Origin of the sequence: Methylorubrum aminovorans (assembly GCF_022179725.1) — a bacterium.
Classification (GTDB): Bacteria; Pseudomonadota; Alphaproteobacteria; order Rhizobiales; family Beijerinckiaceae; genus Methylobacterium; species Methylobacterium aminovorans.
In genome coordinates this window covers 1-56125 of sequence record NZ_BPRC01000023.1, presented here as the reverse complement: position 1 = coordinate 56125, position 56125 = coordinate 1, and the positions used below count along the sequence as shown (strand labels likewise).

The window sequence follows — 56125 nt, the reverse complement described above, 5'->3', positions numbered from 1 at the left end:
TCGCCGAGTACGAGGCGATGTCGCCCTTCCGCCGCTGCGAGGACGCAAGCGAATGACAGCCATCGACCGCATCCGCACCTATGCCGACGAGCTGACCGCCCTGCGGCGCGATCTCCACGCCCATCCCGAGATTGGCTTCGAGGAGGTGCGCACCTCCGGCATCGTCGCCGAGCACCTCGAAAGGTTCGGCATCGAGGTGCATCGGGGCCTCGGCAAGACCGGCGTCGTCGGCGTGCTGCAGGGCCGGCCGGGCTCGCGCCGGATCGGGTTGCGCGCCGATATGGACGCCCTGCCGATCACCGAGGAGACCAACCTCCCCTACCGCTCCACCGTGCCGGGGAAGATGCATGCCTGCGGGCATGACGGACACACCACCATGCTGATCGGCGCCGCCCGCTACCTCGCCGAGACGCGGGATTTCGACGGCACCGCCGTGTTCGTGTTCCAGCCGGCGGAGGAGGGTCTGGGCGGCGCCCGCGCCATGATCGCCGACGGCCTGTTCGAGAAGTTTCCGGTCGATGAGATCTACGCGATCCACAACGCGCCGCACGGTCCCCACGGCGTGCTGCAGGTGAAGCCCGGCCCGATCATGGCGGCGGCCGACTTCTTCGATATCCGCATCACGGGGCGGGGCGCGCACGCGGCGATGCCGCATCAAGGTATCGACCCGATCGTGGTCGCCACGGGGCTGGCACAGGCGGTGCAGTCGATCGTCAGCCGCAACAGCAACCCGTTGAAGTCGGCGGTCGTCTCGATCACCCAGATCCATGCGGGCGCGGCCTACAACGTCATCCCCGAGGGCGCGCATCTCGCCGGCACCGTGCGCACCTTCGACGCGGATCTGCGCACGCTGATTGCGCGCCGCATCCGAGAGCTGGCGGCGGGCTTCGCCGCGGCCTACGGCGCCACTATCGAGGTGGACCTGCGCGACGTCTTCTCGGTGCTCGACAACCATCCCGAACAGGCCGCGGCGGCGGCCGAGATCGCCACCGAGCTGTTCGGCCCTGACAAGGTCGAGGCCAACACCGTGCCGCGCATGGGCAGCGAGGATTTCGCCGACATGGTCGCAGCGGTGCCCGGCGCCTATGCCTGGCTCGGTGCCACGCCGGGGCCCGGCCTGCACAATGCGAGCTTCGACTTCGACGACAGCCTGATCCCCCTCGGTGCGGCCTACCTCGCGCGGATGGTGGAGCGGCGCACGGCGGCGTAACGAAGCTCAGCCCCCTCTCCCCGCATACAAGGAGAGGGGTTCGCGACGGCATCGGGATTCGACAGCAAGGGACGGGATGCGAGGGCCGCCTTCCCGCATCAGGATCGCCGCATCCCTTCTCCAAGAGGTGCCCCATGCTCGCCGAACCCGAGATCGCTTCACCCGACGAGGCGCCGCTGACCGAGGCGCGGATGCGGGCCGCCGTCGCCGCGCGGGATGCCGGTTTCGACGGGCGCTTCGTCTATGCGGTGCGCTCGACGGGCGTCTATTGCCGGCCGGGCTGTCCGTCGCGGGCGGCGCGGCCCGAAAACCTCTCCTTCCATGCCGGCCCGGCGCAGGCGCGGGAGGCAGGCTTCCGGCCCTGCCGCCGCTGCCGGCCGGACGAGCCGGCCCCGTCCGAGCGGCAATCGGAAAGGATCACCCGCGCCTGCCGGCTGATCGAGGCGGCGGAGACGCCGCCCTCCCTCGACGCGCTCGCTCAAGCGTCGGGCTTGAGCCCGTTCCACTTCCACCGTGTCTTCAAAGCCGTGACCGGGGTGACGCCCAAAACCTACGCCCAGGCGCACCGCGCGGCCCGCGCCGCCGACAGTCTCGCGGAGGGGAAAAGCGTGACCGAGAGCGTCTACGCGGCGGGCTACGGTGCGCCGAGCCGGTTCTACGCGGACGGCGCGGAGCGGCTCGGTATGAGCCCCTCGGCCTACCGCAAGGGCGGCGCGGGCGAGCGGATCGCCTTCGCGGTCGGCCCCTGTGCCCTGGGGCAGGTGCTGGTCGCCGCGACCGGGCGGGGGATCTGTGCGATCCTGCTGGGCGACGACGAAGAGGCGCTCCGACGCGATCTCCAGGCGCGCTTCCCAAGGGCGCAGATCGCGGAGGGCGCGGCGGATTTTGCGGCGACGGTGGGCGCGGTCGTTCGCCTCGTCGAGATGCCGGGCACCGCCTTCGACCTGCCGCTCGACATCGGCGGCACCGCCTTCCAGCAGCGGGTCTGGCAGGCCCTGCGCCGCATCCCGGCCGGCACCACCGCGACCTATGCCGAGATCGCCCGGGCCATCGGCGCGCCGGCCGCGGTGCGGGCGGTGGCCATGGCCTGCGGCGCCAACGCGCTGGCGGTTGCGATCCCCTGCCACCGGGTGGTGCGCTCGGACGGGGCGCTCTCGGGCTACCGCTGGGGAACGGCGCGCAAGGCGGCCCTGCTCGCCCGCGAGGGTGGCGAGCGGTAGGGGATCAGGCCGGCACGGCCGAACCGGGCGGGGCGGCATCGGGGCCGGTGGGCGCGTCGGTCGGCGCGTGTCCCGCGGCGTGGGCCTTCCGCGCCTGGATCTCGATGAAGACGCGGGTGACATTGCGGCTCTTGCCCTTGATGCGGCTCTCCAGCCGCGCCACCGTCCGCTCGACCTCGCCCGCTTGGATGTCGTCGGCGAAGTCGAGGCTGAGATTCACCAGGATGTCGGACGGGCCAAGATGCTGGGTCAGCACCTCATTGACGTGCTGGACGGCCGGCTCCTCCCGCACCGCCGCCTGGATCGTGCGCACCACATCCGGGTCGGCGGCCTCGCCGATCAGCAGGCCGTGGGTCTCGATCATCAGGAAGATCGACATGCCGATCAGCACGAGGCCGATGCCGATCGAGGCCCAGCCGTCGAGCGCCGGCTTGTCGAGCATGTGGGCGAGCACCACGCCGGTCATGGCGATGACGAGGCCGATCAGCGCCGCCACATCCTCGACGAGGATGGTGTAGAGTGATGGATCCTTGCTGCGATGGATCGCGCTGAGCGCGCCGTGCTCGCCTTTCTCCGCCCAGAACGCCTTCAGCGCGACGAGGCACGAGTACCCCTCGGCCAGGATGGCGAAGCCGAGGATCGCGACGTTCACCCAGAAGCCGGACAGGTGGACGCCGAACACCGTCGAGTCGGTGATGGGCTCGGGATGCTCGATCTTGTGCGCGCCCTCGTAGATCGCGAAGATGCCGCCGCCGAGGAAGATGAACAGGGCGACGATGAAGGCGTAGAAATACACCTCGCGCCCGTAGCCGAAGGGGTGCTTGGCATCCGCCGGCTTCTTCGCCCGCTTCAAGCCGACGAGCAGCAGGAGCTGGTTGGCGGTGTCGACCAGCGAGTGCGCGCCCTCGGCCAGCATCGCCGTCGAGCCGGTGAGAAAGGCACCGACGAACTTGGCCGCCGCGATGGCGAGGTTGGCGCCCGCCGCCGTGTAGATCGCACCCGTGCTCTCGGCCATGTCCCGCTCCTGAGCGGCGCAGGCTCCCGTCGCGTGCCGCCGTCACGGGGGCGTCAACGCGGCCGGAGCGGTCGAGGTTGCTGAGAGGCGGCGGCCCGTGCAACGTGCCGCCCGTTTCTGCGAGGAGCCGTGCGATGCCCCCCTACGATCCGGACAACATCTTCGGGAAGATCCTGCGCGGGGAGATCCCCGCCCACAAGGTCTACGAGGACGAGCACAGCCTCGCCTTCATGGACGTGATGCCCCAGGGCGAGGGCCATACCCTGGTCATCCCGAAGGCGCCTGCGCGCGGGCTGCTCGATGCCGAGCCGCAGACGCTCGCCGCGCTGATCGGCACGGTGCAGCGGGTCGGGCGCGCGGTGAAGGCAGCCTTCGACGCGGACGGTCTGACGCTGTTCCAGTACAACGAGCCGGCGGGGGGGCAGACGGTGTTCCACCTGCATTTCCACCTCGTGCCGCGCCACGACGGCGTGCCGCTGAAGCGCCACGAGGGCGGCATGGCCGACAATGCCGTGCTGGCCGAGCACGCCGCGCGCATCCGGGCTGCGCTTGAGTCTACGGCCTGATCCGGTTCAAGCGGCGTCCGCCCGTGCCTTCGCGGGGGCGGGCGTCGCTTCAGGCGAGCTGGGGACCTTTCGCTGATCCGGTGCCCATGGTGGCGATGAGGGAGCGCAGGCCGGCATTCTCCGCCTCCAGCTCGGCGATCCGGCGCAGCAGGATGGCGATCGACGGGTCGGTTGCCGGTGCGGGCTCGGGCGAGGCGGGCTTATGGGCCTCCGCGAAGGCCACGCCGACCGCGTCGCCGCGGCGCCAGCGCAGGTTCGACCGAAGGGTCATTTCCTTCTGCGGGATGTAGAGGTCGAACGTTTCCGGCAGGGTGTTGGTCTCGCTCAGTTCCAGCCGCGCACCCATCTCCGAGAAGTCGCGGATGAGGCAGTCCATGGTGGATGCCCCTTTGTTGAAGTGGATTCTTCCCTTGAGGAAGGTCCGCTTGCGCGTCTCCTGGCGCTTCTCGCTGATCATGATCGGTCTCCGGCCCCTCCGACGGCCCGATCTGTCTGCCATGCCGGCCGTTAAGGAATGCTCGACATGATCGCGCACGCGCTCACGACCGGTCGGCCGATCGTTCCGTCCCGCCCTCGTCGAGGCACTGGAACAGGTAGTAGCCGTTGAAGCGCACAGCGGTCGTCGCGGCGCGGTCGTCGAATCCGGGCGGAGGGCTCTTGCTGCCGTCGATTCGCCCGCCGAAGGTCCAGCGCCGTCCGCCGACGAAGCGCGGCACGGCGCAGCTCTCCGGGACCGCGCAAAGGAGCGATTCCTGGCCCCGGCGACGGAACAGGTTGTAGCTTCGCATCGGATCGCCTCCGCATCGCCGCCCCTCGGACGAAGGGTTAACCCGACAATCGGTCCGGTTTGTGTCGATCGACGCGGATCGCGCCGGCCAAGTCACGCCGGCCAAGTCACGCCGGCCAAGTCACGCCGGCCAAGTCACGCCGGCCAAGTCACGCCGGCCAAGTCACGCCGGGACCACCTCAGGCTCCGCCCGACAATCCGGCTCGTCGGTGCGGGTCCCGCTCTCGTCCGCGGCAAGGCGGACGGCGTGGTTGATCACCGCCATGTGGGTAAAGCCCTGGGGCACGTTCCCGCGCTGCTCGCCCGTTTCCGCGTCGATCTCCTCGGCGAACAGGTCGAGGTCGTTGCCCCGCGCCAACAGCCGCTCGAACAGGGCGGTCGCCTCGCCGCTGCGCCCGGCGAGCGCAAGGCAGCCGACCCGCCAGAAGGCGCAGGCGGTGAAGGTCGCCTCGTCGCCGACCAAGCCGTCATCGATCCGGTAGCGGTAGAGCAGGTCGCCCGCGCCGAGTTCGGCGCCGACGCGTTCGAGGGTTTGCGCGACGCGCGGATCGTCCGGGTCGAAGGCGTCGAACAGCACGGCGCGCAGCACCGCTGCGTCGAGGTCGTCCGCGCCGTAGGCCATGGTGTAGGCGCCGCGTGACGGATTCCAGCCGCGCGCGTGGTACTCCGCGCGGATCTCGGCGGCGGCCTGCTCCCACCGCGCGATCGTTTCCGCGTCGGCGAGCCGGTGCTTCGGATCGGAGCGGGCGATCTGCACGGCGCGGTCGAGGCCGACCCAGAGCATCGCCTTGGTGTGCAGGCTCTGGCGCTTCTCCGTCCGCATCTCCCACAGGCCGTGGTCGGGGGCGTGGCGGGCGCGCAGGATGTGGTCGGTGAGGTGCCCGAGCGCCTCGGGCAGGTGGTCGTTGACCTTGACCGGCGGGTCGTATTCCACCGCCTCCAGGTAGCCGTGCAGCGCCACCAGGAATTCGCCGTAGATGTCGTACTGCTCCTGATCCGCCGCCGCGTTGCCGATCCGGACCGGCGTGACGCCGCGCCAGCCGCGCAGGTGGTCGAGGCACTCCTCCGGCGGCACCTCGCCGCCGAGGGCGTACATCAGGTGGAGGTTGCGGCCCCGGCTGGCGTCGGCTTCGCGCAGGAAGCGCAGGAACTCGGCAGCCTCGCGGTCATAGCCCAGGTTGACGAAGGCGGTGACGGTGAAGCTCGCATCCCGCATCCAGACATAGCGGTAATCGTAGTTGCGGTTGCCCGGCACCGCCTCGGGCAGGCCGGCGGTCGCGGCGGCGACGATGCCGCCCGAGGGGCCGTGAGTCAGGAGCTTGAGGGTGAGCGCGCTGCGCAGCACCGTCTCGCGATAGGGCCCGTCATAGGTGCAGCGGCCCGACCATTCCTGCCAATAGGCCCGCGTGGCGGCGAGCGAGGCATCGACCGCGTCGGGCGCCCCCTCCCCCGCCGCCCCGTCCTCGCCGTGGGCGATCACGAGGTCGGCGCGGGCGCCGGCCGTCAGCGCGAATTCGGCTTTAGCGATGCCCTCGCGGAGGGTGAGCGGCCGGGTGCAGGCGGTGCGGATCGCGTCACCGCCGCCGCGAAAGCGGACACAGGTCTCACTCTCCGCCGAGGCCTCGGTCGCGGCGCGGGCATAGTCGAAGCTCGGGCTCACATTCCAGTGGCCGGCGATGCGGCCCGACACGCAGGCGAGGCGACGCATCACCTGGCCCTGGGCGCGGCCGTCCGGCCCCTCCTCCGGCACGGTTTCGAGGGGATGCAAGGGCATGAAGTCGGTCAGCACCGCCCGGCCGGTGGCGGTGACGAAGGTGGTCTCGAGGATGTTGGTGCCGGGCAGGTATCGCCGGGTGGTCTCGCGCAGATCCTCGAGCACGAGGCGGCAGGCGCCGCCGCGCTCGCTGTCGAGCAGGGCCAGGAACACCGCCGGACTGTCGTGCCGGGGCCAGCACAGCCAGTCGAGCGAACCGTCGCGGGCGATGAGGGCCGTGGTGCAGGTATCGCCGATCACGGCGTAGTCGGCGATGGGTCTGTCCGGCACGGTCGCTTCCGTCGAATGGCGCCGCGCCAACGTTCCCGCAACGCGCAGGGTTCGCCCCTGCGACATCAGGCGACGACAGAGCGAAGGTCGACTCAGGCGGCGTGGTGCCCACCGATCCAGGTGCCGAGCACGTCGCCCTCAGCGGTGAGCGCGACGAGATCGGCCGCAAAGCCGGGGGCGATCCGGCCGAGCCGGGCATCGAGCCCGAGGAAGCGGGCTGGGGTGAGCGAGGCCATGGCCAGGGCCTCTTCGAGGGAGGCGCCGCCGTGGGTGCGCATGTGACGCACGGCCTCGGCCATGGTGATCGCCGCGCCCGCCAGGGTGCCGTCCTCGCCGGTGAGGCGGTCGCCGGTTCGGACGATGCGGCGCCCGAACAAGGTGAAGGACGCGTCCGCGCGGGTGTCGCCGACGGGCGGCATGGCATCGCTCACCAGCATCAGCCGCTCGCGCCCCTTGAGGCGCAGGGCCAGCCGAAGCTGGTCGCCGCCGACATGGTGGCCGTCGGCGATGATCCCGGCAAACGTCGCCTCTTCCGCGAGGGCGACGCCCACCGCGCCGGCCTCGCGCGGGCCGATCTGGGACATCGCGTTGAACAGATGGGTGAAGCCGGTGAGCCCCTCCGCCACCGCCGCCCGGATCGCGGGACCCGCATCCGCCGTATGCCCGGCGCAGACCCGTGCGCCGCGGGCGACGAGGTCTGCCACCGCGCCGGCCGGCACCCGCTCGGGCGCCAGCGTCACCAGGGTAAGGCCGCGCGTCCCCAAGCCGGTGAGAAGCTCGGCGTCGCCGGGGCCGAATGTGGCGAGCCGGCCGGGATCGTGGATGCCGATCCGCTGCGGGCTCAGGAAAGGCCCCTCGAGATGGATGCCGAGGATGCCGGGAACGCCTGCCGCGATCGCTTCCGCGACGCCCTCGATCGCCGCCCGGATCGCCGGCCGCGTGTCGGTGATGAGGGTGGGCAGCAGGGCAGTGGTGCCGCCTTTGCGGTGGGCGGCCGCGATCCGGGCGATGCCGATGACGCTCGAATCGTCGTTGAGCAGCACCCCGCCGCCGCCATTGACCTGACAATCGATGAAGCCCGGCGCCAGGACCGCGCCGGCCGGCAACCGCACGAGCGGCACGCCGGCGGGCGGTTCGGCGGTGACGTCGGCGATCCGCCCGCCGCGCAGGACGACGACGCGGTCGCCGAGCATCCGCTCGCCGTCAAAGACCCGCTCGGCGGCGAGGGCGCAATGATCCTGAGATCCCAAAGGGATCAGCCCTTCGGCGGGGTATCGGGGCAGCGCCCCGATGGGATCTCAGGGCTCTGCCGGGGACCCGCGAAATGGCTCGCCTTGTCGAAGGCCAGATTCATCACAGCGTCTCCGTCACCTTGGTGAGGCCGGTTGGCTTGTCCGGGTCGAGGCCGCGGCGGCGGGCCTCCGCCTCGATGGCACGGTAGGCCGGCACCAGCATGGTGATGGGATCGCAGGCCGGATGGCCGTCGCCGATCCAGGGCAGCGTGCCGAGGGGGCCGCCGCAGGCATGGACCCGCAAGCCGTCTGCGGTCAGGTCGCGCACGAGGTCGTCCACGCCCTCGGCCAGCGGGTCGGCCTGGCGCAGGGCCAGGACCGGCGTCGCCGCCGAGACGGAGGCGCGGGGGCCGTGGCGCAGCTCCGCCGCCGAGTAGCCGAGGGCCGGCAGGCGCAGGGTCTCGGCGAGCTTGAGCGCGATCTCGCGCAAGGGGCCGAGGCTGTGGCCGCGCCCGGTGACGAAGGCTGTCGGCGCCTCCGCGAGATCGGCGCTCCAGGCCGACCAGTCGAGGGCGAGCGCTCGGCCGAGCCGCTCCGGCATGGCGGAAAGCCCCTGTTCCAGCTCCCGATCGCCGGCCCAAGCGGCCACGAGCGCTGCGCCCGCGATGGCTGAGTTCGTCACCGTCTTGGTGGCGGCGACCGCCTGCTCCGGCCCGGCGAGGATCGGCAGGACGAGGTCGCTGGCTTGCGCGGCCGGCGAGTCGGGATCGTTGACGAGGGCGAGCGTCATGGCGCCGCCCGCGCGTGCGGCTTGCGTCGCCGCGACGAGATCGGGCGAGCGGCCCGATTGCGAGACCACGACGAAGAGCGCACCCGCGACCTGCGGCGGGCGGGCATAGCCCGTCACCACCGAGGGCGCGGCGGCCGAGACCGGCAGGCCGAGCCGCGTCTCGATCAGGTAGCGCAGATGGACGCCGGCATGGCCCGAACTGCCCCGCCCGCACACCACTACGAAGGGGAAACTCTCGGCCCTCAGCCGCGCGCCGATGCGGGCTGCCTCGCCCGCCGCCAGCACCGCCTCGGCGGCAGCGGGAATCTCGGCGATCTCCCGCGCCATGAAGGTCGTCATCGAGGTCGTCGCACTCATGATCGCCCCACTTCACGAAGTGCCCGGCGCAAGCTGCCGTCGTGGCGGTTGAGCAGGTCGTCGGCCCGCATCACGCTCATTCCTCCGGCGATCAGCACCGCGCGCTTGATGTCGCCCTCGGCCCGCGTCAGCGCGTCGGCGGCCGTCTCCGCCGGACAGCCGGCGAGTTCGGAGACCATGGCGACGCCGCGGGCGCGCAGCTTCCGGTTGGTCGCCCGCATCGCCACCATCCGCCCGCGATAGACCCGGCCGAGCCGGATCATCACCAGAGTCGAGAAGAGGTTGAGAATCACCTTCTGCGCCGTGCCCGCCTTCATGCGGGTGGAGCCCGCCAGCACCTCTGCTCCAGTCGCGGCGAGGATGCCGTGGGCGGCCTCGCGCAGGATCGGCGCCTCGGGATTGTTGCTGATGCCGACGGTGACGGCGCCGAGGATGCGGGCCGCCTTCAGCGCCTCGACGGTGAACGGCGTCGAGCCGCTGGCGGCGAGCCCTATCACAACGTCGCGCGGGCCGATCTCGGCACGGCTGATCCAGGTCGCCCCGTCGGAGGCGGAATCCTCCGCATCCTCCACGGCGCGCAGCAGGGCGCCCTCCCCGCCGGCGATTGCGAAGCCGAGCTGCGTCTCCGGCCAGTCGAAGGTCGGCGGCAATTCCGCTCCGTCCTGCACGCCGATCCGCGCCGAGGTGCCGGCCCCGACATAGACCAGCCGCCCGCCCTCGCGCAGGCCCGGCTCGGCGGCCCGCGCCGCCGCCTCGATCGCCGGCAGGGCCGGCCCCACCGCCGCGACCGCCGCGAGCTGGCCCTCCCAGAGCGCCTGGAGGATATCGAGCCCGCCCCAGGCATCGAGATCGACGTAGCGGGCGCTGGCGTCCTCGGTCCTCATGCCCCGCGCACCTCTCTCGTCCGCATCACGTCCATCCGCTCCTGCTCTCGCCGCACCGTGCGCCTCGCCCTTTCGAAAGAGGTCATCCCCGATGCGGTTCCGCCGAGCTCGGAAAACGTCTGTCGGCGCGGTTTTGCGGCGCGGACGGTGCCGCGATCAGGGATCGGTTGGCCGGTCACGGCGTTCGGTTGGCGCGCCTCTCCGGTCCTTGGCAGACGGATGCGCAGGGATCGGCCGGGGGAGAGGGCGTGCGCGGGGAGCCAATCGAAGGGCAGACGGAGGAGCGGCCACGGATCGCGGCGGAGGCGCCGAATTCGGTGGCGTCGCGGCGCCTGCGCCTTGTCACCTACAATGTCCGCCACTGCCGCGGCACCGACGGGCGGGTGGCGCCGAAGCGGGTCGCGCAGGTGATCGCTGTCCTGGAGCCCGACATCGTCGCGCTCCAAGAGGTCGATGTCGGGCGCGCGCGCACCGGCGGCCTCGATCAGGCGGAGGAGATCGCGCGGCTCGTCGGCATGTTCGCGCATTTCCACCCGGCCCTGCACATTGAGGAGGAGCGCTACGGCGACGCGCTGCTCACCCACCTGCCCTCGCGGCTCAAGCGCGCCGACGCCCTGCCCGGCCTGCTGCAGCGCCCCGGCCTGGAGCCGCGCGGTGCCCTCTGGGTCGAGGTGACGGCGGGTGATGTCGCGCTTCAGGTTCTCACCACCCATTTCGGGCTGCTCGGGGCGGAGCGCATCGCCCAGGCCGAGGCGCTGCTCGGGCCCGACTGGCTCGGCGATCCCGCCTGCCGCGCGCCGACGGTGCTGCTCGGTGATTTCAACGCCACGGGCTGGTCGCGCGCCTATCGCCGGCTGAGCCGGCGCCTCACCGATGCGCGGCGTCTCACCGGGGCACGGCGCTGGCGCGGCGGGGCGAGCTTCCCGAGCCGCTTCCCTCTGCTGCGCATCGACCATGTCTTCGTCAGCGAGCGCGTCGCCGTCGAGCGCATTGCGGTGGTGGACAACGCGCTGGCGCGGCAGGCCTCCGATCACCTGCCGGTTCTGGCGGAGATCCGGATCGGACCGGGTTGAGGGTTTTCGCCCGCACGAGCATGGTCGCCCGCAGGCCGGCCCGACGACCGGCCGTGTACGGGAGAGGACGCGCGTGATGACGAAGACCACCGGACCCGTGACCGCCCTCGGTCTCGCCGCCCTGATCGCACTCGCCGGGCCGGCGCTCGCCGAACCGCCGCGGATCGCCGTGGTCGCGACCGGTGGCACCATCGCGATGAAGCTCGATCCGACGACCCACGCGCCGGTTCCGGCGCTCTCCGGCGCGGATCTCGTCACGGCGGTGCCGAAGCTCAAGGACATCGCCACCATCGAGGTCACCGAGTTCAGCAACGTGCCGAGCGACTATATGGGCCCGGATCGCTGGCCGGCGCTGGCTCGCCGGATCGACGCGCTGCTCGCCGATCCCGGCATCCGTGGGGCGATCGTCCTGCACGGGACCGACACCCTGGACCAGACCGCCTATTTCCTCGACCTGACCCTGAAGAGCGACAAGCCGGTGGTGCTGGTGGGCGCCCAACGCAACGCCTCCGACGCGGATGCCGACGGGCCGCGCAACCTCCTCAACGCCGCCCGCCAGATCCTGGCGGAGGGCGCGGTCGGCCAGGGGGTGACGGTGACGCTCAACCACCACATCAACGCAGCGCGCGAGGTGCGCAAGACCCACACCAGCAACGTCGAGACCTTCAACTCGGGCGAGGCCGGCATCCTCGGTTACGTGGACGAGGATCGCGTCGTGTTCGGCCGCCGCTCCCTGCGCCGCCAGACCCTGCCGCTGCCGGAGCGGATGCCGCGGGTCGATCTCGTGGCGATGTATGCCGGCGCGGACGGCTCGCAGGTGCGGCACGCCGCCGAGAGCGGCGCCGAGGCGATCGTGGTCGAGGCCTATGGCTGGGGCAACGTCAATGCCGAGATGCACGACGCCATCGCCGACGTCATCGCCAAAGGTGTGCCGGTCATCGTGGCGACCAAGGTCGCGGATGGCCGCGCGTTGCCGGTCTACGGCTTCAAGGGCGGCGGCAACACCCTGCGCAAGGCCGGCGCCGTGTTCGCGGGCGACCTCACGCCGGACAAGGCGCGCATCCTCACCCTGCTTGCCCTGCCCGCGGACAAGGACGCGCGCAAGGACCAAGCGGCGCTCCAGCGCGTGTTCGACAAGTAGCCGTCAGGACGGCTCCAGAACCCCGCGCCGGGAGGCTGCCTCGACCTCCGAGACGGCCGCCCCGCGGGCTCGGCGCAGAAGGGCCCGCCGCCGCCACGGACGCCACGCATCGGTGGGGCTCACCGGGTCCCCGAGATGGAACGCCTCGACGAGGCGGGCCACGGGGCCGCGGCGGGAGGGGACCAGCGGGCAGACTCGTGGGCTCGGCATCAGCCGGGGATCGTCGAGCACCGCCCGCAGGGAGCCGCGGGCCTCGAAGGCCTGCGCGAACACGTCGGGCGGGCAGCCGCCGTGATGGGCGAGCAGCCGCACGAGCAGCCGCCGCACCGCCGCGCGGGACTCACCGTCTTCGGTCGGCACCTCCACGGCCAGATCGCACTCGGTGTCGTAGCCGAAGGAGCGGTTGTTGAGGTTGGTCGAGCCGATCCTGAGCAGGCGCTCGTCGATGATCGCGACCTTGGCGTGAACCAGGATCGGCCGGCGCTTCTCGGTATGCGGCGCCACGATCCGCAGGCGGCCGAAGCGATCTGCGCGCCGCAAGCCGCGGATCAGGCCGCGTCGGGCACTGTCCATGGTCAGGCGGTCGAAGCCGCTCGGGCTGCGCTCGGACAGCACGATCACGATCTCCGGCCCGTCCGGCTCGGCGAGGCGCGCGGCCAGCGCCTCCGCCACCACCGGCGAGGCGAGGTACTGGTTCTCCAGATAGATGAAGCGCTCCGCCGCACGGATCGAGGCGAGATACAGAGCGGCGCTCTCCGTGACCGCCGCACGGCCGCCGAGCGGCGGATCGGTGCGGGCGATGCCCACCGTCACATCGGTCAGGTGCGGCGCCAGGGTTCCGGGCCAGGGATCGTGATCGGGCTCGGGATCGGCGAAGGGGAAGGTTTCGCCGGTGGCGCGGCGCCAGCGCTCGCGAGCCAGTTCGGCCAGGGCGGTGGCGGCGGAGCGATCGACCAGCATCATCACGTCGTGGCGCGGCGGGTAGTCCTCGCCCGACGGCAGGCGTCGGCGGGGATCGCGGTCGCGATGCGCGGGGGTGTCCCAGCGGTTCACCTCGAAATCGCTGCCGCCGCAGAAGGCGATCGCATCGTCGATCACCAGGATCTTCTGGTGCTGGCAGGCGCCGAAGGGCAGCGTGCCGTCGATGCGGAAATCGATATCGGGGCCGAGGCTCGCGCGCACGCTGTCCGGCGTGTGGTCGTTGCCCGCCGAGATCGGCCAGGGCATGTCCCAGATCAGGATGCGGATGGCGAGTTCCGGCCGCGCCGTCTTGAGGCGGCGCAGCAGCTCGGCCAGGGTCTCGCCGGCATCGGGCGAATCTCCCGGCAACAGGCGCGAGCGCGGGTCGAAGCTCCAGCCGATCAGGGTGATGGAGCGGCGCGCGTTCAGAAGCGCCGCGTGGGCGGCGGCGAAATAGGCCGCGCCGTCATGCAGCACCGCGGCGCGCCCCGCCTGCTCCTGCCGCCAGCAGGTGAGCCCGGGCCGCAGCCAGCTCTCGGCCGATCCTTTGCCCACTCCGAGATCCATCCTCATGCGCGGGCCGGCTTGCCCGTCTCAAGCTTGGCCCGCACCCGCCGCCGGGTCAGTTCCACCGCCGCCACCGTGGCGAGAAGGCCGAGGCCGAGGGTGATCCAGTGGGTCGGCTCATCGCTGCCGGCATGGCGGCCGATCACGCCGAGATAGACGCAGACCAGAGTGCCCGGCAGCATGCCGATGATTGTGGAAACCAGATAGGCGGAGGTGCGGACATCCGTCACCCCGAACACGTAGTTCTGGGCGTTGAACGGCACGAAGGGGCTGAGCCGCATCAGGGTCATCAGCCGCCAACCGCCGTCCCCGACCGCCTCCACGGTGGCGTTCAGGGCCGGCCGGCGCGCGATCAGCCCCCGCACCCGCTCGCGAAACAGGTAGCGGGCGGCCACGAAGGCGAGCCAGGAACCCAGCGTCGCGGCGAGCAGCACCACCGGCATCACCGCCCAGCCGAAGGCAACCGCCCCGGCGATGGTGAGCGGCGTGCCCGGCACGACGAGGAGGGTCGCGAGGAAGAACAGCACGCCGAAGGCCGCGAGGCCGTAGGGGCCGAGGCCGTTCGCCCAAGCCGAGAAGGCGCGCAGCCAGTCCTCGACGGGCAGGAGGTACCATGCGCCGACCGCCAGGGCGGCGGCGCCGGCCGTGGCTGCCCAGGTCTGGGCCGATCGGCTGGGTCTGTCCATTCGGTGGCTCGAGGGGGAATGGCGCGGCGAGTGTCCGCGTCCGCAAACCTTTGGCCGGCGTAACTGTTCCCGCCAAGCTCGGCCGTTTTCGCGCGCGCCTCGTCTGGCTCCCGCCCCGGCCCTACCAATCGCGGTCGAGCCGCACCGCGATCCGGCTCGGGCGGGCGCCCGCGAGGGTCCGTTCGAGGGAAGCGAGCGCTTGGCGGGCCTTGCTCAGGCGGGCGCTGCGCCAACGGCGCTCGTAGCCTCGCGGCGCGATCACCGCCTCGCCGAGGCGGTCACCGGCCAGGACGAGACGATCCACCGCCCGCCGGATCCGCGGGGTCTCCTCGGTCAGCACGCAGAGGTCGGAGAGGGTGTTGCGCAGGGCATGCAGCTCGTTGCGACCCCCGTCCTCCCCAGCCAGCGTGACGAGCGTCCGCTCCATGACAACGATGAGACCCGCCAGAGGCTCGGGCACGCGACGGGCGATCTCGTCGCCGTCCCGGCGACCGAGCCCTTCCCGCCCGAGCCCGTGCAGGGCGACTCCCATATTGATCCCCCGAACTTTATCCTGCGTCGCAAGGGTGGCCGCGAATCGCGACAGCGACCAGTGCGCAGAGGGTTAACAACCTCAGCCGTGAAATCGATACGGCAGCGCGACCTGAAATGTAAAAAAATGTTTTCGAGGCCGCCGAGCGTCTCATCACTCAGGGCGGCGACAGTCCGCCTGCCGCAGATGCGTCAATCTGCCGAGGGGAAGACGGTCAGCGGCCGGACACCCTGCGCGATCCCCTGAGCGCGTAGATGAGGGCCGCAGCACTCATCCCGGCCAGCGCGTACCACGTCAGCGCGTAGACGAGATGGTTGTTGTGGAACGCCACCACGGTGAGGCCGCCGACCGGCAGGCCGCCCGGATTGGCCGCGGCATCGGCATCCACGAAGTAGGGCGCGACCTCGGCCTGCTTCCGATCGATCCCGCGGGCAGCGGCGATGGCGGCGACGTCGCGGGAGTACCAGCGATCCGCCGCCGGATCGTTGCGGCGCAGGAAGCCGCCGCCGGGCTCGGTCAGACGCAGGAGGCCCGTGACCGTCACCTCCCCGTCCGCTTCGCCCGCCGCACGGGCCGCGCGCTCGCGAAATTCCGTCGGGACGAAGCCGCGATTGACGAGGACGGTGAAGCCGCGGTCGGTGGTCAGCGGCACCAGCACCCAGAACCCGGCGCCGCGCCCGGTCACGGCCTGGACCAGGGTGGCACGGTCGTAAGCGAAGCGCCCGGTGAGCCGAACCCGCCGGTACTCGGCCGAGGCCGCCGTGAGGCCGGCCCAGTCCTCCGGTCCCGGTGCGGGCACCGGCTCGGCATGGATGCGGGCCTCGATCCGGTCGATCAGGTCGAGCTTCCACACCCGGCGCTCGACCTGCCACGTGCCAAGGGCGAGGAACACGCCGGTCACGGCGAGGCCCGCTAAGAGCAGCGCAATGCGGGCGAGCAGCGGGCGCCGCCGGCCCTCTGCCGCAGCGGCGGGCCCGTGAGCGCCGGACTCCGGGGACGCGTCAGGGGGCGTGACGCATCTCCTCGGCCGAGATCGGCATCATGTTGGTGTTGAGGTGGTGCATGACCCAGATCGAGCCGCACAGGGTGATGACCACGATCGTGACCGTGAAGATCAGCGCCAGGAAGGTCCAGCCACCCTCCGACTTCGTGTTCATGTGCAGGAAGTAGATCATGTGGACCACGATCTGCACCATCGCCAGCACGAGGATGACGACGCCGGTGACGAGCTTGTCCTCGATGACGTTGCCCATCACCAGCCAGAACGGGATCGCCGTCAGGATGACGGAGAGGACGAAGCCCGTCACGTAATCCTTGAACGAGCCGTGGCCGTGGGCGTCCTGCCCGTGGCCGCCGTGGCCATGACCATGGGCGTGATCGTCTGCGCGCGCTGCCCCGCTCATTGCAGGACTCCCATCAGGTACACGAAGGTGAAGACGCCGATCCAGATGACGTCGAGGAAGTGCCAGAACATCGACAGGCACATCAGCCGGCGCTGGTTCTCCGGGATCAGGCCCTTGAGCTGAGTCTGGACCATCAGCACGACGAGCCAGATCAGGCCGAAGGTCACGTGCAGGCCGTGGGTGCCGACGAGCGTGAAGAACGCCGACAGGAAGCCGCTGCGCTGGGGCGTGGCGCCCTCGTGGATCAGGTGCGCGAACTCGTAGAGTTCGAGCCCGACGAAGGCCGCGCCGAACAGGCCGGTCACCGCCAGCCAGAGCTGGGTCTTGGCGACATCGTCCTTCGCCATCGCCAGCATGGCGAAGCCGTAGGTGATGGAGGAGAACAGGAGCATCGACGTGTTCACCGCCACCAGGGACAGGTCGAACAGGTCTTTCGGCGAGGGCCCGGCCGCATAGTTGCGGCCGAGCACGGCGTAGGTGGCGAACAGGACCGCGAAGATGAGGCAGTCGCTCATCAGGTAGATCCAGAAGCCGAGCATCGTGCTCCCTTCCGGGTGATGCTCGCCCTCGAGATCGAGGTAGCTCGGCACGTCGGCGGAGGCCGCCCCAGTCAGGGCGGAGTTTGCATGGGATGCCATGGTGTCCTCAGGCCCGTACCGCCGCCAGCGCCTCGGTCCGCTGCTCTTCCGTGCGGCGAACCGTTTCGGCGGGGATGTAGTAGTCGCGGTTGTAGTTGAAGGTGTGGCCGATCGCGACGACGAACGTCGCCACGAGGGCCAGCGCCGCCAGCCACCAGATGTACCAGATCATCGCGAAGGAGAAGGCGATGCTGATCACGCCGAGGATCACGCCGGTGGCGGTGTTCTTGGGCATGTGGATCGGCTTGTAGCCCTGGAGCGGGCGCTGGAAGCCGCGGGCCTTCATCTCCCACCACGCGTCGAGGCCGTGCACCACGGGCGTGAAGGCGAAGTTGTAGTCCGGCGGCGGCGAGGAGGTGGACCATTCGAGGGTGCGGCCCTCCCACGGATCGCCGGTGACGTCGCGCAGCTTCTCGCGGTTTTTGATCGAGACCGCGAACTGGACGATCATCGCGCCGATGCCGATGGCGATCAGGCCCGCGCCGATGGCGGCGACGACGAACCAGGGCTGCAGCGAGGGATCGTCGAAGTGCTGGGCACGGCGGGTCACGCCCATCAGGCCGAGCACGTAGAGCGGCATGAAGGCGACGTAGAAGCCGATGGTCCAGAACCAGAAGCTGACCTTGCCCCAGAACTCGTCGAGCTTGAAGCCGAAGGCCTTCGGGAACCAGTAGTTCACGCCGGCGAACATGCCGAACAGCACGCCGCCGATGATCACGTTGTGGAAGTGCGCGATCAGGAACAGCGAGTTGTGGAGCACGAAGTCGGCCGGCGGCACGGCGAGCAGAACGCCGGTCATGCCGCCGATGACGAAGGTCACCATGAAGCTGACGGTCCACAGCATCGGCACGTCGAACCGGATGCGACCGCGATACATCGTGAACAGCCAGTTGAAGATCTTGGCACCCGTCGGGATCGAGATGATCATCGTCGTGATGCCGAAGAACGAGTTCACGCTCGCGCCCGACCCCATCGTGAAGAAGTGGTGCAGCCACACGAGGTAGGACAGGATCGTGATGACGATGGTCGCGTAGACCATCGAGGTATAGCCGAACAGGCGCTTGCCGCAGAAGGCCGAGGTGACCTCCGAGAACACGCCGAAGGCCGGCAGGATGAGGATGTAGACCTCCGGATGACCCCAGATCCAGATGAGGTTGAAGTACATCATCGGATTGCCGCCGAGGTCGTTCGTGAAGAAGTGCGTGCCGACGTAGCGGTCGAGGGTCAGCAGCGCGAGAACGGCGGCGAGGATCGGGAAGGCGGCGACGATCAGCACGTTGGTGCAGAGCGAGGTCCAGGTGAAGATCGGCAGCTTCATCATCGACATGCCGGGCGCGCGCATCTTCACGATGGTCGCGATCAGGTTGATGCCCGACAGCGTCGTGCCGATGCCCGCGATCTGCAGGCCCCAGATGTAGTAGTCGACGCCGACGCCGGGACTCATGTCCGCGCCCGAGAGCGGCGGGTAGGCAAGCCAGCCGGTGCGGGCGAACTCACCCACGAACAGCGAGATCATGATCGTGACCGCGCCCGAGACCGTCATCCAGAACGAGAAGTTGTTCAGGAACGGGAAGGCGACGTCGCGGGCGCCGATCTGCAGCGGCACGACGTAGTTCATCAGGCCGGTGACGAAGGGCATCGCCACGAAGAAGATCATGATCACGCCGTGCGCCGTGAAGATCTGATCGTAGTGGTGCGGCGGCAGGTAGCCCTCGTTGGCGCCGAAGGCGATCGCCTGCTGCGAGCGCATCAGCAGCGCGTCGGCAAAGCCGCGCAGCAGCATCACGAGCGCCAGGATGACGTACATGATGCCGATCTTCTTGTGATCGACCGAGGTCAGCCAGTCGCGCCAGAGCGGCCCCCAGAAGCGGAAATAGGTGATCGCGGCGAGCACCGCGATCCCGGCCACGGCGACGCCTGCAAAGGTTACTTGCAGGATCGGTTCGTGGAACGGGATGTCCTCGAGAGAGAGGCGCCCGAACAGCAGATGCTGCAGGTCCGTGTTTGCGAACATGGAATGAGGCTCGTCCGTAAATCCTGGGGCGGCGACGGATCAGTTGTTGGTCTGGTCGGGAGCGGTGCGGCCTTGGCCGCTCCCCTCGTGGGTCTTGTCGGAGTCGGGCGACTCGCTCTTGGGCGCGCGGTGCGAGGCCGGCGTGGTCGCGCCCGGGGGCTCGTCGCCGCGCTGCGTGTGGCGGTTGTCGTACTGCAGCCGGTCGACGTTCTCGCGGCTCTCCTTGCCGGCGCCGCCCTTGGCGTCGATGGCCATCATCTCGCCCATGCACATCTTGCCGGGCATGGCGCACATGCCGACGATCTTGCCGAAGAGCCCGTCGGCGAAGGTGGAGAAGTAGGTGACGGGCACCCGCTCGCTCGGGCGTTCGAGTTCGAGATAGGCATCCCGGCTCAGTTCCGAACCCTGCTGCTTCACTTTGGCAATCCACTGGTCGAAGCCGTCGCCGTCGAGCCCGTGGAACTTGAACGTCATGCGCGAGAAGCCGGTGCCGCTGTAGTGCGAGGACAGTCCCTCGTACTCGCCGGCCTTGTTGATCACCGCGTGGAGCTGCGTCTGCATGCCGGGCATGGCGTAGATCATGCCGGCGAGCGCGGGGACGTAGAAGGCGTTCATCACCGAGGAGGCGGTGATCTTGAACTGGATCGGGCGGTTCACCGGCGCGGCCAGCTCGTTGACGGTGGCGACGTTGTATTCGGGGTAGAAGAACAGCCACTTCCAATCGAGGGCCACGACCTGCACCTCGAGCGGCTTCACGTTCGCCGCCACCGGCTTGCCGGGTTCGATGCGCGAGAGCGGCCGGAACGGGTCGAGGGTGTGGGTGCTGATCCAGGTCAGGGCGCCGAGGGCGATGATGATCAGCAGCGGCGCCGTCCAGATCACCACTTCGAGCCCGGTCGAGTGATCCCAGTCGGGGTCGTGGCGGGCGGCCGTGTTCGAGGCGCGGTAGCGCCACGCGAACAGCAGGGTCAGCGCGATCACGGGCACGATGATGAGCAGCATCAGCCCCGTCGAGGCGAGGATGAGGTTGCGCTGCTGCACGGCGATGTCGCCCGACGGCTGCATCACCACGAGGTTGCAGCCGGCGAGCAGGCCGAACAGGGGCAGCAGGACGGCGCCCTGCAGGATCCGGCGCACGGAGCCGGCCCCGGAACGGGCTCTCAATGAACGGTCGGCGGTCATGGCCACGAATCTTCGTTCCATCGCAAGGGCCGCGCGGGCATCGTTCCGCACGGCGACGGTTCGTTTCACTCAAGATCCCGCGGCGAGAGGCTCTCCGCCCGCGGGCTCCAAATCACATCTGGCGCATCTCGGAGCGGTCGAGGGAGAGCGCGAGCAGCGTCGCCAGCGCGCCGGACAGCAGGTACACGCCGACCATGGCGAGGCCGTAGGCGGTGGAGAGGTACAGCACCACGAGGGGGGCGAACCCCGCGCCGAACAGCCAGGCGAGGTCCGAGGTCAGCGCCGCGCCGGTATAGCGGTAGCGCGAGCCGAGCCGCGACGTCACGGCGCCGGCGGTCTGGCCGTAGGACAGGCCGAGCAGCATGAAGCCGATATTGACGTAGATCGTCTGGCCGATGGCGTTCTCGCCGAAGATCAGCGGCGCCAGGATCGAGCCGCAGGCGAAGGCGGCGATCAGGCCGGCGCTGATGAGCAGCATGTTGCGGCGCCCGATCTGGTCGGCGATCAGGCCGGAGGCGGCGACCGCGCCGGCGCAGATGACGGCACCGGAGAACTGCACCATCAGGAAGTCGCCGGCGGAGCGGTCGCTCGACAGGACGAGCCACGCGATCGGGAAGATCGTCACGAGGTGGAACAGGGCGAAGCTCGCCAGCGGCACGAAGGCGCCGATCCACACGTCCAGCGCGTGGTGGCGGGCGAGATCGACGATGCCGACGGGCTCGAGCTGGCCCTTGTCGAGGAGCCGGGTGAATTCCGGCGTCGCGACGAGTCGCAGGCGGGCGAACAGGGCCACGACGTTGATGGTGAAGGCGCAGAAGAACGGGAAGCGCCAGCCCCAGTCGGTGAAGTCCTCAGGCGTCAGATTGACCACGAAGAAGGCGAACAGGGCGCTCGCCACCATGAAGCCGAACGGCGCGCCGAGCTGCGGGATCATCGCGTACCAGCCGCGGCGCTCGCGCGGCGCGTTGAGGGCGAGGAGCGAGGCCATGCCGTCCCAGGCGCCGCCCAGCGCGAAGCCCTGCGCCACCCGCAGGATCGCCAGTAGCTCGATGGAGACGACCCCGATCGAGTTGTAGCTCGGCAGGAAGCTGATCGCCGCGGTCGAGCCGCCGAGCAGGAACAGGGCGGCGGTGAGCTTCACCCCGCGCCCGTGCCGCTTGTGCACCCACATGAAGAAGATCGAGCCGAGCGGGCGGGCGATGAAGGCGAGCGCGAAGATCGCGAACGCGTAGAGCGTGCCCGTCAGCGGGTCGGCGAAGGGGAAGAACACCTTCGGGAACACCAGCACCGAGGCGATGCCGAACACGAAGAAGTCGAAATATTCCGAGGCGCGTCCGATCACCACGCCGAGCGCGATATCGTTGGGACTGACGTCGTGGTGGCTCATGGCCACCTGCGCGTCGCGCTCGAGCGGACGGGAATTGGCCGTGGCGTGGTCGGTGGTCATCGCGGGCAGCCGGCTCGCCTGAAGGTACGATCGAAGCCGCCGCCTTGCCGCGGCGTTCGGCACGTGCCTAGCGGATGGGTTGACATACGAAAAGAGAATTTGGTGCCGCAGCAGGTTACACAGAACGGCTATGCAAACAGAGCAGGGGTGATGCGTTTAAGCGCGCAATATTCCCTACACTGCGCGAAAACTGCATAATAGGTCCGGTCTTGCTCCGGCCGACGGGATGAATCTTCCCGCCGGACAGACCACTTCCGCGCGGTCGGCGTCCTGCGTCAGTGCCCGACGGCATGACGCGCGGACGCCTTGCCCCGCGGCGGCGGCTTGATTCGGTACCAGCCGACATAGAGCGCGGGCAGGAACAGCAGGGTCAGCGCCGTCGCCGCCAGGATACCGCCGATCATCGCGTAGGCCATCGGGCCCCAGAATACCTCTCGAGCGATCGGGATCAGGCCCAGGCTCGCCGCCGCCGCAGTGAGCAGGATCGGCCGCATGCGGTGCCGGGTGGCTTCCACCACCGCGTCCCAGGGCTCCATCCCCTCCGCCTCGCATTCCTCGATCTGGCTCACCAGGATCACCGCGTTGCGGACGATGATGCCGATGAGGGCCAGGATGCCGAGGATTGCGACGAAGCCCATCGGCTTGTCGAAGAGCAGAAGCGCTGGAACCACCCCGATCAGGCCGAGCGGCGCGACCGAGAACACCAGGAACAGCTTCTGGAAGCTCTGGAGCTGGATCATCAGGAAGAAGGCCATGGCCAGCAGCATCACCGGCACCACGGCCGCGATCGGACCCTGGCCCTTGCCCGCCTCCTCGACCGCGCCGCCGACGGCAAGCGTGTAGCCCTCCGGCAGCGCCGCAACGTAGGCGTCGATGGCGGGCTGGAGCGCGGCGACGATCGTCGGCGGCTGGGTCGCGTCGTTGATGGTGGCACGCACCGTCAGCGTCGGTACCCGGTCGCGGCGCCAGACGATCGGCTGTTCGAGGTCGTAGTCGATCTTGGCGAAAGCCAGGATCGGCACGACCGAGCCGTTGGAGAGCGCGACCTGAAGGCTCTGGAGCGTGTCGAGCGAGGTGCGCTCGACGGTGCGCGCCCGGCCGACCACGTTCACGAGGTAGATCGAATCGCGCACCTGCGTGATCGCCTGGCCGCCGACGATGCCGTTGAGGATGCCGGCGATGTCCTGGCTGGTGACGCCGAGCTGGCGCGCCTTGTCCTGCAGGATCTCGACGCGCAGCACCTTGCCGGGCTCGTTCCAGTCGAAGGTCGGCACGGCGAGCCGCTTGTCCGCGGCGACCACGTCGGCAAGCTTGAGCGCGAGGCGGCGCACTTCCTGCACGTTCGGCCCGGAGAGGCGGTACTGGATCGGGCGGCCCACGGGCGGGCCGAGATTGAGCGGCTGGACCAGCACGTCGGTGCCGACGAAGTCGTGTCGGCCGATCTTTTGCAGTCGCGCGATCACCTGGTCGCGGATCTCCAGGGATTTCGTGACGATCACGATCTGTCCGAAGAAGGCGTTGGCGAGCTGCTGGTCGAGCGGCAGGTAGAAGCGCACCGCGCCCTGGCCGACATAGGAGGACCAGCGCTCGATATCGGGGTCATCCTTCAGGTGGGCCTCGAAGCGGTCCATCTGCGCCCGCGTTTCGGTAATGGTGGCGTTCTGCGGCAGGGTCAGATCGACCAGCACCTCGGAGCGATCGGAGGAGGGGAAGAACTGCTGCTGCACGTGGCCCATCCCGACGACGGCGAGCCCCATCAGGACGACGCAGACGATCACGGTGATCCAGCGCAGCCGCATCGCGACCCGCAAGGCCGCCATGAAGGCGCGGGTGAACAGCCCCTGCTTCTCGGTATGGTGCTTCATGGTCTTGGGGAGGATCGTCACGCCGAGCAGCGGCGCGAACAGCACCGCGACCACCCAGGAGACCAGCAGCGAGGCGGCGATCACCACGAACAGCGAGTAGGTGTACTCGCCCGCCGACGAGCCGTTGAAGCCGATCGGTAAAAAGCCCGCCACCGTCACCAGGGTGCCGGTGAGCATCGGGAAGGCGGTGGAGGTGTAGGCGTAGGTCGCTGCCTTCTTCAGGTTATCGCCGAGTTCGAGGCGGGCCACCATCATCTCGACGGTGATCATCGCGTCGTCGACGAGGAGTCCGAGCGCGATGATGAGGGCGCCGAGCGAGATCCGCTGCAGCGTCACGCCCATGATCTGCATGATCACGAACACGATGGCGAGCACGAGCGGGATCGAGATCGCGACGACGAGCCCGGCGCGCAGGCCGAGGCTGACGAAGCTCACCACGAGCACGATGACGACCGCCTCGACCAGCGCCTTGGTGAAGCCGCCGACCGCTTCCTCGACGATCTTGGGCTGGTCGGAGACGAGGTGGATGCCGACGCCGATGGGCAGCTTGCCCTCGATGCGGTGCATGCGCTCCTTCAGATCCTCGCCGAACTTCAGGAGGTTGGCGTTGGGGCGCATGGCGATGGCGAGCCCGATCGCCGGCTTGCCGCCGACGCGGAACAGGGCGGCCGGCGGGTCCTCGTAGCCGCGGGAGATGTCGGCGACGTCGGCGAGGCGGAAGAAGCGGTCGTTGAAGCGGAGATTGACGTTGCGCAGCGAGTCCTCCGACGTGAACTGGCCGCTGACGCGCAAGCTCACCCGCTCCGGTCCCGCCTGGACCACGCCGGAGGCGGCGACCGCGTTCTGCGATTGCAGCGCCTTGATCAGCGCCTGGATGTCGATGCCGTAGCCCGCGAGCTTGCGGGTCGAGAAGTCGAGGTAGATCGTCTCGCCCTGCACGCCCATCAGCAGGGTCTTGCCGATATTGGGCACCTTCAGGATCTCGGTGCGCACGCCCTCGACGTAGTCGCGCAACTGCCGGTGGGTCAGGCCGTCGGCGGTGAAGGCGTAGACGTTGCCGTAGACGTCGCCGAACTCATCGTTGAAGGCCGGCCCCTGCACCCCTTGCGGGAAGGTGTGCTGGATGTCGCCCAGCCGCTTTCGCACTTGGTAGAAGGCGGGCTGGATCTCCTCCTTCCGCGTCGTGTCGCGGAACTGCACGAACACCGTCGACTGGCCCGGCGTGGTGTAGCTGCGCACATAATCGAGGGCATTGATCTGCTGCAGCTCCTTCTCGATCCGGTCGGTGACCTGATCGAGGGTGTCCTTGATCGTGGCGCCGGGCCAGCTCGCCTGGACCACCATGGTCTTGATGGCAAAGGGCGGATCCTCCTCGCGGCCGAGCTGCGAATAGGCCATCACGCCGGCCACCAGGCAGACGAGCATCAGGAACCAGACCAGCGAACGGTGGCCGAGCGCCCAGTCGGAAAGGTTGAAGTCCTTCACGCGCGGAAACCTTTGCAGACTCTCTCGCCGGGTTCCGGCTCAGTTCCGGTCGTCGGCCAGCCGGACGGTCTGGCCGTCGCGCAGGGAGTGGACGCCCGCCACCACGACCCGCTCGCCGGGTTTCAGCCCCGTGCGCACGGCGACGCGTCCGTTCCCGTCCGGCCCGTCGCCGTCGAGGGTGACGTCGCGGCGCTCGACTCGCCGTTTGCCCGACTCGCCGGGCCGCGTGTCGTCGGCAGCCTCGTTCCCCGGTTGGCCGGCCTCCGGCACGATCCAGACCGAGCGGCGCCCCTCTGCATCAAGGAGCGCGGTGGCCGGCAGGACGAAGCGGCGCTCGATGCGGCGCTCCAGCGCGACGGTGATGGTCGCCCCCAGGCGGAAGGCGGGGCCGGGCTCCTCCAGGGTGAGGCGGACGCGGCGGGTGCGCGTGCCGGATTCGGCGAAGGGGGCGACTTCACGCACCCGTCCGCGGGCGGTGATCTCCGGCGCGCTTTGGAGCACCACCGTGAACCGCCCGTCCTTGGGCATGGCGCCGGCCAGCGTCTCGGGGATGTCGACCACCGCCTCGCGGGTCTCGGGCCGGGCGAGCGTGACGATCCCCTGCCCCGGGCTCACCACCTGCCCGATCTCGGCGAGCCGCTGGGTGACGACGCCGTCGAAATCGGCGTGCAGCTCGGTATAGCCGATCTGGTCGCGGGCCTTCTGCAGGCTCGCCCCGGCCTGGGCGAGGCGGGCCTGGGCGGTGTCGCGTCGGGCGACTGCCGCGTCGAGCTGGGCCTGGGTGACGTTGTTGCCCTCCATCAGGCGCCGGGTGCGCGCCTCGGTGGCCGTCGCGTTCTCGGCCTGGGCCTTGGCGTCGGCCAGTTCCGCCTCGGCGCGGCTGAGGTCGAAGCGCGACACGATCGGGTCGAGGGCGGCCAACCGCTGGCCCTTCTTCACGACGTCGCCCACGGTGACGTCGCGCGCCACCACGCGGCCGCCGATCTGGAAGCCGAGCTGCGACTGGTATCGCGGCTCGACTGTGCCGGCGAAGGGGCCGAAGATCACGCTGTCGGTGGGTTGCGCCAGAGTGGTCAGGACCGGCCGCACGGGGGGCGTCGGTGCCTCCTGCGACGGTTGGCAGGCGGCCAGCATGGAGGCACCGGCGGCGACGAGGAGCCTGCGCCTCATCGTCCCCCCTCCCCCGCCGCGGCCTTTGCCGCGTCCCGCGAGGCCTCGTCCGTGGTCGCCGGCCCTGCCAGCGCGACGTGCTGGCCCGGACGCAGGAACTGGATCCCGGCGATCACCACCGTCTCGCCGGGCGCGACGCCGTTCTTGAGCACGATGTCGTCGAAGCCGTAGCGGTCGATCTCGACATCGCGGATCGAGACCGTGCCCGCCCCGGCATCGTAGATCCACACCGCCGGGCGGCCGTCGGAGCGGTAGAGGGCCGACCACGGCAGCACCACCGCCTCCCGCGAGGCGAAGCGTCCCCGGCCGATCACCACGGCGCCCAGCGACATCGCCGGCGGGGTCTCGTCCAGCCCGACCTTGACGCGCACCGTCCCGCTCGCCGCATCCACCGTCGGCGAGATCTCGCGCACATGGCCATTGACCGACACCGCAGGGTCGGACTGGAGGGTGACGTGAATCGTCTTGTCGCCGGGCGGGTGTGCGGTCAGCGCCTCGTAGACGTTGAACACCGCGTCGCGCGGGCCGTCCTGGGCCAGCACCATCACCGCCTGGCCCGACTGCACCACCTGCCCGACCTCGAAGGTGCGGCTCATGACGATGCCGGGCACGCCCGCCCTCAACTCGGTGTAGGAGAGCTGTTCCTCGGCGGTCCCGAGCGCCGCCTTGGCCGAATCGACCGCGGCCTGCGAGGTGCGCAATTGCTGCTCGGCATTGTCGTAGGCCGGGCGCGTCGTGTAGCCGCCGCCGATGAGCTGCTTCTGGCGCTCGAAGGTCACCTTGGCCTGGGTGAGCTGTGCCTCCGCCGAGACGAGGGCGGCGCGGGCATTGTCGAGGTTGGCCCGCTGCACCAGCGGCTCCAAGACCGCCAGCACCTGATCGGCGGTGACGTGGTCGCCGACCTCGACCCGGCGCTCGGCGACCTTGCCGTTGGTGCGGAAGGCGATGTTGGTCTGGGCCTGGGCCTGGACGTCACCGGTCAGCACCACGTCCGAGGTGACCGGCCCCTTCCTGGCGGTCACCACGCGTACCAGCACAACGGAGGGGTCTTCCACCTCCGGCACCGGAGATGCTGCCGGCGTGCCCGCCGGGAGCGCCGCGGTGACGGGAAGGGCCGAGAGGGCCGTTGCGAGCACAGCGGCGGTGAGGACGGGGCGGAGCCCTGAGGACATCGGCCGAGGTTCCGGGCAGAGGACGAGGCGCAGGCGTGGGATTGGGACGAGATAGGCGCCCCCCTTCCGCCAAGGCGTCTTTCGCGGCGCAGGCTTATCGACTATCCTACCGACCGTCCAGACGGTTTTTAATCTTTGCTAGTGAGGCGAGCCGTCTCTGCGCGCTCTGCGCGTTTGATACGGCCTCCGCTTGATCGGAGCGGGGAGCGGACCAGCCCGCGCGGCGCTTGAGCGACGGCCGAATCCGCCATCCCGAAGGGATCAATCGGATTGGGTATGAGAAGACGTCATCGGGCGATTGTTCAGCGGCAGAGACCGGATCCGGTGTCCGGGACGGCGTACGGGGTTCGGGGTCGATCATGGCGCAGAGGACGCGCAGCCGCCGCGACGACCGTGCGGAAGTGATTCTCGATGCGGCGGGTGCGGTGCTGCGCCGCGGCGATGCGCGGGCCCTGACCATCGATGCGGTGGCGGCGGAGGCGGGCCTGAGCAAGGGCGGCGTGCTGCACCACTATGCCTCGAAGGACGCGCTGATCCTCGCCCTGGTCGATCGCAAGCTGCAGCACCTGCGCGCCGGCATCGCCGCCTGTGAGGCGGAGCGGGCGGGCGGAGCCTCGGGGCTTGCGCTCGGCATGATCGAGCACCTGCGCCGCAGCTACCGCGAGGAGGAAGACTTCAGTCGGGCCCTGCTGCTCGCCTCCGCCGAGAATCCGGATGCGCTCGCCGGATATCGCGCCTTCGTGGCCGAGCGGCTCGCCCGCTTCGAGGCCGCGGAGGGACCGGCGGGGGTCGGGGCCGCCCTGTTCTTCGCGCTGCTCGGCGTCGTGATGGGCCGCTCCCTCGGCTTCCACGATCTGAGTGCTGCGCAGATCGAACCTCTTCTCGGGGCCCTGGAGCGCGCGGCGCAGGAACTCGGCTGAGTGTCTTTGATAAGGTCTCCGCTTGATCGGAGCGGGGAGCGTATCATCAAGCCCGCGCGGCGCTTGAGGAAGGCGCCCATCGCGCGGGCGCGATGGGATCCCGCCGACGACCAAATCCGCTATCCCGAAGGGATCGACCGGATTCGGTATGACCAGACTCACGGTCGCCGATCAGCCTCACTCGGGCGAGGAAAGCGCAGCGGGTGATGTGTGAGGCGCTCTGAAGCGGCGGGCGCTTCCGGCAAGTGATCCGATCGAACGTCCCGAAGATCGCGGCGAGGGCGCAGGATGGCCTCGAGGGGTTGTCGAGGCTGCGGGATCGAAAGGGTGTTTTCGAAAAGCTCACATCAAGGATGGTGGCCGATCGGGTGAGGGGCGCCTATTCTCCGTCTCGAGCCAGCCTTGTCCGAGGGCGTAGCGGACGATGCTGGCGCGGGAGCGGAGACCGAGCTTTTTACAACCGCGGATCTTGTAGGTATCGACCGAGGCCACCGAGATCGACATCGAGAGGCTGACCTCCTTCATGGTCATTCCGAAGGCGATGAGCCGGAGCACCTCGCGCTCCCGCACGGTGAGGCCGCCCTCCTCGCCGGGATGGGGAGCGGGCGGCCCGGCCTCCGTGCGGCCGGGCGGAGAGGGGGCCGCACGCATCTCGGTGTCGACATAACGGCCGCCGGAAACGACGACCTCGATGGCCTCCAGCAGGCTGGTGCCGGCGGAGCGCTTCAGGACGTAGCCCTGGGCGCCCGCGCTCAGGGCCTCGTCGACGAAGGCGAGATCCTCGTTGACCGTCAGAAACACGATGTGCACCGTCGAGCCCGCCTCGCGCAGCGCGCGGGCCACGGCGAGCCCACTCATGCCGGTCATAGTGATATCCATGACAACGACGTCGGGCCGCGTCCGGTGGACGAGATTCAGAGCGTGCCGTCCGTCGCTCGCCTCCCCGACGACCTCGATGCCGGCGGTCTCGCCGAGCAGGCCGCGGACGCCACTTCTGAAGATCGGATGGTCATCGATCAGGGCGACCCTGACCCTTGCTTCCGCCTTGCCCATATCAGTCCCCTGTCATCGGCAAACGCGCCAGAATCGTCGTCCCGCCGCCAGGAGGCGATTCGATCATGAGCTGTCCCCCGAGCAGCGTCAGCCGCTCGCGCATCCCCGCGAGGCCGAACCCGCTCCCCGCGCGACGCGCGTCCGGCGCCGGCTCGATTTTGAGGCCCGGTCCGTCATCCTCGATCGCCAGCGTGACGTCGGCGCGGGCGTATTGCAGGGTCACGGAAACGTGGCGCACCCCCGGTGCGTGCTTGACGACGTTGGTCAGGGCTTCCTGAACGAGCCGGAAGATCGTCACCTCGGTCTCCGGCGTGAGGGGCACCGTGATTCCGGAGAGCTGGAATTCGATGGGGATTCCGCACCGATCCGACCACTCCCGCACGAGCCCGGACAGGGCGAGGATGAGGCCGAGCTCGGTCAGCGCCACCGGGCGTAGTTCCCGAACCACCTGACGCAGGCTGGCCGAGATCGCATCGACCTGCTTCAGCATCGCCCCGATTTCCTCGGGTGACGGCTCGCGCCGCAACCGGTCCAGCCGCAGCTTCAACCATGCGAGCTGCTGGCCGGCCTCGTCGTGAAGCTCGCGGGCGAGGCGTTCCCGCTCCGCGTGATGCGCCCGGTAGAGCTGAGCCAGAACCGCGTCCCGGTCGCGCTCGGCGCGGGTCCGGGCCTGGGCGGTGCTGCGCAGGTCGGCCAGCAGCATATCGCGCTCGCGCAGCAGTGACTGCAGGCGGCGCTGGTAGCGCACGCGCTCCGCGAGTTCACGCCGCAACATCACCGCCTCACTCGCCAACAGGTTGAAGCGCGCATCCCGAACCGGCAGGATCCGCAGCACGACGAGGGGGTCGATGCTCTCGCGATTCAGGCGGCAGCCCTGGCAGCGGTAGCGGTGCACGCCCGCTCTCCGCTTGACCGCGATCACGCCGGGGAGCGGCCTGCGCGTGGTCCGGGCCCGAGCCAGAAAGGCCGTCGAAGCCTTGCCCGTCAGATGGATCCGGTCCGGATCCTCCCGCGTCAGCAGCAGACGGGCGGGGTTGTTGGCGTAGGCGACGCTGCCCGAGCGGGCGACGACGAGGACAGGTCACCAATCGCTTCCAAGGTTCGCACGGCTTCCGCGCTCAGCGGGCCCATGCCTCTTGCCGCCGGTGCCGCCTGCTGATTCATCGACGAAGCCCCGACACGTCAGCGGCTGGGCGCGCGGAGATGAGGCGGCCGGTTCCACGATCGATGGTGGGCGGGACATGCGCCGGGACAAGCGGCAGGCGTTTCGCATGCCGATGCGTGCAGCAACATCGCGGCCGAATTCATGACTCGGGGTGATTGCCCGCTGCAATGACTGAGAACATCGAAGCCCCCCGATCACCTACGTTCGCCGCAGCGGGATGATCCATCCGAGTTATACGCTAGGCACCGGATCAGGATCGCTCGATCAACCGTAGGGTTGTAAGATACAACTCCGTTGCAGCCCGGTATATAACAAAAGTGTCAAGCGGATACCTCGTAGTTGATAGCCCAAAGGGTGTATTCAATGGTCGACGCCGCGGCCGTCTAGATTTTTCTGGCTTCGGTCTGCGGCGCAAGTGAGTGTATAATGCAATATTTGCTTATATAAGATAGTGTCTTGATAGAAACTTGCCGACGTCGGTCGGGGTGCTAAAAGACGATGGTGTCGAGCTTCGCCGTGATGCGGCATAAGCTCGAATGAATGCGCAGCTATAGTCTGAATTAGCGCATTGCTCTTCTTCTAACGTTGTGCGGTGCGACCGCAGATCTTTCGGAGGCCGTGAGGCGTCCATCCCGTTGCTCGGAGTAGAGTTATCAAGAAAAGCCGGCTTTGCCCTGACATCGATGTCCGCCAGTGGAGTAAAAGAAAAGTCATGTGGCGAATCATTATCGCAGATGACCAGAAAAGCTTCCGCATCGGTTTGCGGAAGGCTCTGGAGGTTGGCTCTGCCGGGATAATTATCGTCGACGTGTCCGGGGCGTCGGAACTCATCAATCATCTACGCTCGCCGCTGAAAACCGATCTGGTCATCGTCGGATCGCGCCTGCTTCCCGCCGGGGATCCGACCTATCTGGGGGCCCTGAAGCGGGCGGCCGGCGCTGCGCGCCTCCTGCTCGTCGTTCCGCACGCCTCGGCCGACCTGTTCCAGGATGCCCTGAGCCTCGGCTTCCACGGATTGATCATCCGCCGGCAGCGCCACGAGGAGATGATCGAGGCCATCCGCACGACGCTCGACGGCCGGCTGTACGCACCCAATGCCATCCTTTCCGTGAAGCCGCCGGAAGCCGCGTCCGCGATGCGGCAGCCGGAGCGCGGACGATCGGTCTGACACTGCGTCAGCGCGAAGTTCTGGCGTTGATCGGCAAGGGCCTATCCAATCGAGAGATCGCCTTCGCGCTGAGCATCGCCGAGGCGACGGTGAAAATCCATGTTTCCGCCGTGATCCGAATGCTCGGAGTCAGAAATCGCACCGAAGCTGCGCTTCTCGCGCCGACCATCCTCAAGGGTAAAATCTAGTACGAATTGGATAGGCCCTGTTGGGTGTCCAAGTTTTTTCTGACATGACACGGGGGCTCCCATTCGGTCTAGTTAATTTGTGCCTAACGTCCTGCAACGCACAATATGCCTGTGCGGAAGGCTCAAGTAGAACGGGTCAGTCAGGAAGATTCGGCGCGGGAGGTTTTCGGCAGAACAGGGGAGTAGCTCCGATGGAACACATCGATACGCTGATTGTCAGTGACAATCGCATGGTCAGAGAAAGTTTGGTCTCGCTCCTGGCCGGCACGCGTTTCACGGTGCGGCAGGTCGCGGCCAGTCCGGCGCTGCCTCTGTCCGACCTCGAGGCGGCGCGTCTGGCGCTCGTCGTCATCGACGAGGAGGCGGGGGACCTGATCGGGCAGGTCGCCGAAGCCTTGCCGGAGGTCAAGGTCGTGGCGCTGGCGCTGCGCGATACCGAAGGATTGATGCTGCGCAGTCTTCAGCTCGGCGCCTCGGCCTATCTGACCGAGGACGTGTCTCCCGCCGATCTTCTCAAGACCCTGGAGGTGGTGATCGCCGATTGCGCGGTGCTGCCGATGAGCTTCCTCGGGCGTCTGTGCTTGGCCGTCGAGCCGGTGCGGTCCCCCGGTCCGGTCGCCGCCCTGACCGGGCTTCAGCGGGCGGACGGGACCTCGCTCTCCAGCCTGTCGAGCCGCGAGGTCAACATCCTCGAAGGCTTGGCTCTGGGCGAATCCAACAAGGTCATTGCCCGCAACCTCGACATCGCCGAGGCCACGGTCAAGGTTCACGTCAAGGCGATCCTGCGCAAGGTCCGGGTGAAGAACCGGACGCAGGCTGCGGTCTGGGCGATGAACAAGGGCATCGTCAGCCACGGCAGCGCCCCCGTCGAGCGGTTCGAAGGCCTCGTATCCCCCCTCCCCTTGGGCGCAGGCCGCGACGGTTTCGCCTCCGGTCCCCTCTCCTCCGGCATCCTGGCCGCCGTCGCCTGACATATTCCGCGGCGCCGTGAGGGTCCGGCGCTGCCGCTACACCCGCGCGATCCAAGCGCGATCCAAGCGCGATCCAAGCGCGGTCCAAACCGCAATCTAAGCGCGATCCGAGCCAGAGCCGAGGGAGCCTGCGATGAAGGTGTCCGTGGTCACCCCGACGCTCAACGGCGTCGAATACTTGCGCGAATGCATCGAATCCTCGCGTGCCAGCGCCCGCAATGGCATCGAAGTCGAGCACGTGATCGTCGATGCGGGCAGCACCGACGGCACGGTGGAACTCGCCCGGAGCCTCGGCGCCACGGTGCTTCAGGGCAAGGATCGCGGCATCTTCGATGCGATCAACAAGGGCTCCTTTGCCGCCTCGGGCGAGTTGCTGGGGTTCCTCGGCGCCGATGACGTCCTGCTCCCCGGCGGCCTGGAGGCGGTCGTCGCGGCCTATCGGAGCCGGCACCGGCGCTGGGTCGTCGGCGGCATCCGCTGGATCGACGGGCGCGGCCGGGGCCTCGGTGGGCTGGCCGCTCCGCCCAACTGGATGACGCCGCGCATGCTCGTGTGCCTCGGATGGAATCCGGTGATGCACATGGCGACCTACATCGCCCGCGACTTCTACGCCGAGCTCGGCGGCTTCGATCACGCCTTCAAGGATTGCGGCGACTACGAGATGTTCTGCCGTGCCCTGGCGCGGGAGCCCTACGCACGGGTCGGCCGCCCGGTGGCCTGCTTCCGCCGCACGGGGCAGAACAACAGCGCCAACCTCGCCCACAAGGCGCGGGCTCTGGGCGAGGTCGCCCGGGTGAAGGCAGTGCACGGACCCTCCTCCCGCGCGGAGGATCTGTTCTGGCGCTACGCGCTGAAGAGCTACTTCAACGCTCGCAACCCGGATTGGCTCGTCAGCAAGCAGCTCGATTTCGGCCGCAGCCGGCTGAAGCTGCAGCCGCACGCCCATTTCTGATGTCCCAGGCGGCCCCTCCCCGCTCCCGTCGGAAGCACGGCTGCCGACCGGCAAGCCGGGCAGGCGTCGCCGGCGGGAAGGCCCGCTCTGAGACCGCCGGGGACCAGCCATGGAGACGGTGAGCGAGCGCCCTCGCGCGGCCGCGGCGGACTTTCTGCCGGGGGGGCCGCGGATCCTCGAGCTCGGCCTGATGCCGCTCGTCACCACCGCCTTCCCCGAGCGCACGACCTTCCTCGACACGCGGCTGCGCTGGGCCGATGTCAGGACCCGTGCTCCCCGTTCCGGCAGCCTGCCGGTGCGGCTGCTGAGGCTGATGCGGCGGGTGGCCGGCATCGGACGCACCTGCCTCGTCCAGGACTACGACATCGTCGTTGCCCGCTGTGTCGGCCCCGTGAACAGCGCCGGGCACTCCCTGCCGATCCACGCGGCCCTGAGCCTGATCGGCCTCGCCTTCCGCGGCCTCGTCCTGTTCGCGGCCCGCGGCCCCCGCGTCCGGCTCGCGATCCTCGACGTGACCGACCATCTCACGATCCACCCGCGCGACCGCGCCTTCCTTCGCCGCTGCGACCTGTTCTTCAAGCGGGAACTCGCCGCCAACCGCTGGAACACGCTCGAGACGGTGCTGCCCCGCGGCGCCTGCGCCGGTCATGCCCGGCAGGACCCCGCCTGCCTCGCGCTCCGGGCCAAGCTGCGCCCCTTCGCCCTCGGGATCGAGGCCGCGGCGCTATCGCCGCCGATCCCGGCCTCCGCCCGCCGCTACGACCTGTTCTACGCTGGCTCGGCGCAGGGTATCGGCTTCCGCGAGGCCGTGAGCAGCGTCCTGCCGCGCTTGGCCGCCCGAGGCTGGCGCATCCACGCGCCCGCGCACCGGCTGAGCCCGGAAGCCTTTGCGGAGGCGATCGCCGGGAGCCGGTTCTGCCTGTCGCCGGGCGGTGTGGGCTGGGACTGCTACCGGCACTACGAAGTCGCGGCTTTGGGCAGCGTTCCGATCTTCGACACCCGCCCGCTGACCGGCATCGAACCCTTCCTGCACGGCCGCGAAGGGTTCTATCTCGATCCGCAGGAGGATCTGGAACGCGCCCTCGACCTCCTGCTGCGCACCGACGATGCCGGGGTCGACCGGATGACGGCCGCGGCCCAGGCTCTGGTCGAACGGGTCTACACCTTCGACGCGCTGGCCCGTTACGTCATCGGCGAGACCCTGGCGCTGGGTCCGGTCGTCCGGCCGGCTCCCCCGTCCGCGCAGCCGTCGCTCGTCGAGGCCGAAGGCGGGCACGGGCAGCCCTCGATGCGCTAGCCCCCTGTTTCGGCATTGTTTCCTCCAAAAGCCGTGGCCAGTTTTCAGGACGATGGCCGAGGCTCCCGAGCCCGCAGGTCCCGCAACCGGACCGGGGAGGGAGCGGGCGAGCGTGGCGCTTTGGCCTCACCGCGCCGATGATGCGTCATCCATGTTGACGCGGCGCCCGGCACAGCCTATCTGACGCCAGCACCGTTGGCGGGGACTGAGGTCCACGCCTACCTGAACGTGACGGCCGAAATCGGTCGGGCGCGCGACGGCTCCGGTGGGGGATAGTTTAACGGTAGAACCGCGGACTCTGACTCCGCTAGTCCTGGTTCGAATCCAGGTCCCCCAGCCACTCAAATCTCCGAACATCTCGAATAGACCTACGCTCCGCGCCGTCATCCTGTGGCGTGATCGCCCTGCGAAGGGGCAGCTCGTGCGCGAGGGCGTCGAGGCCGCCCTGTTCGGATCGGAGGCCGTGCGTCGTCCCGCCTGTGACGATGCCGGAGGAAGGCCCCAGGAGCGCCCCCGCACGCAGCCTCGGCTTCGTCCGCGACCTGAGCGCCTCCGCAGCGCGGCTGGCATCCCAGATTCACCGAAGCATCGCGGGCACGCATTTCGCGTGACTGGATCGGCGGGGGCCGGGGCGCATCGGCGTCAATCGTGCATCTGTCGAAGGCCGGTGCCAAAAGCCGGCGGCTTCGCCACGGAACCGGCGTGCTGTTTTGGGTCGGGAGCGCCCGCGCTCCGCAACAGGATGTGCGTCAACGATGAGACAGGGCGAGACGAGCCCCCCGGCCGACCGCGTCGGAACGATCTGCCGGTCCCTGCGACGGGCCATCGTGGAGCGGGCCCTGACGCCGGGCGACCGGCTGCCCGAGGACGCGCTCGGCGAGCGGTTCAGCGTCAGCCGCACCATCACGCGCCAGGCGCTGGTTCAGCTCGCCGGTGAAGGATTGGTCGAACTGCGCCGCAATCGCATCGCCGTGGTCGCGAGCCCGAGTTGGGAGGAGGCGCGCGATACCTTCGACGTGCGCATCAGCCTGGAGCGCCTCGTGGTCCAGCGGCTCGCCGGCCGCCTGAGCGCCGAACAACGGGCCGCTCTCGACGCGCATATCGCCGGAGAGGAACGGGCGAGCGGCGGGCCGGAGGCGGCCTCGATCCGGCTCGCCACGGAGTTCCACCTGCTGCTCGCCGAGATGACCGGAAGTCCGGTGCTCGGCCGCTACGTAGCCGAACTGGGCTATCGCTGCGCCCTGATTCTATCGCTCTATAGCCGGCCGCACTCGTCCGACTGCGCCGTGAGCGAGCACCGGGACATCGTGGCGGCTTTGGTCGCTGGCGATGCCGGGCGAGCGGTCGCCCTGATGGACCACCATCTCGATGCGGTGGCGGAGCGGGCGCGCATCCTCACCGAGCCCCGGCGCGAGCGCGACCTCCTCCGCCTGCTCGCGCCCTACGTCGAGGGGTGACGCGGTGCCGCTTGATGGAAGCGGACACCGCATCACCGAGCCGGCACGGCACATGAGCGAGGCACACAATCCGCATCGCGGAGCGATCGTTGGATTTTGTATGACCGGTCAGGCCGGCCCACCCTGCCGTTCGAGGATCCGCTCGGCGCTGTCGTTCCACACCTCCATGGAAACGATCAGCCCGTCCTGCACGGTGAAGCGGTCGACGTAGCGGTTGCCCTCGAACGCGGTGCCGTCCGGCCACGCGCCGTAGAGCGTACCGAGGCTGTAGACGGTGGTAATGCCCTGGCCCGGCACCACGTCGAGCCGCTCCATCCGCTTCTTCACCCAGGCGTAGCGGCCGGCATTGAAGGCCGTGACCTCGCGCGGATGCCGGAACACCCGGCCGCCGGTGAAGACGATCGCGATGCCGGGCTTCATGTAGCCCGCGGCGGTCTCGGGATCGGGCACCATCGAGGCTTCCAGATAGGCCGTCACCGCCGCCGCGTCGCGGGCGGTCTCCGCTTCCTTCGCGTCCATGCCGGAATCCTCCATCGTGCTCGGCGATACCGGCCGAACATGGCGGAGTCGGCCGATGCCTGCATGCAGAAAGTGTATGCACTTTGCCGCGACTTTGTGCACACTTCTTGGGCAATCCGCACGCGATTCGGGAAACCTGAGAGAAATTTGCGTCGCAGCGACTGGCACGGCTGTTGCGGTCGTCGGTCGACCACATACGGGGATCGGACCGCCATGCCTCACCGCCTCTCTGCCGCCCGCGCCCTGACATGGCGCCTCGCCCTCGGCGCCCTCCTGGCGGGCTTCACGACCGTGGCACCGGTCAAGGCGGCCGAGCCGGTGCGAATCGGTCTCGTCACCGCGCTCAGCGGCCAATCCGCCAAGTCCGGCGAGGCGATCTCCCGCGGGATCGGACTGGCGATCGAGGAGATCAACCGCAATGGCGGCGTCCTGGGCCGGCCCCTGGAACTCGTCGCTCGCGACGACGAAGCCAACCCGTCGAAGGGCGTGCTCGCTGCTCGCGAGTTGGTTCAGCGCGCCGGGGTGGTGGCGCTGATCGGTGGGCTCGACACGCCGGTCTCGATGGCGATCGTGCCGATCGCCAACCAGATGAAGGTGCCCTTCGTCGGGCCCTGGGCGGCCGGCACCGGGATCACCCGCAACGGCGCGGCCGACAACTACGTGTTCCGGGTCTCCGCGGTCGATGCGCTCGTGGACGAGGCCCTCGTCGCCTACGCGATCAAGACCTATGGGGCGAAGAAACCCGGCGCGATCCTCGTCAACAACGCCTGGGGCGAGTCGAACCAGCAGGGGATCGTCGCGGCGCTGAAGACAGCGGGGCTGCCCAGCGCCGGCATCGAAAAGTACGAGGCCAACGACATCGACATGGTGCCGCAACTGTCGCGGCTGCGCGAGGCCGGCGCCGACGCGCTGTTTCTCGTCGGCAATGTCGGCCCCTCGGCTCAGGTGGTGAAATCCCTCGACCGGATGGGCTGGACCGTGCCGGTGATCTCCCATTGGGGCCCGGCCGGCGGGCGCTTCGACGAACTCGCCGGGCCGGGTGCGGCGCGGGTCCACTTCGTCCAGACCTTCACCTTCGCCGGCAACGACAGCCCGAAGGCGAAGGCGGTGCTCGACGCGCTGAAGGCGAAGTACCCGGCGATCAAGTCCATGGCCGACGTCACACCCGCCGTCGGCATCGCCAACGCCTATGACGCCACGCACCTGATCGCGCTCGCGATCCAGGCGGCCGGCACCACCGAGGGGCCGAAGGTCCGCGACGGCTTCTACAAGGTCCCGGCCTATGCCGGGCTGATCAAGACCTACAAGGCGCCCTTCGCCCCGGACCGGCACGACGCCCTGAAGCCGGAGGACTACATCTTCGCCAGCTTCCGCAACGGCGAGATCGTCGCGGTGTCCAAGTGAGCGGCCTCAGGAGCAGCTCCCGGAGCCGTTGCACGGGGAGGCACCCATGCTGACCGGGACCCTCGTCAGCGGCCTCGGCCTCGGGAGCATGTACGGGCTGGTGGCGCTGGGCTTCCACATCACCTTCGCCGTCTCCGGCACGGTGAACTTCGCGCAGGGCAGCGCCGTCACCTTGGGCGCGGTGCTGGGCTACGCCTTCGCGGTCCAGCTCGGCTGGCCGATGCCGCTGGCGGCGGCTGCGGCGCTCGCCGGCTGTGCGCTGCTCGGGCTCGCCGTCGAGCGCCTGCTGGTGCGCCCCTTCGTGACCCGCGGCTCCGACGCGTGGCTGCTCGCGACGGTGGCCGGCGGCATCATCCTCGACAACGTGCTGCTGTTCACCTTCGGCAAGGAGCCGCGCAGCCTGCCCTCCCCGCTGGTCTCGGCTCCGGTCCAGATCCTCGGCGCGGGCATCTACCCGCTCCAGCTCCTGATCCCGGTGGTCGGCGTCGCGGCGGCGGTCGCAATCCGCACCGTCTTCCGCCGGACCGAGCTCGGCCGGGTGCTGCTGGCGGTGGCGCAGAACGCGGAAGCCGCGCGGCTGATGGGCATCGATGTCGCCCGCACCGTGGCCTGCGCCTTCGCGCTCTCGGCGGTGCTAGCGGGCGCGGCGGGTCTGCTCATCGCGCCGCTCTTCTCCGTCTCGGCCGAGATGGGGGCGCTGTTCGGGATCAAGGCCTTCGCGGTGGCGATCCTCGGCGGCATCGGCTCGGCCACCGGCGTGGTGCTGGCGGGCCTGCTCTACGGCCTCGTGGAGGCCGGCGTCACCGCGACGCTGGGCTCCGGCGCGACCCAGATCGTCGTGTTCTCGGTCATCATCCTCGCGCTGGCGATCCGCCCGAACGGCCTGCTGGGCCGCGCTGCCGTCAACAAGGTCTAGAGACCATGCGCGCGCTTCTCCGGGCACCGGCCGCGATGCCGCTCGCCATCCTGGCCCTGACGCTCGCGGGCCTCGGCCTCGTCGCGGGCACGAGCGGCTACAGCCACTTCGTCATCGCCCTCGTGGCGCTGACGGTTCTCGCCGGCACCGGCCTCAACGTCCTGCTCGGGCTCGCCGGCCTGATCTCGTTCGGCCATGCCGGCTTCTACGCGCTCGGCGCCTATGCCAGCGCGATCCTGACGCTGAAGGGGTTCAGCTTCTGGCTGGCGCTTCCGGCCGCGGCGGGCCTCTCGGCCCTCGTCGGCGCGGCGCTCGCCGTGCCGGCGATGCGGGTGCGCGGGCCCTACCTCGCCATGGTGACGATCGCCTTCGGCTTCCTGGTCGAGCACGCGCTGATCGAGGGCGGGGAACTCACCGGAGGCCAGAACGGCCTCGTGGTCGCGACCGGCCCGAGCCTGTTCGGTCACGCCCTCGGCGAGCGCGATCTTGCGATCCTCGCGGTGATCGCGGCGGGCCTCAGCCTCTACGGCTTCCACCGGCTGCGCCATGCCCGTCTCGGCCAGGCGTTGCGCGCGGTGCGCGACGCGGATGTCGCCGCAGCCTCGCTGGGCTTCGATCCGGTGCGGGTGAAGACGGCCGCTTTCGCGATCTCGGCGGCGCTGACCGGGCTCGCGGGTGCGGTGCTGCCGCCCTTGATGCTGTTCATCGCGCCGAGCTCCTTCCCGTTCACGCAATCGATCCTGTTCGTGCTCGCGGTGGTGGTCGGCGGGGCCGGCACCGTGCTCGGGCCGCTATTCGGCGCCCTGGTGACGGTGCTGCTGCCCGAGGCGCTGGCGGGGCTCGCCGAGTACCGCCTGCTGTTCTTCGGCCTGACCACCCTGGTGGTGCTCTGGCTCGTGCCGGCGGGCCTCGTCGGCAGCCTCGCTCGCCTGCTGCCGCGGGGCGGCGAGGCGCGCCCGGAGGCGGGATCGGAAGCGCCGGACTTCCTGCACCGAACCGAGGGCGAGCCGCTCACGGTCGAGGGCCTCGGCATCGCCTTCGGCGGCATCCGGGCGGCGGACGGCGTCGCCTTCGAGGCGCGGCCCGGCGCGATCACCAGCGTGATCGGCCCGAACGGGGCCGGCAAGACCACCGTCCTCAACATGATCTCGGGCTTCTACCGGCCGAGCGCCGGCACGATCCGTCTGGGCGCGCGCGACCTCGCCGGGCGGCCGGCCCACGCCATCGCCCGCGCCGGCATCGCCCGCACCTACCAGACGACGCGGCTGTTCGGCTCGCTCAGCGTGAGCGAGAACGTCATCCTCGCCCGCGCGCCTGGGCGTCTGCTGCGCCGGGCGCAGGCGCGGGACCGTCAAGACGCGGCGGCCTTGCTGGCTTTCGTCGGCTATGCCGGCGCCCTCGATCGGCCGGCCTCCGAGCTGCCCCATGTCGACCGGCGGCTGGTGGAGATCGCCCGCGCACTGGCCGGGTCCCCGCTTGTGCTGCTCCTCGACGAGCCGGCCGCCGGCCTTGCCCGTGCCGAGACCGACCGCCTCGGCGCGCTGCTGCGCCGGATCGCGGCCTGCGGCATCGCGGTGATCCTCGTCGAGCACGACATGCCCCTGGTGATGGGAGTGTCCGACCATATCCTCGTCATGGATGCCGGCCGTCCGATCGCCAGCGGCGCACCGGCCGAGGTGCGCCGCGACCCCGCCGTGCTGCGCGCCTATCTCGGGGCCGCCGAGACCCCGGCCCGGCCGCGATCCGCGTCCTGGAGCGGCCCGGGCGACGCGGTGCTGGCCGCCCTCGACCTGCGCGCGGGCTACGGCGCCGCGCCGGTCCTCGATGGCATCGACCTCGCCGTGCGGCCCGGCGAGACCGTGGCTTTGCTCGGCTCGAACGGGGCCGGCAAGTCGACGGCGATGCGGGCACTCGCCGGCCTGCTGCGCCCGGTCGAGGGATCGGTGGTGCTGGCCGACGTCCCGATCGCGGCGCTGCCGGCGCACCGGATCGCGCGGCTGGGCCTCGCCCTCGTGCCGGAGGGGCGGCAGGTCTTTCCCGAACTCACCGTCGTCGAGAACATCCGCCTCGGCGCCTGGAGCCGCGGCGGCCGGGTCGATCCGGCCGAGGTCGAGGCGCTGCTCGACCGCTTCCCGCGTCTGCGCGAGCGGGCGGGCAGCCGCGCCGGCCTGCTCTCGGGCGGGGAGCAGCAGATGCTGGCGATCGCCCGCGGGATGATGGCGCATCCGCGCATCCTGCTCCTCGACGAGCCGTCCCTCGGGCTGGCGCCGGCGATCATCAACAACCTCTACGCCACCGTCGCCGAGCTGCGGGACCAGGGCACGACGATCCTGATCGTCGATCAGATGGCCGCCCTCGCTCTGACCGTGGCCGACCGGGGCTACGTCCTGGAACAGGGGCGCGTCGCGGCCTCCGGCACGGCGGCGGAGCTGAAGGCGGACGCAGCCCTCGAGGCGGCCTATCTCGGGGCGGCGTGAGCCTGCACGTGCCCCACAACAACAGGATCGAGAGCCTTCCCGTGACGAAATCGGCGCCGACCCCTGCCGGCCATGGCCGCTATGCCTATTCTGCTCTGCCGGATCGGCCGGTCTACGACTGGCCCGGCGGCCGACGCCTCGCGGTCTACCTCGCGCTCAACCTCGAAACCTTCGATTTCGGCGCGGGGCTCGGGGCCGAGCTCGCGCCGGGCGGGCCGCAGCCGGACGTGCTGAACTACGCTTGGCGCGACTGGGGCAACCGGGTCGGCGCGTGGCGCCTCCGCGACATGCTCGACGACCTGCAGATGCCGGCGAGCGTCCTCGTCAACAGCCGGATCTACCGGGATTGTCCGGGCCTGATCGAGGCCTTCCGGGCGCGGGGCGACGAGATCGTCGGGCATGGTCGCACCAATGCCGAGCGGCAGGGCAGCCTGTCGGAGGCGGAGGAGCGGGCGCTGATCGCCGAGGCGACCGCGGTGCTGACGCGGGAGGAGGGCCGGGCGCCGGCCGGCTGGCTCGGGCCCTGGATCTCGCAGTCGCGGGTTACGCCGGACCTGCTGGCGGAGGCGGGCTACCGCTACCTGCTCGACTGGTGCCACGACGACCAGCCGACGTGGTTCGCGACCCGCGGCGGCGGGCGCATCCTCTCGGTGCCCTATCCGCAGGAGCTGAACGACATCCCGGCCATCGTCGCCCGCAAGGATACGGGGCGGCAATTCGCCGAGGCCATCGTGGACGGTTTCGAGGAGATGCTGGAGCAGTCGCGCCGCGCGCCGCTGGTCATGGGCATTGCGCTCCACCCCTACATCGTCGGCCAGCCGCACCGGCTGCGCCCGCTGCGGCAGGCGCTCGAACGAATCGCCGGGCATCGGGACACGGTCTGGCTCACCACGGCCGGCGCAATCGCCGCGCACGCCGCCGAGCGGGCGGCGTAGCCCCCCGATGTGGTCGGTCTGGCAAATCCCCGGTCGAGAGCCTCGCGCCCGGCCCGAGCGAACATCCCGGAGACGCCAGCATGGATCGTAGCGAGGGCCCGTCCCATCCCGCGCCGGACACTTCGCGGCGCGCGCTTCTCCTGACCTCCGCTTCTGCCCTGGGGGCGACGATGATGCCGAGCCGACTCTTCGCCGAGGCGGGCGCCCCCCGCGGCGCCCTCGCCCGGTCCCGCCAGGGCATGGTGACGAGCCCGCACGAACTCGCCAGCGAAGCCGGCCGGGAGGTGCTGCGGGCGGGCGGCAACGCCATCGAGGCGGCGATCGCCATCAACGCCACCCTCTGCGTGACCTACCCGCATTTCTGCGGCCTGGGCGGCGACGCGTTCATGATCGTCAGCGATCGCAACGGCGCCAGCTTCACCCTGTCCGGCATCGGTCAGGCGGTGGCAAAGGTGCCGCAGGACGGACGGCCGATTCCGACGCGCGGCCCCGGCTCGGCGATCACGGCGGCGGCGGCCGTCGATACCTGGGAACAGGCCTTTACCTATAGTCAGCGGGCCCTGGGCGGACGGCAATCCTGGCGCGGTCTGTTTCAGCGCGCCATCGCCTGCGCGACGGACGGCTTTCCCCTGACACCGTCACAACGCTTCTGGGCGAATTTCCGGGCCAAGGAGATCGGCAACTGGCCCGATGTCGTGCGCGTGTTCACCGCCGAGGGCCGCATCCCGGAGGCCGGGGAGACCTTCCGCCAGCCCGACCTCGCCCGCACGCTCACGGCGCTGGCGGAGAACGGCGGGCGCGACTTTTACGAGGGCGAACTGGCCCACCGGATCGCGCGCGGGCTGGAAAAGGCGGGCTCGCCCTTGACCGTGGACGATCTCGCCCGCTGCCGGGCGCGCAACGAGAGCGCGCTGCGCGTGCCTTACCGGGGCGGGGAACTTGTCAGCCTGCGCCCGCCGACGCAGGGGCTGACCACGCTCGAGATCATGGGCGTCCTCGACCGCTTCGACCTGACCTCGACGCCTGAGGGCAGCGCCGACTACTACCACCTCCTCGTCGAGGCGGTGAAGCTGGCCTTCATCGACCGCAACCGCTTCATCGCCGATCCGGATTTTACGGACGTTCCCGTCGAGCGGCTGCTGTCGCCCTCCCACCTCGATGGCCTGGCCCGCAGCATCGACCGGCGCAAGGCTGCGCCCTGGCCGCATGTCTACAAGACCGGCGACACCGTCTTCATCGGGGCGGCTGATCGGGACGGGAACTGCGTCAGCCTGCTGCAGACGGTCTATTTCGACTGGGGAAGCGGCGTTGTCGCGGGCGATACCGGCATCCTCTGGCACAATCGCGGTGCGGCCTTCAGCACGGAGGCGGGCCACATCAACGCGCTGCAACCCGGAAAGCGGCCGTTCCACACCCTCAATCCAGGCGTGTACTTCCAAAACGGCCGCCCGCGGCTGCTCTACGGAACGCAAGGCGCGGACGGGCAGCCGCAGACGCTGGCGGCGGTGCTGACGCGTCTGATCGATTATGGAATGGACCCGCTCACCGCTCTCGCCCGGCCGCGGTTCCTCCTCGGAAAGACGTTCTCCGATAGCCGCGACAGCCTGAAGCTCGAACTCGATGCGGGTCAGGCCGTGTTCGATGAACTCAAGGCGCGCGGCCACGCCATCAGCCCCATCCCGGCGCAGAGCCCGCTCGCCGGCCATCCCGGTGCGATCCGCATCGAGGACGACGGCAGCCTCGTCGGCGCCCACGATCCGCGCAGCGACGGCCTCGCTCTCGGACTCTGACGCCGCTCGGGATCCGGGTATCACGCGGCCGGTGCCCGATCGACGGGGTTCGACCGTTCGCCCTCCGGCCGGCATGATGGCGGCATCGTATGCGCGGGGGCGAACCATGTCGCTGGTCTGGGACGGCATCACCACCAGGGGCGTGGTGAGCGAAGGAAGCGCGGCCGAGCGGCATCGGCTGGCCGATGCCGCCAAGGCCTATGACTGGACGACGGTGCTGGCCCTGCTGCACGAGCATCCCGGCCTCGTGAACACGACGCGGCCCGGCGGTGTCTCGCTGTTCGCGCCCCTGCATCAGGCCGCGCACGGAAACGCGCCCCCCGGCGTTCTTGAGGCGCTGATCGGCCTGGGTGCCTGGCGGATGCTCCTGAACGCGCGCGGCGAACGGCCCGTCGACGTAGCGGAGCGGTGCGGCCACGGGCGCGCTGCCGAGATCCTGCGCCCGGTGCTGCGCCGCCGCGTGCCGGCGGGCATCCTCGCGGCGATGCAGGCCCATTTCCATGCCGTCATCCGCGGCCGGGCCGACGACCTCGTTCGCAAGGCCAGCCTCCGGCTCCCCGAACTGGGGCCGCTGCTGGAAGTGCCGGGCGACGAACCGGTCTGGTTTGCCGTGCCGGGCATGTATGGCGGCTTCGCCTACCGCCTCCGGTCGGACGGCGTCGAGGCCGTGCTCGTCGCGGAGAGCTGGTGCCGCGTCGTCGGCGGCTCGGGACAGCGGCACGAGATCACCTCGGCGGGAAGCCGCCTGGTCGAGGAAGGCTTCGTGTAGCCGAGGCCGAGGACCCCAGCGGGCTCCCGCAGCCGCGCCGGTGCCGCCGCCGGAGCCGGCTTGCTGTTTGACGGGGCGTCCGCCACGCGGATGGGCGATCATCGGGCGGATCGGCGCATGCGAGATGAGGCGGAATGGACGTTACGATCTTCAGCACCAAGGCCTATGACCGGCGCTTCCTCGATGAGGCCAACGCGGCGGCGGGCGGACCGCACCGCCTGCGCTACCTCGAAGCGCGGCTGGCCCGCGAGAGCGCTCCTCTGGGGCAGGGAGCCGCGGCCGTATGCGTCTTCGTCAACGACGTGCTCGACCGGCCCGTGCTGGAGATGCTGGCCGCCTCCGGCACCCGGATGGTGGCGTTGCGCAGTGCCGGCTTCAACAACGTCGATCTCGCGGCCGCCGCGCAGCTCGGCATCGTGGTCGGCCGCGTGCCGGCCTACTCGCCGGATTCGATCGCCGAGCACACGGTCGCCCTGATCCTCGCGCTCAACCGCAATATCCAGCGGGCCTATGCCCGCGTCCGTGAGGGGAACTTCGCGCTCGAAGGACTTTTGGGCTTCGATCTGAAGGGCGCACGGCCGGCATCGTCGGCACCGGCAACATCGGCGTGGCCGTCGCACGTATCCTCGCCGGCTTCGGCTGCCGCGTGCTGGCCTACGATCCTCGGCCTTCGGCCGAACTCGCCGCCTTCGGGGCGCAGGCGGTGGGCCTCGACCGGCTCCTGGCCGAGGCGGACATCGTCTCCCTGCACTGCCCGCTCACGCCCGACACGCACCACATGATCGACCGGGCCGCGCTGGCCCGGATGAAGCGCGGCGTGATGCTGATCAACACCGGGCGCGGCGCGCTGGTCGATACCGCCGCGCTGATCGAGGGTTTGAAGTCGGGCGCCATCGGCCATCTCGGCCTCGACGTCTACGAGGAGGAAGGCGGCCTGTTTTTCGAGGATCTGTCGAACCAGATCATCCGGGACGACGTCTTCGCGCGCCTGCTCACCTTCCCGAACGTGCTCGTGACGGGGCATCAGGCCTTCTTCACCGCCGAGGCGCTGGCGGCGATCGCGGCGACCACCATCGAGAACCTGTCCGCCTACGAGCGGCAAGGCGTCCCGCGCTATCCGGTCTCGGTCGAACGCCTCGCCTGACCCGCACTTAATGGGATTCCAAAGGGGTCATCCCTTTGGCCGGGAGTTGGGGCAGAGCCCCGACGTCATCCAGGACTCTGCCCTGGACCCGCGAAAGGACTTGTCCTTTCGAAACCCGGACTCTCGATCGCGCCGAGATGGGCGACCAGGTGCTCGGCGAGCTGGCGGGCATGCGGCGGCAGCGCCGCGAAGCTGCGGGCGCAGAGGCTGAGGCGACGCAAAGCCCAGGGCTCGTCGATCGGGATCGCGCGGATCGCCAGCGTCTCGGCCGCGCGCCGCGCTGCCGCCTCGGGCACGATCGCCACACCGACGCCCCGCTCGACCATGCGGCAGACCGCGTCGAGCCCGTTCAGCCGCACCCGGAGCTTGAAGGGACGGCCGGCGCGGGCGGCGTGGGTCGCGAGATGCGCCTGCAAAGCCCGACCATGGCTGAGGCCGACGAGGGGCTCGTCCAGCACCTCCCGGAACGCGACGCCGCTGCGCTGCGCCAGGGCATGGTCCGCCGGCACCGCGAGGACGATCCGGTCGAGGTGGAGCGGCACGGTTTCGAGCGCACCGAGATCGGTCGTGTCGGCGACGATGCCGATATCGGCAAGCCCCCCGGCCAGGGCATCGACGGTCTCGCGGCTGGTACGCTCCTCCAGATCGATATCGACGCTCGGATACGCGGCGAGGAAGCCCGACAGCGCGTCGGGCAGGAAGGCGGCGACCGCCGCGGTGATCGACAGCAGCCGGACATGGCCGCGCAGGCCGTGGGCGTACTGTCCGAGTTCGCCGCGCATCTGTTCGAGCTGGCCGAGCACGAGCCGGGCGTGATGCGCTACGGCAAGCCCCGCCGGCGTCGGCCGCACCCCGCGGGCATGGCGCTCCAGCAGGGGCACGCCGCCATCCGCCTCCATGCCGCGGATGCGCTCGCTCGCCGAGGCGAGCGCGAGACTGGCCCGCTCGGCGCCGCGGGTGATGCTCTCCGCCTCGACGACGTGGAGGAACAGCCGCAGGTCGGTCAAGTCGAAGCGCATGGCGCCATCGTCGGCGAGGCCGCGTCACACGGCAAGGGGATCGCTTCGCAGGGGCTTCGGCTGAGCCGAAGGCTGCCGCGGGCGACTTCCGCATTGTCGCGCGCTGTCACGCTGCGAAACTGAGGCTATGGCACGGGACATACGAACCACGACCCGCTCGGGCGATGCCCGGCTCGAAACGGCCGCCCTTCTCCTCGCGGCCGTGACGGCGCTGGTCGCCATCGCCCGCTCGGATGCGGTCTCGCGCAACGTCGATCCGCCGGCAGCGACGCCCCGGCTGGCCGCCGCTGCTGCGCCCGTTCCCACGCCGCCGACGGAGGCCGAGGCGGACGCCGCCCGGCAGGCCAGCTTGCGCGACATGCTGCTCCACGATTGAACCACGCCTCGGAAATCAGAACACGCGCATGTCCTTCTCCATGGATCCCCTCCCCCTCGCGGTGGCGGCCTCGGCCTTCCTGCTCGCGGGCTTCGTCAAGGGCATGGTCGGGCTCGGCCTGCCGCCCGTCGCCATGGGCCTGCTCAGCCTCGTCATGGCACCGGTGCAGGCGGCGGCGCTTCTCGTCGTGCCGGCCTTCGTCACCAATGTCTGGCAGCTCGCGGCGGGTCCGCGCTTCGGCACGCTGGTGCGCCGGCTCTGGCCGATGCTGGCGGCGAGCGTGGTCGGCACCCTGGTCGCGGCGGGGATCCTGCACGGGAGTTACGGTGCCGAGGCCACGGTCTTTCTCGGGCTCGCCCTGATCGCCTACGCCGTGGTCGGGCTCGCGGCGCTCCGGCTTCACGTTCCGCCCGCCGCGGAGCGCTGGCTCGGGCCGCTCGTCGGCGCCGCGACTGGGCTGGTGACGGCGGCGACAGCGGTCTCCTCGTTCCCTTCCGCGCCCTATCTCGGGGCGCTCGGCCTGACCAAGGACGACCTGATCCAGGCGCTGGGGCTGTCCTTCACCGTCTCCACCGTGGCGCTGGCCGTGGCGCTGGCCGGCGGCGGTGCCCTCTCCCTCAGCGTCGCCGGCACCTCCCTCATCGCCCTCGTGCCGGCGCTCATCGGCATGGCGCTCGGCGGCTGGGTGCGGGGCCGGGTGAGCGAGCGGGTTTTTCGCCGCTGCTTCTTCGTCGGCCTCCTGGGCCTCGGACTGCACCTCGCCCTGCGGCCGCTGTTCTGAGCCCGGCACCCTGCAGCAGCATCCCGAAAGATGGTGCCCCCCTTTCGAAATGATGCCCTACGGCTCGACCTTCCTGAGCACGAGCGACGCGCCGATCTCGGGGTCACGGCGCCAGCGTCTCTCCCCGATCGCCACGAGGTTCACCGCGTGGCCGCGTCGCGCCTTCAGCGTCAGGTGGCCGTTGGCGAAGCGCCAGCTCACCGGATCGAACACGGTGATCCCGCTGTCGCGGCAATCCGGCAGAACCCGCACGGGGGCCGTGTCCTTCCCGGCCTCGAGGGGGCCTGAGAATTCGAGGCGGCAGACATCCTTCTGCTCGGCGCGATCGAGGGCGTAGAGGCCGAGAGCCGGCCCCGGCGGCTCGGCCGGCTTCTCCGTCGCGGCGCCTGGGGAGGAGGCATCGCCCTGCGCCGCGGGCGTGACGGCGGCCGTGCCGGGGGCGGCGGGCGGCTGCATCGCAGCGATCTGAAGCGGCACGAGGTTGTAGCGCTCACCGTTCTCGGCGGTTGCGCCGAGGCTCATCCCGTCGGGGCTTCGGGCGAAGGCCAGGACCGGTCGGAGGTTCCGATCCACGAGGCGCAAGCCTTCGTCGGTGAACAGCCAGCCGCCGATGCCGGCCATCAGCGGCAGGGCCCGGCGGCAGCCGGCGGGAAACCGCGCCACGCGCCCGCTCGGGCCCGCCTCCAAGGCGAGCGTCAGCACGCAGCGCCGCCGCCCGCCGTCGAGGGAGAGATCCCAGCTGCCCGCCGCGCCCGCCAGTGTTGTGGGCAAGGTCGCAAGCCCGGGCGGCGCTCCGCCATTCTCCGACGGCGCCGTCGCGGGGGGCGGCTCCGGGGCCGGCGGGCTCTCCTGCGCAGGGGCCGCGCCCGCCGCCAGCACGGTCAGGGCCGCGGCCAGCGCCCCCGCAACAGCCATGCGCGTCATCGTCGGGCCCTTCATCGCCGGCCCTTCCAGGGCGTTTCCGGAACCGGCGTCACCGGTCCCTTGCCGTCGAACCAAGAGAACAGGTTGTCGGTGAGCAGCCGTCCCATCGCCGCGCGGGTGTGGTGCGAGCCCGAGCCGACATGCGGCAGCAGCACCGTCTGTTCGAGATCGATCAGGGCCTGCGGCACGTGCGGCTCGTTCTCGAACACGTCGAGCCCCGCGCCGAGGATCGTCCCGGATTGGAGCGCCGCGATCAGCGCCGCCTCATCGATGACGCTGCCGCGGGCGATGTTGACGACGATGCCGTCCGCCCCGAGCGCCGCCAGCACCCCGGCATCGACGATCCCGTTCGTGCCCGGGCCACCGGGGGCGGCCACGATCAGGGTGTCGACCGCCCGCGCCAGACCGAGCAGGCTGTCGTAATAGGCATAAGGCACGCCGTCCTGAGGCGTCCGGCCGTGATAGGCGATGGTGACCCCGAACCCTTCGAGGCGCCGGGCGATCGCCCGGCCGATCCGCCCGAGCCCGAGGATTCCGACCCGGCGCTCCCTGAGGCTGGTGGTGAGCGGGAAGCTCCTCTCCCGCCAGCGCCCGGCGCGCAGGTAGCGGTCCGCCTGCGGGATCCGGCGGAGGGTGGCGAGCAGCAAGCCGAGCGCGAGGTCGGCCACCTCGTCGGAGAGCACGTCCGGCGTGTGGGTGACGACGATGCCGCGGCGATGCGCCTCGCCCACGTCGATGGTGTCGTAGCCGACACCGAAGCTCGCCACGATCTCGAGCCGCGGCAGCCGGTCGAACAGCGCGGCATCGATCGGGCACATGGCGCCGACCGCGAGCGCCCGGATGCGGGGGCCCACGGTGTCGAGGAACGCCGCGCGGTCGGGGACCTCCTCCATCCGGTGCAGGCGGAAGCGCTCGGCCAGCCGCTCGGCCACGTCGGGGCGGGTCTGCCGGATCAGCAGGATGTCGGGGGTCTCGGCTGGCGGCACCGGCTCACGGCCTCCCGAAGGTCGAGGGAGCTAAAGGTCAACAAAGGATAGAGCGGGAGTACCGCCGCGCCGCGCCGCGGTCCAGCCGCGGCCGGACAGTAAGGCGAGCCGGCGGCAAAAGTGTCATGTGCGCCGCCGCCCTTCCGAAATCGCCCTCGGCGCATTACACAAGAGGTCTTCCGGATGTTCCCCACGATCCGGCCGCACGGTTCGCGGCCCGACCGGGGCATTGTCCGCGATGGAGCCTTCAACCCGTCAGAATAGCTGCACCATGACCGCGCCGCGCACCCTCTACGACAAGATCTGGGACGACCACGTCGTCGATGTCGAGCCGGATGGCTCCGCCCTCCTCTACATCGACCGCCACCTCGTGCACGAGGTGACGAGCCCCCAGGCGTTCGAGGGGCTTCGCGTGGCCGGCCGAAAGGTGCGCGCGCCGCACAAGACGCTGGCGGTGGTCGATCACAACGTCCAGACCTCGGACCGCTCCAAGGGCATCGAGGATCCGGAGAGCCGCACCCAGCTGGAGGCGCTCGCCGAGAACGTGCGCGATTTCGGCATCGAGTTCTACGACGCCCTCGACCGGCGCCAGGGCATCGTCCACATCATCGGGCCGGAGCAGGGCTTCACGCTGCCGGGCCAGACGATCGTCTGCGGCGATTCCCACACCTCCACCCACGGCGCCTTCGGCGCGCTGGCCCACGGCATCGGCACCTCGGAAGTCGAGCACGTGCTCGCCACGCAGACGCTGATCCAGCGCAAGGCCAAGAACATGCGCGTCACCGTCGACGGCACCCTGCCGCCGGGCGTGAGCGCGAAGGACATCGTGCTGGCCATCATCGGCGAGATCGGCACCGCCGGCGGCACCGGCCACGTCATCGAGTATGCCGGCGAGGCGATCCGCGCCCTCTCGATGGAGGGCCGGATGACGATCTGCAACATGTCGATCGAGGGCGGGGCGCGGGCCGGCATGGTCGCCCCCGACGAGACCACCTACGCCTACGTCAAGGACCGCCCGAAGGCGCCGAAGGGCGCCGCCTTCGACGCCGCCCGCCGCTACTGGGAGAGCCTCGCCAGCGACGAGGGGGCACATTTCGACCGCGAAATCCGTCTCGACGCGGCGAACCTTCCCCCGCTGGTCTCCTGGGGCACTTCGCCGGAGGACATCGTCTCGATCCTCGGCACGGTGCCCGATCCGGCGCAGATCGCCGACGAGAACAAGCGGCAGTCCAAGGAGAAGGCGCTCGCCTATATGGGCCTGACGCCGGGCACGCGGATGACCGACGTCACGCTCGACCGGGTGTTCATCGGCTCCTGCACCAACGGCCGGATCGAGGATCTGCGGATCGTCGCCAAGATGGTCGAGGGCCGCAAGGTCCATGACGGCGTCTCGGCGATGGTGGTGCCGGGCTCCGGCTTGGTGAAGGCGCAGGCCGAGGCCGAGGGGATCGACCGCATCCTGAAGGATGCGGGCTTCGACTGGCGCGAGCCCGGCTGCTCGATGTGCCTGGGCATGAACCCGGACAAGCTGCGGCCCGGCGAGCGTTGCGCCTCGACCTCGAACCGCAACTTCGAGGGCCGCCAGGGCCCGCGCGGCCGCACCCACCTCGTCTCCCCGGCGATGGCGGCGGCGGCGGCGGTGGCTGGCCGCTTCGTCGACGTCCGCGATTGGCGCAACTGAGCCGGATCGCAGCACGCAGCGCAGGTGTGTGACCCCCGCGCCGCGCGAAAGCTCCGATCGGGATTTTTGGCCGGCGGCGGCGAAACAGCGATTGACGCCTTCGCCGCCGCCCCCTAAACGAACCCCATCGCCGACCGGAAACGGCCCGGCGCCCAGGTGGCGGAATTGGTAGACGCGCTGGTTTCAGGTACCAGTCTCGCAAGAGGTGAAGGTTCGAGTCCTTTCCTGGGCACCATCAGCTGGCTAAGCCGCTGAGCCGCAAAAGCAATCAGTGAAAACAGAGACTTAGGACTGCCCGGGTGGTACAAACGGGTGGTACAAATGTCGTTGATGACGACGCGTCCCTGGAAGCATCCCAAAACTGGCATCTACTATCTGCGGCGGGCCGTGCCAGCCGACCTTCTCGCGCTCATCGGCAAGCGCGAGGAGAAGATCAGCCTTGGCACGAAGGATCCGGTTCTCGCCAAGAGCCTCCATGCCCGTGCCCTCCTTGAGCTGGATGAGCGGTGGACGAACCTCCGCGCAGGCCCAAAGCTGCTGAGCGAGCGCGAGGCACACGAGATGGTCGAGCCACTCTACGCATGGTGGATCGACCAGCATCGTGATGAGCCGAGTCAGCAGGCCTTCTGGCGGATTGATCTTGGAGAGAATCTTTGGCCCCGCCGCCCGTCGGGCTGGTCGCTTCAATCGAACCTGGCTGCCACGCTCATCAAAGAAGCGGCAGATCCAGCGGTCGGTGCTCGGCGAGACATGGAGGAGTGGTGCACCGATCAAGCTGATGCCGTGCTGAAGCAGCGCGGCATTGTTGTTGATCAGTCGAACCGTCGGAAACTCGCCCGGGCTGTCGCGGCGGTGATGCAGCGGGCAAGCCTCGCCCTCAAGGCCGCGGCGCAGGGCGAATCTCTCGACGTCGGCCAACACCCGATTGCGCGTTCGATCTTGCCGTCGTCGGCGATGGCGGTTCAGCCGTACGGCACGGCGCCGATTTCGCTGCCGCCGGCAAAGATGAGTGCCCTGGTCGAGGCCTGGTGGCGCGAGGCCGAACGGACCGGCAAGTCGATTTCAACTCACGACGCATACGCTCACGCCTTCCGCTTGCTGACTGCCTTTCTCGGGCACGACGACGCGCACCGCGTGACGAAGCACGACATCGTCCGCCTCAAGGATCACCGCCTTGCCAGCCGCAAGCGCAATGGTGAGTTGGTGTCGGCCACGACGGTCAAGAACAGCGATCTGGCTGCCCTGAAAGCCGTGTTCGGCTGGGCACACGACAATGGACGCGTTGCCGAGAACCCGGCGGTTGGCGTGACGGTCGCTAAGGCCGCAAAAGTGAAGCTGCGCGAGCGTGAGTTCACAGCCGAGGAGGCGCGCACGCTACTTCGCGCCGCCTTAGACCTGACGCCCGGTAGGGAGTTGCCGCAGACCTACGCCGCCAAACGCTGGATCCCCTGGGTGCTCGCCTTTACCGGGGCGCGCGTCGGAGAGATCGCGCAGATGCGGCGGCAGGATCTTCGGCGGGAGGCGGTGGCTGGCTACCCTGACGGCGTCTGGATGCTCCGGATCACCCCGGAGGCGGGAGCGGTGAAGACGAAGCAGGCGCGCGACGTGCCCTTGCACCCGCAGCTTGTCGAGCTCGGCTTTCCAGCGTTCGTGCAGGCCACGCGGGCTGAGCGACTGTTCATCGTCCCAGATGCCGCGGGTGGCGTCGCTGGTCCGTTGCAGGGGGTGAAGAACCGACTCAGCGAGTTTGCGCGTCAGTACGTCAGCGATCCCGGTGTGAGCCCCAATCACAGCTGGCGGCATCGCTTCCGTACGGTGGCAACGGAAGCGGGCGTAGCCAGCAACGTCATCGATGCGCTGTGTGGCTGGTCGGCTCGAAGCGTCGGCGAACGCTACGGAAGCGTTTCACTGAAAGCACGTGCGGACGCCATCGCACACTTGCCGCAGATCACCCTATAGCTTCTGTGCATCACATGAAGTCTGCAGCCTCTGAGCACTGCATCTTGGCGCAATCGAAGCAGCTGTAGATCGAGCGTATCGAACCCCGACAAGCATCGCTGCCAATCACCGAAATCGGCTACCTGTCGTGGTTCACCTCGCCGGCACTGGTGCAGGAGAGCGGTGGGCAGGTCGCCCTCGTCCTCCAGTGGCTGGACGCCGAGGCCGCTGGGCCGGCATGGGCGCAGGCTGAAATCGACCGGCAGCAGCTCAGCCTGTCCGGCCGTGCACCGCCCACGAAAAAGGGCCAGCCTCCCGGCTGGCCCCTGCATCGCTCGCGCGACGTCCCGCCTTACTCGGCGGCGGTCATCTCGAGCATGTAGTGCCCGCACCAGTCGGTCGCGCCGACCACCGGCCAGAGGCCGTGCGCGTCCGGGCCCGGCTGGTTCACCGGCGGGTTGAAGCGGCACAGGCCTTCGTCATGCTGCGCGGCCGCGCCGTTGACCTTGTGCTCGTCGAAGAACTTGCAGCTCTCACACTTGGCGTTTGCCATGGGGATGCTCCTGCAGCTGGCGGGCGGCGCTGCCGCCCTGATGCGAATTAGAACAGATCCAATCTGGCGGTTCAACGAGCAGGCCGTGGCCGGGTTCCCGCACCCCTCCTTGCCTTGTGGACGGCTGGTCCCATTCCGCTGGTCAGCCTGTCGCAGGCCCGGTTAAGCTCCCCGGCACAGCCGCACGGCAGATCCGCCGCCGGCCAGGGAGAACCAAGCCGGGACCGTGTGGCCGTGAACCAGCCCCTCGACAGCATCGCCGCCGTGCTCGAAAGCACGGGGGACTACCGCGTGCTGCGCCGGCTGGCGCCGCTCACCGACTGCCCCGAGCCGCCCAACGAGCCGACGTTCATTGGTCTGGTGCTCGACGTGGAGACCACCGGCACCGACTTCGCCACGGACGAGGTGATCGAGCTCGGCATCCTCAAGTTCGAGTACGGCGCCAGCGGGCGCATCTACCGGGTGCTCGAGACGTTCAACCAGCTGCACCAGCCCGCCAGGCCCATTCCGCCGGAGATCACCCGGTTGACCGGAATCACCGACGCCGATGTAGTTGGCAAGCGCATCGACGATGCCGCCGTACAGGCGCTGGCCGCCGATGCCGCGGTGATCATCGCCCACAACGCCAGCTTCGACCGGCAGATGTGTGAGGGCCGCTGGCCGGTGTTTGCCGAGAAGAACTGGGCCTGCTCCTGCCATCAGATCCCGTGGCGGGCTGAGGGCCACGAGGGCATGAAGCTCGGCTACCTGCTGATCGACCATGGGTTCTTCCATCAGGGCCACCGGGCGATCGACGACTGCCATGCCCTGCTTAGGCTGCTCGACAGCCCGCTGCGGACCTCCGGGCGCCTAGCCTTGTCCTGCCTGCTGGAGACCGCCCGCCGGCCGACGGTGCGGCTGTGGGCACAGGGCTCGCCGATCGAGACCAAGGACCTGCTGAAGGCCCGCCGCTATCGCTGGAGCGGGGCGCGACGCTGCTGGTACATCGATCTCGAGGAGGATCAGATCGAGATCGAGCGCTCGTTCCTCAGCGAGGCTGTTTACCGGCGCCCCTGCGGCGAGCTGCCGGCCGACCGGTTCACCGCCCGCGACCGGTTCTCCGCACGGACCAACCCCGAGTTCTAGCTAGGGCGGTCCCAGCGGGCCGCCTCAGGCGGCTCTCCAAGTATGCAGTGCAAAACTTACTGCACGCTAGGTCGCGTGGACAGTTACCGGAGCCATAGGACGATGGCGGCGAGCGTGACGACGGCGGCGTAGTTGCGGGCGGTCTTCTCGTAGCGAGTGGCGACGCGGCGGAACTGC

51 protein-coding genes, 2 tRNA genes and 2 pseudogenes (1 of these 55 cut by a window edge) are annotated in these 56125 nt (G+C 69.7%); 28 read left to right on the top strand and 27 right to left on the bottom strand.

Going from position 1 to position 56125, the window contains the following annotated elements:
* From MFF24_RS22110 to ada, 3 genes are all read left to right on the top strand, one after another.
* Nucleotides 1-56 carry the 3' portion of a GNAT family N-acetyltransferase gene (locus MFF24_RS22110; RefSeq protein ID WP_238227796.1) on the top strand. 1162 nt of this gene lie to the left of the window's left edge, so 56 of the gene's 1218 nt are visible here — the last part of the coding sequence; the start codon falls outside the window, past its left edge; the stop codon is at nucleotides 54-56.
* A complete protein-coding gene (locus MFF24_RS22105) occupies nucleotides 53-1210 on the top strand; it encodes a M20 aminoacylase family protein (RefSeq protein ID WP_238227787.1) in 1158 nt (385 codons plus the stop codon). The genes MFF24_RS22110 and MFF24_RS22105 overlap by 4 nt, the downstream gene beginning before the upstream one ends.
* 134 nt (nucleotides 1211-1344) lie before the next feature.
* On the top strand, nucleotides 1345-2430 hold the full coding sequence (ada, locus tag MFF24_RS22100) for a bifunctional DNA-binding transcriptional regulator/O6-methylguanine-DNA methyltransferase Ada (RefSeq protein WP_238227785.1): 1086 nt from the start codon (nucleotides 1345-1347) through the stop codon (nucleotides 2428-2430).
* 4 nt (nucleotides 2431-2434) lie between these two features.
* Here ada and MFF24_RS22095 read toward each other — a convergent pair whose 3' ends face one another.
* Nucleotides 2435-3445, bottom strand: coding sequence for a cation diffusion facilitator family transporter (locus MFF24_RS22095; protein ID WP_238227777.1), 1011 nt, complete (start codon nucleotides 3443-3445; stop codon nucleotides 2435-2437).
* Between the two features lie 134 nt (nucleotides 3446-3579).
* On the opposite strand from MFF24_RS22095, the gene MFF24_RS22090 reads away from it, so the two are divergent.
* Entirely contained in the window at nucleotides 3580-4011 is a 432-nt protein-coding gene (locus MFF24_RS22090; protein WP_238227775.1) for an HIT family protein, read from the top strand.
* 49 nt (nucleotides 4012-4060) lie between these two features.
* On the opposite strand, the gene MFF24_RS22085 is transcribed toward MFF24_RS22090, so the two are convergent.
* The 6 genes from MFF24_RS22085 to MFF24_RS22060 all read right to left on the bottom strand — a co-directional run bounded on the left by MFF24_RS22085 (nucleotide 4061) and on the right by MFF24_RS22060 (nucleotide 10105).
* Nucleotides 4061-4468: a PilZ domain-containing protein gene (locus tag MFF24_RS22085; protein WP_238227773.1), complete on the bottom strand. Its 408-nt coding sequence runs from the start codon at nucleotides 4466-4468 to the stop codon at nucleotides 4061-4063.
* A gap of 82 nt (nucleotides 4469-4550) precedes the next feature.
* Nucleotides 4551-4799 carry a hypothetical protein gene (locus tag MFF24_RS22080; RefSeq protein ID WP_108942009.1) on the bottom strand — a complete coding sequence of 83 codons (249 nt, stop codon included), beginning with the start codon at nucleotides 4797-4799 and terminating at the stop codon, nucleotides 4551-4553.
* 162 nt (nucleotides 4800-4961) lie between these two features.
* Nucleotides 4962-6842, bottom strand: a complete 1881-nt coding sequence (locus tag MFF24_RS22075; protein WP_238227762.1) for a glycoside hydrolase family 15 protein — start codon at nucleotides 6840-6842, stop codon at nucleotides 4962-4964.
* Nucleotides 6843-6934: 92 nt separating this feature from the next.
* Nucleotides 6935-8092 (bottom strand): N-acetylglucosamine-6-phosphate deacetylase, encoded by a 1158-nt coding sequence (nagA, locus tag MFF24_RS22070; protein WP_373322735.1) that lies wholly within the window; start codon nucleotides 8090-8092, stop codon nucleotides 6935-6937.
* 103 nt (nucleotides 8093-8195) lie between these two features.
* Nucleotides 8196-9221, bottom strand: a complete 1026-nt coding sequence (locus tag MFF24_RS22065) for an SIS domain-containing protein (protein ID WP_238227754.1) — start codon at nucleotides 9219-9221, stop codon at nucleotides 8196-8198.
* On the bottom strand, nucleotides 9218-10105 hold the full coding sequence (locus MFF24_RS22060; protein ID WP_166060796.1) for an N-acetylmuramic acid 6-phosphate etherase: 888 nt from the start codon (nucleotides 10103-10105) through the stop codon (nucleotides 9218-9220). Before MFF24_RS22060 ends, MFF24_RS22065 begins: the two co-directional genes overlap by 4 nt.
* A 293-nt stretch (nucleotides 10106-10398) precedes the next feature.
* Between MFF24_RS22060 and MFF24_RS22055 the strand changes: the two genes are divergently transcribed.
* Nucleotides 10399-11178, top strand: a complete 780-nt coding sequence (locus MFF24_RS22055) for an endonuclease/exonuclease/phosphatase family protein (protein WP_373322736.1) — start codon at nucleotides 10399-10401, stop codon at nucleotides 11176-11178.
* Nucleotides 11179-11254: 76 nt separating this feature from the next.
* Nucleotides 11255-12319 (top strand): asparaginase, encoded by a 1065-nt coding sequence (locus MFF24_RS22050; protein ID WP_238227750.1) that lies wholly within the window; start codon nucleotides 11255-11257, stop codon nucleotides 12317-12319.
* Nucleotides 12320-12322: 3 nt separating this feature from the next.
* Here MFF24_RS22050 and MFF24_RS22045 read toward each other — a convergent pair whose 3' ends face one another.
* The 12 genes from MFF24_RS22045 to MFF24_RS21990 form a co-directional block, all read right to left on the bottom strand.
* Complete coding sequence (locus tag MFF24_RS22045) at nucleotides 12323-13852, bottom strand: phospholipase D-like domain-containing protein (protein ID WP_308445611.1); 1530 nt, start codon at nucleotides 13850-13852, stop codon at nucleotides 12323-12325.
* The gene (locus tag MFF24_RS22040; RefSeq protein WP_166060799.1) at nucleotides 13849-14532 is read right to left on the bottom strand and encodes a TVP38/TMEM64 family protein; all 684 of its coding nucleotides are present in this window, start codon (nucleotides 14530-14532) and stop codon (nucleotides 13849-13851) included. The genes MFF24_RS22045 and MFF24_RS22040 overlap by 4 nt, the downstream gene beginning before the upstream one ends.
* Before the next feature lie 121 nt (nucleotides 14533-14653).
* The gene (locus MFF24_RS22035) at nucleotides 14654-15064 is read right to left on the bottom strand and encodes a hypothetical protein (protein WP_108942017.1); all 411 of its coding nucleotides are present in this window, start codon (nucleotides 15062-15064) and stop codon (nucleotides 14654-14656) included.
* A gap of 214 nt (nucleotides 15065-15278) precedes the next feature.
* The gene (locus MFF24_RS22030; protein WP_238227813.1) at nucleotides 15279-16004 is read right to left on the bottom strand and encodes an SURF1 family protein; all 726 of its coding nucleotides are present in this window, start codon (nucleotides 16002-16004) and stop codon (nucleotides 15279-15281) included.
* Between the two features lie 61 nt (nucleotides 16005-16065).
* Nucleotides 16066-16467 (bottom strand): cytochrome o ubiquinol oxidase subunit IV, encoded by a 402-nt coding sequence (gene cyoD / locus MFF24_RS22025; protein WP_133089617.1) that lies wholly within the window; start codon nucleotides 16465-16467, stop codon nucleotides 16066-16068.
* Complete coding sequence (gene cyoC, locus MFF24_RS22020; protein WP_108942020.1) at nucleotides 16464-17105, bottom strand: cytochrome o ubiquinol oxidase subunit III; 642 nt, start codon at nucleotides 17103-17105, stop codon at nucleotides 16464-16466. Before cyoC ends, cyoD begins: the two co-directional genes overlap by 4 nt.
* Nucleotides 17106-17112: 7 nt before the next feature.
* Nucleotides 17113-19119 carry a cytochrome o ubiquinol oxidase subunit I gene (cyoB, locus tag MFF24_RS22015; protein ID WP_133089616.1) on the bottom strand — a complete coding sequence of 669 codons (2007 nt, stop codon included), beginning with the start codon at nucleotides 19117-19119 and terminating at the stop codon, nucleotides 17113-17115.
* A 39-nt stretch (nucleotides 19120-19158) separates the two neighbouring features.
* On the bottom strand, nucleotides 19159-20301 hold the full coding sequence (gene cyoA / locus MFF24_RS22010; RefSeq protein WP_238227812.1) for a ubiquinol oxidase subunit II: 1143 nt from the start codon (nucleotides 20299-20301) through the stop codon (nucleotides 19159-19161).
* Between the two features lie 112 nt (nucleotides 20302-20413).
* On the bottom strand, nucleotides 20414-21748 hold the full coding sequence (locus MFF24_RS22005) for an MFS transporter (protein ID WP_108942022.1): 1335 nt from the start codon (nucleotides 21746-21748) through the stop codon (nucleotides 20414-20416).
* Between the two features lie 275 nt (nucleotides 21749-22023).
* Complete coding sequence (locus tag MFF24_RS22000; protein WP_283214537.1) at nucleotides 22024-25098, bottom strand: efflux RND transporter permease subunit; 3075 nt, start codon at nucleotides 25096-25098, stop codon at nucleotides 22024-22026.
* 39 nt (nucleotides 25099-25137) lie between these two features.
* Complete coding sequence (locus tag MFF24_RS21995) at nucleotides 25138-26268, bottom strand: efflux RND transporter periplasmic adaptor subunit (protein ID WP_238227731.1); 1131 nt, start codon at nucleotides 26266-26268, stop codon at nucleotides 25138-25140.
* A complete protein-coding gene (locus MFF24_RS21990; protein ID WP_238227729.1) occupies nucleotides 26265-27440 on the bottom strand; it encodes an efflux RND transporter periplasmic adaptor subunit in 1176 nt (391 codons plus the stop codon). The genes MFF24_RS21995 and MFF24_RS21990 overlap by 4 nt, the downstream gene beginning before the upstream one ends.
* A gap of 359 nt (nucleotides 27441-27799) precedes the next feature.
* On the opposite strand from MFF24_RS21990, the gene MFF24_RS21985 reads away from it, so the two are divergent.
* A complete protein-coding gene (locus MFF24_RS21985; RefSeq protein ID WP_238227727.1) occupies nucleotides 27800-28360 on the top strand; it encodes a TetR/AcrR family transcriptional regulator in 561 nt (186 codons plus the stop codon).
* A gap of 342 nt (nucleotides 28361-28702) precedes the next feature.
* Here the strand turns inward: MFF24_RS21985 and MFF24_RS21980 are convergent, their stop codons facing one another.
* Both MFF24_RS21980 and MFF24_RS21975 read right to left on the bottom strand, forming a co-directional pair.
* On the bottom strand, nucleotides 28703-29413 hold the full coding sequence (locus tag MFF24_RS21980; protein ID WP_238227725.1) for a response regulator transcription factor: 711 nt from the start codon (nucleotides 29411-29413) through the stop codon (nucleotides 28703-28705).
* A gap of 1 nt (nucleotide 29414) precedes the next feature.
* Entirely contained in the window at nucleotides 29415-30308 is an 894-nt protein-coding gene (locus MFF24_RS21975; protein ID WP_238227722.1) for a sensor histidine kinase, read from the bottom strand.
* A gap of 982 nt (nucleotides 30309-31290) precedes the next feature.
* Here MFF24_RS21975 and MFF24_RS21970 point away from each other — a divergent pair.
* The 7 genes from MFF24_RS21970 to MFF24_RS21940 all read left to right on the top strand — a co-directional run bounded on the left by MFF24_RS21970 (nucleotide 31291) and on the right by MFF24_RS21940 (nucleotide 36611).
* A complete protein-coding gene (locus MFF24_RS21970) occupies nucleotides 31291-31746 on the top strand; it encodes a response regulator (RefSeq protein WP_238227720.1) in 456 nt (151 codons plus the stop codon).
* A 26-nt stretch (nucleotides 31747-31772) separates the two neighbouring features.
* Nucleotides 31773-31934: a helix-turn-helix domain-containing protein gene (locus tag MFF24_RS21965; RefSeq protein WP_238227712.1), complete on the top strand. Its 162-nt coding sequence runs from the start codon at nucleotides 31773-31775 to the stop codon at nucleotides 31932-31934.
* Nucleotides 31935-32125: 191 nt separating this feature from the next.
* On the top strand, nucleotides 32126-32905 hold the full coding sequence (locus tag MFF24_RS21960; protein WP_238227704.1) for a LuxR C-terminal-related transcriptional regulator: 780 nt from the start codon (nucleotides 32126-32128) through the stop codon (nucleotides 32903-32905).
* A 133-nt stretch (nucleotides 32906-33038) separates the two neighbouring features.
* Nucleotides 33039-33857, top strand: a complete 819-nt coding sequence (locus tag MFF24_RS21955) for a glycosyltransferase family 2 protein (RefSeq protein WP_238227702.1) — start codon at nucleotides 33039-33041, stop codon at nucleotides 33855-33857.
* Nucleotides 33858-33966: 109 nt separating this feature from the next.
* Nucleotides 33967-35154 (top strand): CgeB family protein, encoded by a 1188-nt coding sequence (locus tag MFF24_RS21950; protein ID WP_238227701.1) that lies wholly within the window; start codon nucleotides 33967-33969, stop codon nucleotides 35152-35154.
* Nucleotides 35155-35420: 266 nt separating this feature from the next.
* Nucleotides 35421-35494, top strand: a tRNA-Gln gene (locus tag MFF24_RS21945).
* Nucleotides 35495-35909: 415 nt separating this feature from the next.
* Nucleotides 35910-36611 carry a GntR family transcriptional regulator gene (locus MFF24_RS21940; RefSeq protein WP_238227692.1) on the top strand — a complete coding sequence of 234 codons (702 nt, stop codon included), beginning with the start codon at nucleotides 35910-35912 and terminating at the stop codon, nucleotides 36609-36611.
* 108 nt (nucleotides 36612-36719) lie between these two features.
* On the opposite strand, the gene MFF24_RS21935 is transcribed toward MFF24_RS21940, so the two are convergent.
* On the bottom strand, nucleotides 36720-37130 hold the full coding sequence (locus MFF24_RS21935) for a nuclear transport factor 2-like protein (RefSeq protein ID WP_238227685.1): 411 nt from the start codon (nucleotides 37128-37130) through the stop codon (nucleotides 36720-36722).
* Nucleotides 37131-37343: 213 nt separating this feature from the next.
* Here MFF24_RS21935 and MFF24_RS21930 point away from each other — a divergent pair, with 213 nt between their 5' ends.
* The 7 genes and pseudogenes from MFF24_RS21930 to MFF24_RS21900 all read left to right on the top strand — a co-directional run bounded on the left by MFF24_RS21930 (nucleotide 37344) and on the right by MFF24_RS21900 (nucleotide 46565).
* Nucleotides 37344-38534, top strand: a complete 1191-nt coding sequence (locus tag MFF24_RS21930; protein ID WP_238227683.1) for an ABC transporter substrate-binding protein — start codon at nucleotides 37344-37346, stop codon at nucleotides 38532-38534.
* Nucleotides 38535-38580: 46 nt separating this feature from the next.
* Nucleotides 38581-39450 carry a branched-chain amino acid ABC transporter permease gene (locus MFF24_RS21925; RefSeq protein WP_238227681.1) on the top strand — a complete coding sequence of 290 codons (870 nt, stop codon included), beginning with the start codon at nucleotides 38581-38583 and terminating at the stop codon, nucleotides 39448-39450.
* Nucleotides 39451-39455: 5 nt separating this feature from the next.
* A complete protein-coding gene (locus tag MFF24_RS21920; protein WP_238227679.1) occupies nucleotides 39456-41927 on the top strand; it encodes a branched-chain amino acid ABC transporter ATP-binding protein/permease in 2472 nt (823 codons plus the stop codon).
* A 41-nt stretch (nucleotides 41928-41968) separates the two neighbouring features.
* Nucleotides 41969-42862, top strand: coding sequence for a polysaccharide deacetylase family protein (locus MFF24_RS21915; RefSeq protein ID WP_197711657.1), 894 nt, complete (start codon nucleotides 41969-41971; stop codon nucleotides 42860-42862).
* Nucleotides 42863-42942: 80 nt separating this feature from the next.
* Nucleotides 42943-44652 (top strand): gamma-glutamyltransferase, encoded by a 1710-nt coding sequence (ggt, locus tag MFF24_RS21910; protein ID WP_238227671.1) that lies wholly within the window; start codon nucleotides 42943-42945, stop codon nucleotides 44650-44652.
* Nucleotides 44653-44758: 106 nt separating this feature from the next.
* On the top strand, nucleotides 44759-45421 hold the full coding sequence (locus tag MFF24_RS21905) for an ankyrin repeat domain-containing protein (RefSeq protein WP_238227669.1): 663 nt from the start codon (nucleotides 44759-44761) through the stop codon (nucleotides 45419-45421).
* A 134-nt stretch (nucleotides 45422-45555) separates the two neighbouring features.
* Nucleotides 45556-46565, top strand: a pseudogene (locus MFF24_RS21900) (2-hydroxyacid dehydrogenase).
* A 65-nt stretch (nucleotides 46566-46630) separates the two neighbouring features.
* Here the strand turns inward: MFF24_RS21900 and MFF24_RS21895 are convergent.
* On the bottom strand, nucleotides 46631-47584 hold the full coding sequence (locus MFF24_RS21895) for a LysR family transcriptional regulator (protein WP_238227668.1): 954 nt from the start codon (nucleotides 47582-47584) through the stop codon (nucleotides 46631-46633).
* A gap of 127 nt (nucleotides 47585-47711) precedes the next feature.
* Here MFF24_RS21895 and MFF24_RS21890 point away from each other — a divergent pair, with 127 nt between their 5' ends.
* Nucleotides 47712-47960, top strand: coding sequence for a hypothetical protein (locus tag MFF24_RS21890; protein WP_238227666.1), 249 nt, complete (start codon nucleotides 47712-47714; stop codon nucleotides 47958-47960).
* Between the two features lie 28 nt (nucleotides 47961-47988).
* The gene (locus MFF24_RS21885; protein WP_238227664.1) at nucleotides 47989-48741 is read left to right on the top strand and encodes a sulfite exporter TauE/SafE family protein; all 753 of its coding nucleotides are present in this window, start codon (nucleotides 47989-47991) and stop codon (nucleotides 48739-48741) included.
* Between the two features lie 57 nt (nucleotides 48742-48798).
* Here the strand turns inward: MFF24_RS21885 and MFF24_RS21880 are convergent, their stop codons facing one another.
* Nucleotides 48799-49680 (bottom strand): AprI/Inh family metalloprotease inhibitor, encoded by an 882-nt coding sequence (locus MFF24_RS21880; RefSeq protein WP_238227647.1) that lies wholly within the window; start codon nucleotides 49678-49680, stop codon nucleotides 48799-48801.
* A complete protein-coding gene (locus tag MFF24_RS21875; protein ID WP_238227645.1) occupies nucleotides 49677-50651 on the bottom strand; it encodes a 2-hydroxyacid dehydrogenase in 975 nt (324 codons plus the stop codon). The genes MFF24_RS21880 and MFF24_RS21875 overlap by 4 nt, the downstream gene beginning before the upstream one ends.
* A 271-nt stretch (nucleotides 50652-50922) precedes the next feature.
* Between MFF24_RS21875 and leuC the strand changes: the two genes are divergently transcribed.
* The 4 genes from leuC (at nucleotide 50923) to MFF24_RS29170 (ending at nucleotide 54653) form a co-directional block, all read left to right on the top strand.
* Complete coding sequence (gene leuC, locus MFF24_RS21870) at nucleotides 50923-52332, top strand: 3-isopropylmalate dehydratase large subunit (protein WP_238227635.1); 1410 nt, start codon at nucleotides 50923-50925, stop codon at nucleotides 52330-52332.
* A 150-nt stretch (nucleotides 52333-52482) separates the two neighbouring features.
* Nucleotides 52483-52567: transfer RNA gene (locus tag MFF24_RS21865), tRNA-Leu, on the top strand.
* A 95-nt stretch (nucleotides 52568-52662) separates the two neighbouring features.
* Entirely contained in the window at nucleotides 52663-54291 is a 1629-nt protein-coding gene (locus MFF24_RS21860) for a DUF6538 domain-containing protein (protein WP_238227633.1), read from the top strand.
* A 68-nt stretch (nucleotides 54292-54359) separates the two neighbouring features.
* The gene (locus MFF24_RS29170) at nucleotides 54360-54653 is read left to right on the top strand and encodes a hypothetical protein (RefSeq protein WP_506302284.1); all 294 of its coding nucleotides are present in this window, start codon (nucleotides 54360-54362) and stop codon (nucleotides 54651-54653) included.
* On the opposite strand, the gene MFF24_RS21855 is transcribed toward MFF24_RS29170, so the two are convergent.
* Nucleotides 54623-54823, bottom strand: coding sequence for a hypothetical protein (locus MFF24_RS21855; RefSeq protein ID WP_238227631.1), 201 nt, complete (start codon nucleotides 54821-54823; stop codon nucleotides 54623-54625). The two genes, MFF24_RS29170 and MFF24_RS21855, sit on opposite strands and share 31 nt — an antisense overlap.
* A gap of 234 nt (nucleotides 54824-55057) precedes the next feature.
* Between MFF24_RS21855 and MFF24_RS21850 the strand changes: the two genes are divergently transcribed.
* Complete coding sequence (locus tag MFF24_RS21850; protein WP_238227629.1) at nucleotides 55058-55948, top strand: 3'-5' exonuclease; 891 nt, start codon at nucleotides 55058-55060, stop codon at nucleotides 55946-55948.
* 83 nt (nucleotides 55949-56031) lie between these two features.
* On the opposite strand, the pseudogene MFF24_RS21845 reads toward MFF24_RS21850, so the two are convergent.
* Nucleotides 56032-56125 (bottom strand): annotated as a pseudogene (locus MFF24_RS21845) (IS5/IS1182 family transposase); the annotation flags it as partial.

Excerpts from the sequence above, each read along its gene's own strand:
- MFF24_RS22050 (WP_238227750.1), top strand. The coding sequence starts at position 11,255 with ATGACGAAGACCACCGGACCCGTGACCGCCCTCGGTCTCGCCGCCCTG.
- cyoB (WP_133089616.1), bottom strand. The coding sequence starts at position 19,119 with ATGTTCGCAAACACGGACCTGCAGCATCTGCTGTTCGGGCGCCTCTCT.
- MFF24_RS21880 (WP_238227647.1), bottom strand. The coding sequence starts at position 49,680 with ATGAAGGGCCCGACGATGACGCGCATGGCTGTTGCGGGGGCGCTGGCC.
- MFF24_RS22005 (WP_108942022.1), bottom strand. The coding sequence starts at position 21,748 with ATGACCACCGACCACGCCACGGCCAATTCCCGTCCGCTCGAGCGCGAC.
- MFF24_RS21930 (WP_238227683.1), top strand. The coding sequence starts at position 37,344 with ATGCCTCACCGCCTCTCTGCCGCCCGCGCCCTGACATGGCGCCTCGCC.
- ada (WP_238227785.1), top strand. The coding sequence starts at position 1,345 with ATGCTCGCCGAACCCGAGATCGCTTCACCCGACGAGGCGCCGCTGACC.
- MFF24_RS21920 (WP_238227679.1), top strand. The coding sequence starts at position 39,456 with ATGCGCGCGCTTCTCCGGGCACCGGCCGCGATGCCGCTCGCCATCCTG.
- MFF24_RS22060 (WP_166060796.1), bottom strand. The coding sequence starts at position 10,105 with ATGAGGACCGAGGACGCCAGCGCCCGCTACGTCGATCTCGATGCCTGG.
- cyoA (WP_238227812.1), bottom strand. The coding sequence starts at position 20,301 with ATGACCGCCGACCGTTCATTGAGAGCCCGTTCCGGGGCCGGCTCCGTG.
- MFF24_RS21985 (WP_238227727.1), top strand. The coding sequence starts at position 27,800 with ATGGCGCAGAGGACGCGCAGCCGCCGCGACGACCGTGCGGAAGTGATT.
- MFF24_RS22045 (WP_308445611.1), bottom strand. The coding sequence starts at position 13,852 with ATGAGGATGGATCTCGGAGTGGGCAAAGGATCGGCCGAGAGCTGGCTG.
- ggt (WP_238227671.1), top strand. The coding sequence starts at position 42,943 with ATGGATCGTAGCGAGGGCCCGTCCCATCCCGCGCCGGACACTTCGCGG.
- MFF24_RS22080 (WP_108942009.1), bottom strand. The coding sequence starts at position 4,799 with ATGCGAAGCTACAACCTGTTCCGTCGCCGGGGCCAGGAATCGCTCCTT.
- cyoD (WP_133089617.1), bottom strand. The coding sequence starts at position 16,467 with ATGAGCGGGGCAGCGCGCGCAGACGATCACGCCCATGGTCATGGCCAC.
- MFF24_RS21980 (WP_238227725.1), bottom strand. The coding sequence starts at position 29,413 with ATGGGCAAGGCGGAAGCAAGGGTCAGGGTCGCCCTGATCGATGACCAT.
- MFF24_RS21950 (WP_238227701.1), top strand. The coding sequence starts at position 33,967 with ATGGAGACGGTGAGCGAGCGCCCTCGCGCGGCCGCGGCGGACTTTCTG.
- MFF24_RS21855 (WP_238227631.1), bottom strand. The coding sequence starts at position 54,823 with ATGGCAAACGCCAAGTGTGAGAGCTGCAAGTTCTTCGACGAGCACAAG.
- MFF24_RS21925 (WP_238227681.1), top strand. The coding sequence starts at position 38,581 with ATGCTGACCGGGACCCTCGTCAGCGGCCTCGGCCTCGGGAGCATGTAC.
- cyoC (WP_108942020.1), bottom strand. The coding sequence starts at position 17,105 with ATGGCATCCCATGCAAACTCCGCCCTGACTGGGGCGGCCTCCGCCGAC.
- MFF24_RS22035 (WP_108942017.1), bottom strand. The coding sequence starts at position 15,064 with ATGGGAGTCGCCCTGCACGGGCTCGGGCGGGAAGGGCTCGGTCGCCGG.
- MFF24_RS22105 (WP_238227787.1), top strand. The coding sequence starts at position 53 with ATGACAGCCATCGACCGCATCCGCACCTATGCCGACGAGCTGACCGCC.
- MFF24_RS21990 (WP_238227729.1), bottom strand. The coding sequence starts at position 27,440 with ATGTCCTCAGGGCTCCGCCCCGTCCTCACCGCCGCTGTGCTCGCAACG.
- MFF24_RS22085 (WP_238227773.1), bottom strand. The coding sequence starts at position 4,468 with ATGATCAGCGAGAAGCGCCAGGAGACGCGCAAGCGGACCTTCCTCAAG.
- MFF24_RS21860 (WP_238227633.1), top strand. The coding sequence starts at position 52,663 with ATGACGACGCGTCCCTGGAAGCATCCCAAAACTGGCATCTACTATCTG.
- MFF24_RS21890 (WP_238227666.1), top strand. The coding sequence starts at position 47,712 with ATGGCACGGGACATACGAACCACGACCCGCTCGGGCGATGCCCGGCTC.
- MFF24_RS21970 (WP_238227720.1), top strand. The coding sequence starts at position 31,291 with ATGTGGCGAATCATTATCGCAGATGACCAGAAAAGCTTCCGCATCGGT.
- MFF24_RS22090 (WP_238227775.1), top strand. The coding sequence starts at position 3,580 with ATGCCCCCCTACGATCCGGACAACATCTTCGGGAAGATCCTGCGCGGG.
- MFF24_RS21955 (WP_238227702.1), top strand. The coding sequence starts at position 33,039 with ATGAAGGTGTCCGTGGTCACCCCGACGCTCAACGGCGTCGAATACTTG.
- MFF24_RS21960 (WP_238227704.1), top strand. The coding sequence starts at position 32,126 with ATGGAACACATCGATACGCTGATTGTCAGTGACAATCGCATGGTCAGA.
- MFF24_RS21905 (WP_238227669.1), top strand. The coding sequence starts at position 44,759 with ATGTCGCTGGTCTGGGACGGCATCACCACCAGGGGCGTGGTGAGCGAA.
- MFF24_RS21885 (WP_238227664.1), top strand. The coding sequence starts at position 47,989 with ATGTCCTTCTCCATGGATCCCCTCCCCCTCGCGGTGGCGGCCTCGGCC.
- MFF24_RS22065 (WP_238227754.1), bottom strand. The coding sequence starts at position 9,221 with ATGAGTGCGACGACCTCGATGACGACCTTCATGGCGCGGGAGATCGCC.
- MFF24_RS22095 (WP_238227777.1), bottom strand. The coding sequence starts at position 3,445 with ATGGCCGAGAGCACGGGTGCGATCTACACGGCGGCGGGCGCCAACCTC.
- leuC (WP_238227635.1), top strand. The coding sequence starts at position 50,923 with ATGACCGCGCCGCGCACCCTCTACGACAAGATCTGGGACGACCACGTC.
- MFF24_RS21935 (WP_238227685.1), bottom strand. The coding sequence starts at position 37,130 with ATGGACGCGAAGGAAGCGGAGACCGCCCGCGACGCGGCGGCGGTGACG.
- MFF24_RS21895 (WP_238227668.1), bottom strand. The coding sequence starts at position 47,584 with ATGCGCTTCGACTTGACCGACCTGCGGCTGTTCCTCCACGTCGTCGAG.
- MFF24_RS22040 (WP_166060799.1), bottom strand. The coding sequence starts at position 14,532 with ATGGACAGACCCAGCCGATCGGCCCAGACCTGGGCAGCCACGGCCGGC.
- MFF24_RS21940 (WP_238227692.1), top strand. The coding sequence starts at position 35,910 with ATGAGACAGGGCGAGACGAGCCCCCCGGCCGACCGCGTCGGAACGATC.
- MFF24_RS21995 (WP_238227731.1), bottom strand. The coding sequence starts at position 26,268 with ATGAGGCGCAGGCTCCTCGTCGCCGCCGGTGCCTCCATGCTGGCCGCC.